Below are 57,099 nucleotides of genomic sequence, written 5' to 3' on the forward strand. Positions count from 1 at the left end.
AGACAATTGTATTGATTTGATCTATACCTTCTATCACAGTATTATTTCTAATGGATTGCAGCCTGTTTGTATAATTAAACCCAGCATTTAAGAAAGTTCCCTTAAATAGGCTAAATTTACTATAGGTAATTCTCGCACTATGATATAACTCATTTTCTAGCCGCTCATTACCTGCAAATACTTGATTAAAGGAGCTAAGCCTCAATCTATTTGCAAACTGGCTTGCTTCTCCAAAACGTGAGTTGAGATTGTAGCGCAATTTTACTTTATGAGAGCTGTTAAGTTCCCAGTCTACGCTGAGCTCTGGAAGTACTACAGTTTTTCCAGTTTGACGAAGCTCGGTGTCTAGCTGCTTTATTTTCCAATCATAATAGTGATAGAAGATACCAGGTTTAAATATAAATTTACCTGCTTTTGCTTTGTATTGCATCCCTGCATAGGTGTCAGAAAGGCGATAGTCTAGGTCATTATTAAATCCAGCAGCGGTAAAGTTATTAGTATTATTTTCTAGCTCTTGAGAGTCGCTAGTATCATATTGCTGATCAATGTAGCGTATGCCAGCTTCTGGGTAGATGTGGTGAAAACGTTGTAACACCCAGTAGTGCTTTACATTAAAGTTGAGGTCATGCCCCTTGTTTTTGCGCACTTGGTCAAGCAGGATAGCATCACCAGTGTTTTCTATAGGAATGATACCTGTAAAAATAGGTCTATTAAAATTCCAATCTCCTCGAGTATCAGTATCTACATATTTATGACTTAGATTTATAGATGTAGTATGCTTGGGAGTAAATTGTTTATTGACACTTAATTTTTGCGTAATATCTGAAGAGCTTGGAATGTTTTTTTGATTTAAAAAGGTGCTCTCTGTAGCTGTAAATGAATCCAAAGAAGAGTTTCCCTCACCACTATTAGTTTTTAAGAATACTTCATAGTTCATATTAAGGTTTTCTTCTCCCATGTAGCGTAAAGAAGCTTTAGTAAGACTAAAAAACAAGCTGTTCTCTTGAGTTGTCGTTCGCTGTTCATCTATGTTTTGACCAGATAAATAGGTAATACTATTTTCTTGACGCGTTTTTAAGTCGCCACCAGATAGGATGGTATAACCACTAAGGTCAAGTTGAGGAGTTAAGGCCTGGTTTATAGATAATGCCCCAAAGTTATTGCGATTAAAGGTAAAGTCACGTTGTGATAAGAATCGTGCAAACTCATCATTATATAATTTAAAATAGGCACTAGGATCTTCTGCTAGGCGAGAAAAGCCTCCCTCAAAATCAATATAATCTTGAGTGGTAAATGACTTTTTATCTATATTATTAAAGTCACCTATAACGTTCACACTCGTTTTTGGACTATAATAAAATAAGGTAGGGTGCAAGAGATAGCGGTCTTCTATACCTCCGCCCGCTTCTAGTTCTCCAAAGGCAAACTTCTTTTTGCCATCTTTAAGTTTAATATTAAGAGCCAGTTGCTCGCTATCACTTAATCCCTTTAAGAATGATACCTCATTATAATTATCTAGCGCCTCTATTTCATCTATGACTCCAGCGGGAATATTATTAACTCCTAGTTTTTCATCACCCGTAAAGAATTCTTTTCCATCTACAAGAAGTTTGGTTACTTCTTTCCCATTTACCGTAACATTTCCCGCGCGGTCTACATCTAGTCCAGGTAATTTTTTAAGCACGTCACGTAGTTTACGTTCTTCACCCGTTAAGAATTTTTCTGGGCGGTACGTGATGGTGTCTTCTCGTATTTTAATGGGTGTGCGCTCTGTGAGAATAATTTCTTCAAGGCTTTGGGTAGATGGTGTAAGAGTGATATTTCTCGTGGTATCTTGTGATAACTTTATGGTGTCTTTATAAGTAGTAAATCCCAGATAGCTAATCTCCATTAAATAAGAGATGTCCTCCTTAAGAGTAACTTGATAAAAACCCTCTTGATCTGTGATGGAGAAACGTACTTTATCTTCGTTTTGAATAGTAGGGAAGAAGAGGATGTTTGTATTAGGTAAAGGACTTTGCAGGGTGTCCAGTGTTTTGCCATTTAATACAACAGTTTGAGCAAAAGAAGAAAGTCCCACTAATAAAAGTAGGACTGTATATACATGAATTTTAAAATTTTTGTGCTGCAAATTTTTTTAATTTCCCCCCTCCCTCAAGGATTGTAAATAGAGGTTTATTTATAAATTTAATTTTTACGATTTATCATCTTCTCGTATAATTTTTTAGATATATCAAGATAAGTATTATAAGTTATGTATTTACCTTTTTTTGGGAACTCAATAATATCATTATCAATTATATTCAATTGAATATTTGTTGCAGTGTATTCAATATTGTCAATTTGAAGACTTAGGATTAAGCCAGGAAATCCACCATAACCAATTGGACCGAAAGAAGAGTTCAATTCAGGTGAAAACCATGCAATAATTTTTTGTTCAAAAAGACCAGTGGGGTTTTCTATGGTTCTAGTAGTAGTAGCTCTATAACATAAATAATTATTTATAGTTTTTGAGTTATTATCTAGAATCCAATTTAAGTTTTTATACTCAGTAGTGTAATCAACTACGTAGTTTTCTCCAAAATATTCAATATAATGAAGTGATTTGTTCTTTTTGTCAGAAGCATACACCCCATTTCCGCCACCTATTCGAAGTGCAGTATTCAAATTTTTAGAAAGTCCATCATCTAAGAAGTCATCCATTTTAAATATAGATTCTTCTTTATTGTATCTCAAAGTGAACGAGAGCTTTTCGAAGGAAGAATTTATGGCCGCAACTTTTTTTATGTTTTGTTTTCCAGAATCATCTATTAAGAGCCTTTTGCTATAGGTTACTATTGACTGTTGTGAATGTATTACAAAAAATGATAAGCCGAAAAGTAAGCTAAATATTAATTTCATTTACAAATAATTTAATAGGGATAATAAACTTTTATCATCCCCATTGATTCTTAATATATTTATTGTTCTGCAGCTTTGCAAAGCATGTCCCATTGATTCATAACTTCCAAATAAGTGTTGAAGTCATATTGTACTCCTAATTGCTCTTCTTCATATGCCACAGCATCATGAGCAAATTGCGTACAATCTGAAATTATTACATTAGCAAATCCAGAGTTCGTTAAGCATATAGTGAGTAAAGCGGTTAAAATTATTTTTTTCATATTTTAGTTTTAAGTGGTTTTAGTTTTTAGCTTGATCGCATAAATCATACCATGCGAGAAATGCGTAGTTATATTCAGTAAAAGTCATAGGGCCAAAGGTGTCCATCTCTAGTTGAATGCCTTCTTGAGCAAAATCAACACAGTCTTCACCTTGTTCTTCTTTAAAGTCATTTATATTTGTGGCAAATGCATTAAATGAAATAAAAGAGGAAACAATTAGAAATAAAATTTTCTTCATAATATATTGGTTTTTAGATTAATGAGTTTCAAACCTAAAAAAAAAAAAACGAACAAACAAAGAAAAATCTTACAAATAGTTTAGAAAGTTAGAAATATTATTAATTGAATAGCAGGTGTTTATGTTTCTAAAACTCCCTTTTTATAACCTCTACAAGCTCTTTAAACTCACCATCGCTAAGCGTCACTTTTTTCTTAAACTGGATATCTTCCATAGTTTGTAGTGGTACAAGGTGTACGTGCACGTGAGGAACTTCAAGACCTATTACAGAAACGCCTACGCGTTTACAAGGCACTGCTTTTTCTAGTACGATAGCAACCTTACGAGAAAATAGCATGAGGTCGAGATATTCTTGTTCCTCAAGATCAAATATTTTATTTACCTCTTTTTTAGGAATACAAAGTATATGTCCTTTTGCATTAGGATTTACATCCAGAATAGCGATGTGTTTATCATCTTCGGCAACGATGTGTCCTGGAATTTCTTTATTTATAATCTTCGTGAAAATGCTTGGCATAATTTGAAATTGAAATTGAAACTGAACTCGAACAAGCTCCTTATTTACTATTTTTAATTCTGGTGACGATTATTCTTATGAGTTGATCGTTTTCATTTCTAAGCGATGCGAGATTGTCTTCGGATAATATATTTGCTTTAACTAGAATGTTGAGATTGCGCATGCTTTCTCTTAGTTCTTTTAAACAAATTCTAAGTTTGTGAACTTTATCGTTAGTAGTTCCCGCCCCTAAGGCTTCTCCATAGTTTAAAGCAGATGAGCAAGATGATCTTATCAATTGTTTTGCGAGATATTCTGCAGCAAATGAAGATGGTTTTTTACTGTAAAGTATAATAACCGCAGCAGCAAAATCTTCCAGTCGTTCACTCAAATCGAAAGGTTTATCGCTCATATTATAATTCTTTAGCCATCTTCATTTTTCAACTTCTCGTTCAACTTCAACTTCAACTTCAACTTCAAGTTCTACTTAGTCCCTTGAGATAGAAACAATGTCAAATTTCATCACGCCACTTGGCACTTGAATTTCGGCTACTTCACCTACTTCCTTGCCTAGCAGTCCTCTACCTATAGGTGAGTCTACAGAGATGAGGCCCTTTTTAATGTCGGCTTCATTTTGAGCTACTAGTTTGTAGGTCATCATAGCGCCATTTATTTGATTTTTAATCTTGACGCTAGAGTGTACTAGTACTTTAGAAGTGTCCAGCTGTGACTCGTCAATGATACGTGCATTTGAGGCTAGGTTTTCTAGTTTAGCAATACGCATTTCTAGCATACCTTGCGCTTCCTTTGCGGCATCATATTCGGCATTCTCACTTAAATCTCCTTTGTCACGAGCATCTGCAATGTCTTGCGACGCCTTTGGGCGCTCTACATCGCGTAGTTGATTTAGTTCGTCCTTAAGCTTTTTTAAGCCCTCTGGTGTATAATAATTTACCTTACTCATAATAGATCCGGTTTAAGTATAATTAGTTTAAAAATGTTGTCATTTTATGCATACACATAAAAAAAGTCCCTCTTCGGGACGTGTCTCACGAATATACAAAATATTTTAAATCCTTTACCGTTTTATGGTACCTTGCGAGCCTAAATTATTGAAATCACGCTTTCGCGAAAGCGTAAAAAAAATACTTCTATGCGTCAGATATTGACCTTTGTTATTCTTATTGTCTTTTGTTTTTCATGCACAAATAGTGATGATGGAAACCAGCGTAATCCTTTCTTACTAGATGTGAACTTTTCTACGCAATTGAGCGCTATCCAAGTACTAGATTTAGAAATCCCAAGTAACCCTATCTATGTTCAAAATGGAGGTATACGTGGTCTTTTTGTTATTAATACAGGTAGCAGCATTGTTGCGTGGGAAGCATCAGATCCTAACCATGCGCCTAATGATTGCTCACTTATGGTCATAGATGGTATCAATGTAAAATGCCAGTGTGATGATGATAATAGTTACAACCTCTTTACTGGGCAGTCTAATAATGAAGTGCTAGAATACACAATGCTTAATTACCGAGTAAATGCTTCTGGTAATAGCATCACCGTATTTAACTAAAAGTAAAAAAAGAAGCCGACTCAAAAGAGGCGGCTTCTCACTTACAATTTGTAGTTCAGTCCCCCAACTGATTACACATTGTTTAATTTTAGTGTCTTAAATATAGCGAAAATTAAATAATAAGGTCGTTTATCCCTTAAAATTTAAGTGTAGCTCCTACTAAGAAGTTAATTCCCGCCTGCGGATAATAGCCCGCTCCTTCAATTGTTGTAATCTCATTAGGTACTGAGAAATCATCATCATAGGTGAAGAAATACCCGTTAGACACATAGTCTATATTAAAGATGTTGTTTACTAATCCGTTAAGGATAATTGATTTAAAAACAGACACATCCTTTATCTCATAACTTATATTTAAATCATTTGTAAAGTAACTGTCTAGCTTTGAAAAGTCGCTATCGATGTTCCCTAGATATTGTTCTCCTACATATTTTGATAAGAAGCTCAATCTTAGATTTTCTGCAGGTTTATAGCTTATGGTGTTACCCACTACTACATCTGGAGAATAAGAGATATTTGTATTGCCTAGGTTTGTTAATACACCATCTCTTTCAAAAACGAAGTCTTTGTTTTTATTTGTACTTAGCGCCAGGTTAGGTTGTATCATTAACTTATCAGTAATCGCAACTGCAGCATCTATTTCAATACCTACTCTATAACTCTCACCACTGTTTGCACGTATAGGTGCTCCTACATCATCTAGCGCTCCAGTAAGAACTAGCTGGTCACGATATCCCATATAATATCCATTTACATTAAGCGACACGCGGCTCGTGTTGTATCTCCATCCTAATTCCCAGTCGTTAAGACGCTCTGGACGCGGTGCTCCGTTTTCAAAATCTGTACGGTTAGGTTCGCGATTTGCTCTTGCAAAAGATGCATATAATTGGTTTTCGCTGTCTATTTTATAAGAAAGACCTGCTTTCGGGTTAAAGAAACTATAGTCTTCGTCTACAATAAATTCGGCAACGTCAGAGTTGATTCCGTCTGTAGTGTATGAGATAAAGCGCTGCTGTAGGTCTAAGTATCCACTCCATTTAGAATTGAAGCGGTAGTTCGCTTTCGCGAAAGCAGAAAATTCTTTTTTCTTTCCAGTCCCGAAGTAATAGTTGTCACCAGTCTCACTATCACTAGCAAAACGCGCCCAAATCACTTCGCCAAAATGGTCTCCATCATAAATACTACCGTAAGCACCACCTACAAAGTCAATCTTGTTGTCCTTGTAATTTGCTGTCGCACTTGCCACATAGAAGTCATTGTCTAACCAGCGACGTCTTATAATATCTGATGTTTCTATGGTTTCACTACCTATAACTACTGGGGCAATGCTGTAAAATGCAAGATCTTCATCCTCCTTGTATTCTTCAAAAAAGCCTCTACCATAGGTGTAGTTTATACTGAGCTGTGTGCTCCAGTTATTGTCATAACGCTGGTTCCAGTGCAGTTGGTAATGATCCTGCTTGTAATCATCTACTTGATTCTCGTGAAAGCGTGTTTCACCATTCTCATCTGTAAACTGTCCTGCAGGGTTGAAGGTTCTATCTTCGGCTAGTGTCTCAGCATCTATACCAAACCAAGATTGGTATGTAACTTCAGACCCTGCAAAGTTGATAAGCTTGATAAGCGTATTATCATCCTTATAGGCTGCTTGCAAAAAGTAAGATTTAAGATCAGATGACGCACGGTCGATGTAACCGTCAGACTTAATCTGCGATAAACGACCAGATATCTCTATGTGATCGTTAAGCAAGCCTGTGCTAAATTTTACATTATGACGTCGCGTACCAAAAGACCCAAAAGAGTTAGAAATCTCACCATATGCCTCGTTAGAAATTGCATCTGTAAGAATATTAAGACTTGCTCCAAAGGCTCCAGGTCCATTAGTAGAAGATCCTACACCACGTTGTAACTGTAAACTCTCTACAGAAGAGCTGAAGTCTTGAAGATTTACAAAGAACGTCGTTGCACTCTCTGCATCATTGTATGGGATTCCATTTATAGTAACATTGATGCCTTGATTACCCGTACCGCGCACTCTAAAACCTGTGTAGCCTATTCCTGCACCTGCATCTGAGGTTGTTACTACACTTGGTAAAAAGTTGAGCTGCGTAGCAATGTCTTGTCCTAAGTTGCGCTCTGCAATTTGTTTTTTTGTAAGGTTGGAATGCGTAATTGGTGAGTCGGCTTTTACTCGTACAGAACGAACTAAAACTTCATCAAGTGACTCTACTTTTGTAGTGTCTACCACTGTTTTCTCTTGTGCACTAGCTGTAATTCCTGCAAGCGCAATCATACTCAATAGGATCTTTTTCATCCGTATATGGTTTAGTTACGAATACAAAGGGCAAATATTCTAAATAAGTTAGCATTTACATACCTGTGCCGTGAGCACATATTGAAGAGGGTGCACCATAGTGCTTCTCAAGAGAAATATGGTAACACTAGAAAAGCTAATTTGTATAGCGTTATCTGGAAAGACATGTTCCTCATTCCTAAACAGCATTACCTGTTCTAGGTTCAATGGGTATAATCTCAGCTTCGTGAAAAGCACCCCTTTGAGATTTTGCAAAGATATACTAGAGTTTTTAATTAAGATATTATAAAGAAAAAATAAATCCGCTTACTGTATTTTTAAACTGACTAGAATTCTCTAGTCCTAAGAAAACAATAAAACGATGCATATTTTGATTTACGGAGCCGGTGGCGTGGGGGGATTCTTTGGAGGGAAACTCGCACTTGCTGGAAATAAAGTAACCATGATTGCTAGAGGAGAACACCTCAAGGCGATACAAGAAAATGGACTACAAGTAAAAAGTATAACAGGAGACTTTAAAGCGACTCCGTATCTAGCAACAGATGATCTTAGTAAGATTGAAACGCCAGATCTAGTCATCTTTGGAGTGAAGTCATATCAAATAGAGAGCGCTGTAAAAGATATATTGCAATATTGTGATGAAAATACATTATACCTCCCTTTGCAAAACGGAGCAAGTAACGTAGAGGTCCTTAATTCGGTGGTACCTAAATCACAAGTGCTCGCAGGACTTTGCCGTATGATAAGTTTTATTGAAGCGCCAGGAGTGATCTCTAATCCAGATATAGCGCCTGCAATACTCTTTGGAGAGCAGGATAATAGTAAGACAGGGCGCCTAGAAAAAATAGTGTCCGTATTTACAGATGCAGGAATTAATGCGGCTGTCCCAGATAATATTCAAGTAGCCATCTGGCAAAAGTTTCTTTTTATCACAACCATAAGCGCCATAGGTGGATTAACAAGAGTACCTATAGGCGTGATGAGAGAGCAGCCCTATATAAAAGAACTGATGCGCAAGACCGCGCAAGAAGTATTTGAGGTGGCAAAAGCAAAAGGAATCATACTCTCAGAGAAAACTATTGAAAATATGTTTGAAGCCATTAGTAAACAAGCGCATGAGACCACAGCTTCCACTCAGCGCGATATCATGGCTGGAAAACCTAGCGAACTAGAAAACTTCAATGGTTATATCGTGAAGGAAGGTAAAAGACTAGGTGTGCCTACACCCGTAAATGAGATGATTTATGAACTGCTATTACCTCAAGAACAACAGGCAAGAAAATAGTCATTTCGACAGAGCGTAGCGACTAGAAATCACATTACGATAAGCAAGCAAGAGTGAGTATTATAATGATAACCAAAGCATGTTATTACCTACTATATAATTCCCCATAATTAATTGTAAATTTGCCCCCTTAAATGAGGAAGAGCACGCTTTCGCGAAAGCGTATAAATAATACATATACCATGAAATACCACTTTAACGAGATAGAAGCCAGATGGCAACAATACTGGGCAGATAAAGGCACTTTTCACGCGTCAAATAACAGTGATAAGCCTAAATATTATGTGCTTGATATGTTTCCTTATCCTTCTGGGGCAGGGCTTCACGTGGGTCACCCGCTTGGGTATATTGCAAGTGATGTGTACTCGCGTTACAAGCGTTTAAAGGGGTTTAATGTGTTGCATCCACAGGGATATGATTCTTTTGGGTTACCTGCAGAGCAGTATGCAATCCAGACCGGGCAGCATCCTGCGGTGACTACAAAGGTGAATATTGAGGGCGGTGTAGATAATCAAGGAAATGTGATTGCCGGTTATAGAAAACAGCTGGATAAAATTGGCTTTTCTTTTGATTGGAGTCGTGAGGTGCGTACCTCAAATCCTGAATACTATAAATGGACGCAGTGGATTTTTACAGAGCTTTTTAATTCTTGGTATAATAAGGATGCAGATAAAGCCGAAGCGATAGAAACGCTGGTTTCCGCTTTCGCGAAAACTGGAAATGCCGAGGTAAACGCTGCCTGTGATGATAATATCGCACCATTTACTGCAGAGCAGTGGAATGCATTTACAGAAAAAGAACAACAAGATATATTATTACAATATCGCCTTACCTATCTCGCAGAAACGGAAGTAAACTGGTGCCCAGCACTTGGAACCGTACTTGCAAATGATGAGATTGTAAACGGAGTTTCTGAGCGTGGCGGTCATACGGTGATACGCAAGAAAATGACACAATGGTCTATGCGTATTTCTGCTTATGCAGAGCGTTTAATCCAAGGACTTGAAGGAATAGACTGGAGCGAATCAATAAAAGAAACACAGCGCAACTGGATAGGAAAATCTGTAGGAGCGATGGTTACGTTCTCTCTTAAAGATCATGCCGAAAGTGTAGCGGTGTTTACGACACGCCCTGATACGATATTTGGAGTGTCTTTCATGACACTAGCTCCAGAACATGAGTTAGTAGCTCAGATTACAACTCCAGAACAAAAAGAAGCTGTAGAAGCATACATTGAAAAAACAGCAAAGCGTTCTGAACGTGAGCGTATGGCAGATGTAAAAACTATCTCAGGTGTATTTACTGGTGCATATGCAGAGCATCCTTTTACAAAGGAACCTATTCCAGTATGGATAGGAGATTATGTACTTGCTGGTTATGGAACAGGAGCCGTGATGGCAGTTCCTTGTGGTGATCAACGTGATTATGACTTCGCAGAGAAATTTGATATTGCAATTCCTAACGTTTTTGAAGGCGTAGATATTTCAGAAGAAGCTTTTTCAGACAAGGCAACTACGGTTATCACAAACTCAGATTTCTTAAACGGATTAAAATATAAGAAAGCTGTAAAACTTGCGATTTACGAGTTAGAAAAAATAGGCGCAGGAGCAGGTAAAACAAACTATAGATTGCGTGATGCGGTGTTTAGCCGCCAGCGTTATTGGGGAGAACCATTCCCAGTGTATTATGAGAACGGAATCCCAAAGATGATTGACGTTGCTCATTTACCTATTAAACTTCCAGAAGTAGAAAAATATCTACCTACAGAAGAAGGCGAGCCACCATTAGGCCGTGCAGATGTGTGGGCTTGGGATACTAAGAATAACAAAGTAGTATCTAACGATCTTGTCACTTCGAGCGCAGACCAGAAGTCTCAAAACGGAATTTACCCGCTAGAACTCAACACCATGCCCGGATGGGCGGGAAGTAGCTGGTATTTCTTTAGGTATATGGAGAAAGCACAGCGTGATGAAGTCTTTGCTTCAAAGGAGGCAATGGATTACTGGGGTAATGTAGATTTATATATAGGGGGATCTGAGCACGGAACTGGGCACTTATTGTACTCACGTTTCTGGGTGAAGTTCTTAAAAGATAGAGGACACGTAAGTGTAGATGAGCCGTTCCAAAAGATGATCAACCAAGGGATGATTTTGGGGACTAGTGCTTTTGTGTATAGAGAGGAAGGAACGAGTAAATTTCTTTCTGCTGGGTTGTTAGAAGGAAAATCTTATCAAGCAATCCACGTAGACGTTTCCTTAGTCAACGCATCAGATGAACTAGATGTAGAAGCTTTCAAGAACTGGCGTGAAGAATTTAAAAACGCAGAGTTTATCTTAGAAGATGGCGTTTATAAAGTAGGCCGCGAGGTTGAAAAAATGTCTAAGTCTAAGTACAACGTAGTAAATCCAGATCAAATCTGTGAGCAATACGGAGCAGACACGCTACGTATGTATGAGATGTTCTTAGGTCCGCTTGAGCAGGCAAAACCTTGGAACACGGCAGGAATTACAGGAGTACATAACTTCTTAAAGAAATTCTGGAAGCTCTACCACAATGGAGCAGACGAAGCTTTTAATGTAACAGATGAGGCGCCAAGTAAAGACAGCCTCAAAACTTTACATAAAACAATTAAAAAGGTAGAAGAGGATATAGAGAACTTTAGTTTTAATACTTCAGTATCTACATTCATGATCGCTGTAAATGAGTTAGGAGCACAAAAGTGTACTTCTCGAGAAGTACTTGAGTCTCTGGTAATACTCATCGCTCCTTATGCTCCGCATATCGCAGAGGAAATTTGGAGCAAGCTTGGTCACTCAGAAAGTATCTCTGAGGCTGCTTTCCCAATATTTGATGCAAGTCATCTTGTAGAAAGTGCAAAGAACTATCCTATCTCTTTTAATGGGAAGATGAAGTTTACGCTAGAATTACCACTAGATCTATCTAAAGATGAGATAGAAAAAGTAGTTATGGCAAACGAGAAAACACAAATGTATCTAGATGGTCGTACGCCTAAAAAGGTGATTATTGTGCCTGGTAAGATTGTAAATATAGTAGGGTAATAACCTGATTTTAATATATAGCTTGCTTGTGTTCAGATAGCTCACGAGCAGGCTTTTGTTTTGTAATTACATTAATAATACGTTGTCGCTATGGCAGGAATTGATAACATAGAAATTATAGGTCTGGTTGCAGCCACACTTACTACGGCGGCTTTCTTGCCTCAGGTGTATCAAACCTGGAAAACTAAGGATGTCTCTGGTTTGAGTCTCCCTATGTTTACTATGTTTTTTGTAGGGATTGTATTCTGGCTCGTTTATGGTGTTCTTAAAGAAAGTCTCGCCATTATCTTAGCAAATGCTGTTACAGTGATTTCTTCTTTCTTGTTGCTCTATTTTAAAATCAAATATGATAAAAAATAGCATTTTCAGATTACTAGAAATTCATAGCTATTTTTGATAATATCATTATGAGAGCCCTTGATTTTTAGTATTTTATAATCTGCAGTTTTTTATCTTTCTGTTACCTTGACGCCAAAATTCAAGCAATGGTAATAGGTGTTCCTACAGAGATTAAAAACAATGAAAACAGGGTGGGCATCACACCCGGCGGAGTCTATGAACTCGTAAAGAGAGGTCATAGCGTACATCTTCAAAAAGGAGCTGGCTTTAATAGTGGTTTTACAGATCAACATTATATAGATGCGGGTGCAACAATCCTTGATACGATTGAGGAGGTCTATGCAAGCGCAGAGATGATTGTAAAGGTTAAGGAGCCCATAGAACCAGAATATAAGCTCATTAAGAAAGATCAAATCGTATTCACTTATTTTCACTTTGCCTCTAGTGAGCCGCTCACTAGAGCGATGATTGCCAGCGAGTCTATATGTATAGCCTATGAAACGGTTGAAGAGGAAGACCGTTCGCTCCCGTTGCTTACGCCTATGAGCGAAGTGGCAGGTCGTATGTCTATACAGCAAGGAGCGCGATATCTAGAGAAGCCTGTAAAAGGGCGAGGCGTACTTCTAGGTGGAGTTCCTGGAGTGAGTCCTGGTAAGGTGTTAGTCTTAGGAGCAGGAGTAGTGGGAATTCAAGCGGCAAAAATGGCTGCGGGATTAGGTGCTCATGTAACCATCCTAGATATTAGCATGAAGCGACTACGTCATGTAAATGACATCATGCCGCCACACGTGGTGACAGAATTTTCAAATGAATTTAATATTCGTAAACATATAAAAACGCACGACCTAATTATAGGTGGTGTTCTTATTCCTGGTGCAAAAGCGCCAAAGCTTATTACTCGAGACATGCTCAAGGAGATGCGTCCAGGTACCGTAATTGTAGATGTTGCTGTAGATCAAGGTGGCTGCGTGGAAACATCAAAACCTACTACGCACGAAGATCCAGTCTTTATTATAGACGATGTGGTGCATTATTGTGTGGCAAATATGCCTGGTGCAGTGCCTTATACTTCCACCGTAGCGCTTACCAATGTCACACTGCCTTATGTGTTAAAAATTGCAGACCAAGGTTGGAAAGCTGCATGTCTTAAAGATGCTACTCTTAAAAAAGGAGTGAATATAGTAGGAGGTGATGTTGTGTATCAAGAGATTTCGGAGGTTTTTGATGTGCCATATGTTCCGCTAGCAATATAGGTTGTGGGTTACGCTTTCGCGAAAGCGAACTTTTAAAAACAACATATGTATTCCATAATCTTATGTAGTTGTCATTACAACGGGTATTTAAGGCTCTTGATAGTAAAAAGATGAATTGTAATCTTGGCTTAATTTGTGCATAATACTTTTGTAACTTTAGAAACCTAAAACAACTTTAAAATAAACGACTATGTTAGGAGGATATATGGGCTACTATATTATTGTAGGAGCTATCGGGCTTGTGAGTATGCTAGTAAGCAACAAGCTCAAAAGTAAATTTAAATATTATTCAGAAGTGCAATTGCGCAACGGGATGTCTGGAGCAGAGATTGCCGAAAAAATGCTAGCCGATAATGGAATTACAGATGTAAAAGTAATTTCTGTAGCTGGACAGCTTACAGATCATTACAACCCTAGAGATAAGACAGTAAATCTTAGTGACGTGGTTTATGGGCAGCGCAATGCTTCGGCAGCGGCGGTTGCTGCACACGAGGTAGGTCATGCTGTACAACACGCTACAGCTTACAGTTGGTTGCAAATGCGATCTAAGCTTGTACCTATTGTAAACATTGCGTCAAAAATGAGTATGTGGGTTATAATGGGTGGTGTTGCATTAATGGCTTCTACCGCAATAGGTGGTACTGTGGCAATTATAGGTCTTGCATTATACGCAATGGGGACTATATTTAGTCTCATCACATTACCAGTAGAGTATGATGCTAGTAACCGTGCATTAGCATGGCTTAAGGCAGAAAATATGGTAACACCACAAGAGTATGATGGAGCAGAAGATGCATTAAAGTGGGCTGCAAGAACATATCTTGTAGCTGCTATAGGGTCGCTAGCTACCTTATTGTACTTTGCATTACAAGTTTTTGGCAGCAGACGATAGGGAGTGTTATACTGTCAAATAACTCATGATAAACTGTCACAATGACGCTATAATCAAAGCTGATATAAGCGTTGTAAGGTTTGGATTAATTATTGACTAAGTTTGCATAGTAGAATTAAATAGAATTACAATTAAAATATATAGTTATGGCATTAGAAATCACAGATGCGACATTTGAAGAGCAAGTATTAAACAGCGATAAGCCTGTATTAGTAGACTTTTGGGCTGCTTGGTGTGGACCTTGCCGTATGGTAGGACCAGTAATCGAGGAGATCGCAGGAGAATACGAAGGTAAAGCCATCGTAGGTAAAGTAGACGTAGATGCAAACCAAGAATTTGCAGCAAAATACGGAGTACGTAATATACCTACAGTTCTTATGTTTAAGAACGGTGAGGTAGTAGGACGTCAAGTAGGCGTTGCTCCTAAGGCAACTTACACAGAAGCTATCGACGGACTTTTATAGATCCAAGCTTTTTATAAGATTATCAGAAAGGTTTGGCACTGTGCCAAGCCTTTTTGTATTTTTAGAGCGCTGTTACTAGAGTACGCTTTCGCGAAAGCAAAACAATACAACACGTAGCAGTTTTGATTACTAAAAGAAAATAATGATGAGGTTTCTGTTTAGGCAGGAACGATAAATAGCCGTAATCGCGGCATATGTTTATGGAAAAGAAAATGAAAGTACAAGACGCAATTGACAGTCAGTTGCTTGATGATAGAAAGATATTCCTCTGGGGAATGGTAGATGATAAAAGTGCAAAGCACGTGATAGATCGTCTTTTATACCTAGATGCACAAGGTCATGGTGAGATCCAACTGTTTATTAATAGCCCGGGTGGTTATGTAACATCTGGTTTTGCAATGTATGACACTATTAAAATGATTAAAAGTCCAGTTTCTACTATCTGTACAGGTCTCGCGGCAAGTATGGGTTCACTACTTTTATCTGTAGGAGAGAAAGGGCGTCGTTTTATACAGCCACACGCACGCGTAATGATACACCAGCCATCTGGTGGAGCACGTGGTCAAGCTTCAGATATTGAAATTACAGCACAAGAAATTGTAAAAACAAAAGAATTGAGCGCACAAATCCTTGCTGATAACTGTGGTCAATCATTTGAAAAAATAATGAAAGACTTCCAGCGTGATCACTGGATGGGAGCAGAGGAGTCTGTAGCCTACGGGATTGCAGATGGGGTTTATGAAGGATAATTTCCTTTATAATTTTATGAGTAACACAAAGTGCGGAATTTATTCCGCACTTTGTGTTTAATGTATCAAAACATATATCTTACCTACTTAAATTGTACCCATAATGGATATCAAATCAGAACTTAATAAAACCTCAGGCTTCGGTAACTTAGAGTTACTCGCGCGTCAGGTAGTGGAAGGTTTTATTTCTGGGATGCATAAAAGTCCGTTTCATGGATTTTCGGCAGAGTTTGCAGAGCATAAAATCTATAACCCTGGAGAGAGTACAAAGCATATAGACTGGAAACTCTATGCAAAAACAGATAGACTGTATACAAAGCGCTATGAGGAAGAAACTAATCTACGCTGCCACCTTATATTAGATAATAGTAGTTCTATGCATTATCCCGCTGTAAAGGAGCACAGCGTTTCAGATCTTAATAAGATAAGCTTCTCTGCACTTGCGAGTGCCGCTATTATGAATCTCATGAAAAAGCAGCGTGATGCTGTAGGAATGAGTATTTATAGTGACGATTATGAATTCTACACGGGAGAGAAGGGAAGTGATAGACACCACCATATGTTATTAGATCAATTAAATGGTGTGCTAGATCCTGCTATTGCAAAAGCAGAAAAGAAAACAGCGACCTACAAGCACCTCCATCTCATTGCAGAAAAGTTAAAGCGTAGATCTTTGGTGTTTTTATTTTCTGACATGTTACAAGATGATGTAGAGCAAGAACAATTATTTGAAGCGTTGCAGCATCTTAAATACAATAAACACGAGGTGATTCTTTTTCATACGTATAGTCAAGAGAAGGAATATGACTTTAAATTTGATAATAGCCCGCGTAAATTTGTAGATGTAGAGAGTGGATCATCAATTAATTTATATGCAGATAATATTAGAGATATTTATACAAGCGCGGTAGAAACGTACTTTAAAAACTTGCAACTACGTTGTGCTCAGTATCGTATCAAGTATATTCCAGCAGTAATTGAAAAAGGTTTTGCACCTATACTCACCACGTTTTTAGTGGAGCGTCAAAAATTTATTTAAAAATTTTAATTTTTTGTTTGTGTAATCAAAAAACGAGTGTATATTTGCACCCGCAACGAAGCAAAAGCAATGTTGCTTCTCTAATTAAAAAGTTAGAGATTGAAAAACTGAAAAATTTAAGACATACTCAAAGTCTCAAAAAGTGGAGTAACGGTCTGGTAGTTCAGCTGGTTAGAATATCTGCCTGTCACGCAGGGGGTCGCGGGTTCGAGTCCCGTCCAGACCGCAACAAAAAGCTCACAGTCCGTGGGCTTTTTTTGGTTTATAGAAGTAATTGATTACTTTTAACGATGTTGTGTTGGCCACATCACATGTGGTAGGATTTGTAGTTGAATCCGATGAAGAGCTTTTCCTGTAGGAAAGGCTTTTTTTGTTTTAGAGCAATCTTAGGTGCTTGGAATAGAAATAAACTCCCATTATAGTTTTCCCGATTTTCACGGCAACTCTTGATATGATCTTTAAGTCTTTAGATGAGTAGTGTGCTAGCAAATACAAGCGCTCTTGATCATCATTTTTATATTTCTAGTAATGATGCTTTCGGGAGGGCTGATGATGCCGTAAAACGCTTTAATTGACTCAAGAGGTTGCAAGCGCTAGGTCTTATGGTGGTGGTTATGCAAGAATTTATATAGTGAGCATTCATTAATGCTTGTCACTTAGCACATTTAAAATAAGGCACAAAAAAAAGCCATACGGACTGTATGGCTTTTACTTACTAGCTCCTCAACTAAGACTCGAACTTAGGACCCTCTGATTAACAGTCAGATGCTCTAACCAACTGAGCTATTGAGGAGTGTTACTTTTTGTAAGCGGATGCAAATATAAAACTTTTTTACACTCGTCCAAAAAAATCAAGCATTTTTTTGACTTTTTTTTGACTTTTTTTTCATCATGCTTACCTGGGAGTAATGCGTTTCTTGAGCTTAAATAATCATCGTGATTCTTATGTGTTCAGAATCAGGTATTTTCAAAAAGAAGAGTAATTAAAAAGAGAAAACCCCAAGAAAAATATTTCTTAAGGTTTTTTCAGCTTTTTTTTGAAATTGTACTCAAAAGTAGTTTTCACTAATCCAAAAAAGTGGGGGAACATTATTTTTAGTAGGATTAATTCTTTGTTATATAACCGCCCAATTATAAAAACTCCTACCCTCCATTTGAAAAAAAAAGAAAAATAACTCAAGAATTCAATCATTGAGCATTGATTATCTTTGAGATAATCGCCTCTTAAATATAAAACTTATGAAGAACCATCAGATATTATTTCTAATTGTAATTAGTTTAATGATTGCTTGCGCGAAAACAGGAGTACTCCATGCGCAATCTTCTACAAAACAATTATCAAAAGAAGAGCTACAAATTGTAAACCTCGTAGAAACACATACAGAGGAAAGTATTGAGTTTCTCAAAAATGTAGTAAACATTAATAGTGGTACACTTAATACAAAAGGTGTGAAAGAAGTGGGCGATGTATTCTCTGAGTCTTTTACAGATATAGGTTTTACTACAAATTGGATTGATATGCCCTCTGAGATGAATAGAGCAGGACATCTATTTGCTAGTACAGAAGGAAAAAGAGGGAAGCGATTGCTTCTTATAGGGCATCTAGATACCGTTTTTGAGGACGATAGCGAGTTTCAGCAATTTGAAATGGTGAATGATTCTATTGCAAAAGGTCCTGGCGCAAATGATATGAAAGGTGGTAACGTAGTAGTGCTATATGCACTTAAGGCTCTTAGAGAAGCAGGATTACTTGACGATGCACAAATCACCGTAGCCTTCACAGGAGATGAGGAAAGTACCGGAAAACCACTTACAATAAGCAGAAAAGATTTGATAGATGCTGCAAAGAATTCAGATATCGCTTTAGGTTTTGAAACTTCGACAGGATTTGATAATGCTACCGTAGCAAGACGAGGATCTTCTAACTGGAAAGTTACAGTTACTGGAAAGAGAGCGCACTCTAGCGGAATTTTTCGCGAAAGCGTAGGAGCAGGAGCAAATTTTGAACTTGCACGTATCCTCAACGGTTTCTATAATGAAGTAAGAGGCCCAGAATTACTGTCTTTTAATCCAGGCATGATGCTGGGAGGTACCACAATGGAGCTCAACCCAGAAGAAAGTAAAGGAAGTATTTTTGGAAAAGGGAATGTAGTTGCACAAACAGCATATGTGCAAGGAGGTCTTCGCTTTATCTCAGAAGAGCAGAAGGAAGAAGCACGTGCAAAAATGCGTGAGATTGTAGCAAATAATTTACCGCATACAAGTGCCGTTGTTGAGTTTGAAGATAGTTATCCAGCAATGCAACCTACTCCTCAAAATTATGAGGTACTAGAAATTTTAAGCCAAGTGAGTCAAGATATGGGAGGTCCTGCTGTTGCGGCCTATGATCCTGGAAAGCGCGGTGCAGCAGATACTTCGTTTGTAGCAGCGTATGTGGCTTGCCTAGATGGTCTGGGAACTATGGGGACGGGAGCTCATACTCCTAGTGAGACTGTAAATGTTAAAACTATAGAAATGCTCACAAAGCGTACGGCAATTCTGATTTACAGATTGATCAATATGGAAAGATAATGAGTTACGCTTTCGCGAAAGCGTACTAATCCCACCACAACTTAAAAAGCCACATTACTCTATTTTCAAGAGTAATGTGGCTTTCTTATAATTTGTTGCAGTATTAAGAAGCGAGTAAATGCTCATAAAACTTTTTGAGCTTAGCTACTTTAGGATCTATGACAACACGGCAATACCCTTGCTGTCTATTTTCATTATAGTAGTCTTGATGCTCTTGCGTAGCGTCGTAAAATGTAGGTAGCCCTGAAACCTCAGTAACTATTGGATCCTCATAATACTCTTGTACTACTTTAATCACTTGTTCTGCTTGTGCTTTTTGCTCATCGTTATGATAAAAAATCACAGATCGATATTGCGTCCCACGATCTGCCCCTTGTTGATTAAGGGTTGTAGGATCGTGTGTGGTAAGAAATACAGTAAGTATCTCTGCATAGGTAATTAAGGCAGGGTCAAAATCAAATTGTATCACCTCTGCATGTCCCGTAAGTCCGGAGCAAATCTCTCTATAGGTAGGGTGTCCAGGTACTTGCCCTCCAGCATATCCAGAAACCACGTTAGAAACACCTTTTAAGCGTTGTATAACGGCTTCTACACACCAGAAACATCCTCCACCTATCGTGGCTTGTTGTAAATTATTTTTCATTTTCTTCTTCTTCCTCTTTTGGAGTGTCTAGTCGGTTCCAGATTTTATCGGCCTTTAATTCAAAGGTTCCGGCAAAATCCCAATTACATTCTTCTGGCGAAATTAAAGACAAAAATGGCTCTCCACTTTTAGAACGATATAGATGGTAAATAGCACCTACAATCGGTTCGAAAGAGAACTTTGCAGCGTAGATGAGATTGTTATATTCAAACTTTTTCATCATCACTTCATACTGCGCCTTTAACTCCTCATATTCAGTCTTAAATTGATGGTTAACCTTACTGATATTTGAGTTTTTCCATGTAGTTACATCGTCAGTTACGATAGCTGGCGCTCCTAAGTTTGTTGCATAAGGAGTAAGTGCAGCATCATACTTACCCTTCTCTTCATTATAAACAACCTGGTCTGGTTTTTTCTTTGTCATAGTGGTGATCCCTTACTTGAAAGTAAATAGTATAGTATTACCTTCTTTTTGAAATTTTATTATGTGTAATCTGTTTTTGACGACTGCATTTAAAGCGTGCATCATCCATACCATAAGCACGTTTTGCTTCATGCTTTGTCTTACGTCCTTGCACTCGCTTACGCCACATGCGGAAACTACTTTCCTTCATCTCACGACGCATTACTTCGATTACAAGTTGTTCCTTAATCCCAAACTGCATTTCTATAGCGTCAAAGGTAGTTCTATCTTCCCAAGCCATTTCTATAATACGGTCTAGTTCGCGTTCTGTAAATTCTGGTATTTCTTGCTTTTTCATAGTCTTTTAATCAAAATTATTTCTGTTTGCGAGCGTGTGTCGTCTTAAGATACGATACGCATCTCGCTTTACAATATTATCTTCCTTAAGCTTCCACAATACGTCTCCCGCATATTTTGCCGTTATCTTAATGTCAATTATAGGCGCAGGATAATTTTCACCTATTACTGTATTGCAAAATTGTTGTTCAAGAGCACTCATCGTCCACGGTTCATGGATGTATGCGACGGGTACGTTTGCCAATTCTGGAATCCATTTCTTTATAAACTCACCATCTTCATCGTGCTCGTAACTATTTTTAACTGGATTGTATATGCGTAGCATATTTATTCCTGTCTCACCCGCTTGCATTTGTATTTGAGGGTAGTGAATACCTGGTTCAAAATCAAGAAACTGCTGGGCTAGGTGATACGTGGCATCTTGCCAAGGTTGCCATAAGTTATGCGTAAAAAAAGATAGCGTCATAGCACGCATTCTAAAATTGAGATAGCCGGTCTCACACAGACATCGCATACATGCGTCTACTAGAGGATATCCCGTTTTGCCTTCTTTCCAAGCTTTTTGATACTTAACATTCACATTTTTTGAGAGCTTGTGATATCCTTTGTTTACACTCACAAATTCCATCGAGTCCTCCATTTCGAACTTCTGAATGAAATGTGCTTGCCATCGCAATCGTGAAGTAAACCCATCGATGGCACTTTTATTTTTAGAGCTTTCGCGAAAATGTTTTGCTTCCTGATACACTTGGCGTATACTCACATTTCCCCAAGCGATGTATGGTGACAATCTAGAGCAGCTCTTCCTAGCTAGGCTAGGTTTTGATATATGTTTTGCATAATTGAGGTATCGATTATGATGCAAAAATGACGCCAAGTAGCGCATCGCCATCGTTGTCCCTCCCTTTTGAAAAGGACTAGATGCAGGTGTGTGTAAAGAGACTTTTTTAAAATTGTCTTCTAGAGCATTAATCTCTTCTATTGATAGTAATTGATCTTTTCTTGGCTGAAAAGGAATCTGTGGTTGTTTCATAAACCACTCCCAGTCTTCGCTCCATCCTACACGATTTCTTAGTTTACGTTGCACTCCGTTGTTTGCAAATTCTACCCATCCAAATTTATTTTCTGGTGACGCTATTTTTAGATTATTTGCATATGCTTCTAGGGCAAGATCTCTATCATAGGTAATACGCAGTCCAGTTTCTTGATGTGAGAAAACGGTGTGAATTTTATAATGTTTTATAAGTTCTTTAAAAGCAGAGACCACCTCATCGTGAATAATCAAAATCTTAGAATTAAATGCTTTTAATTCTTTCTGAAGATTAAGTAATGACTCTTTAATAAAGTTAAAGTGACGATCACTGTAATGAGGATCTGCTTCTAGTGAAGGTTCTAAAATGTAAAGTAAAAGAAGCGGCTTACCCTCTTGCAAAGCATTGTACAAGGATAGGTGGTCATGCAAGCGCAAGTCCCTTTTAAACCATACTATGTTTACCTCTTTTTTAATAATTTGCGGGGTTTTTAATAATGTCTTCTGCACGTTCTTGATGTGCTTGTAATGTTTTCTTATCCATTTTATTTAAAAGGCTCAACATCATACTCATGCGGTTATTTCCTTTAAAATATTCTTGTTTTTCATTTAAGAAGTTCCAATACAAGGAGTTAAAAGGACATGCATCTTCGCCTGTTTTTTTACTCACTTTATAATGACATCCTTTACAATAATTAGACATCTTGTTGATGTAACTTCCGCTAGACACATAGGGTTTTGTCGCAATCTTACCACCATCTGCCCATTGAGACATCCCGCGAGTGTTTGTGATTTCAACCCATTCTATGGCATCTATATAAATGCCCAAATACCACTCATCTACTTGTGCTGGATCACACATGGTGAGAAGCGCGTAGTTGCCAGTAATCATTAATCGCTGTATGTGATGTGCATAAGCGTTATCGAGACTATTGTTGATACTGCACTTAAGGCAGTTCATCTTAGTCTTTCCAGTCCAATAAAAATCAGGCAACGAATTATGATTCTCAAGGTGATTAGTCGTTGCAAATGCTGGCATCTCTTTCCAATACATGCCTCGCATGTACTCTCTCCATCCCAAAATCTGCCTTACAAAACCTTCTACCTGACTAATATTTATTTCTTCTTGATGTGCTCTCCAGTAGTTAATAACCGTTTCTATGACTTCCTGAGGATCTAGCAGCTTACTATTCATTGCAAAGCTTAATCTGCTATGATATAAGTAGGCTTGATCTGGATCCATCGCATCTTGATAATCGCCAAAATGAACTAGCAAGTGCTCACAAAAATAATCGAGCACTTCAAGTGATTCAGTGCGTGTAGTAGGCCAAGCAAAATTCTTTTCGTCTATGCGTCCTATGGTTTTAACTCCAGCACTTTCAATGAGCTTTACGATAGATGATACGTTGGTGTCAAAAGTCTTTTCAATAGGAATTAAAGTGTCTCCCTTCCATTTGTTGCGGTTACTGTGATCAAAGTTCCATTTACCACCTTCGGGATCTTTATCGTTTATCATCATGACGTCATATTTCTTGCGCATCATGCGGTAAAAATATTCCATGGTGAAGAGCTTCTTACCCTCGAAAAACGAAGTGAGATCGGTACGAGAAGTCATAAAATGCTCTGTATCGTATGACTTTACTTTGATTGTTACGCTTTCGCGAAAGCGTGATAACATTTCATCCAGACGGTACTCATCTGGAAGTTGGTATTCAAATAGTGATATATTATTTTCCTTAATAAGTTGCTCAACATTGTCAATGAGGCTTTGAGTGTTTTCAGGCGCATCTAGGGTGTAATAAATCACTTTGTGTCCTTGAGATGTAAGCCAATCAGAAAACTCGCGCATTGCTTTAAAAAAGGCGACAACTTTTTGAATATGATGGGTAGCATAATCTGTCTCTTGGCGCATTTCTGCCATGAAATAAATAACATCGTCAGATTGCCCTTGATACCAGGAGTGCTTGTGGTTGAGCTGATCGCCCAGAATAAGTCGTAAAGTGCTCATTTAAAATAATTCATTTTGAGTCCACAGTCTTACAAACTTGCCATTACCGTCATACATTTCCTGCTGCCTTTTGATATTGAATTTTCTGTCTCTAGGATCGTTTCCTACTCCTGCGTTATACATCCAGTTTGCCCAATTGCTATGCACGTCATAATCTATGAGGATGCTTTCAAAGTAAGCAGCGCCTACGCGCCAGTCTTGTTGTTGCTCTTTTGCCCAGAAGCTCGCAACATTCTGACGACCGCGATTAGACATCCATCCTGTTTCTTTGAGCTCAATCATATTGGCATTTACAAAGTCATATGTTGTATTGCCATGAATCCACTCGCGCTCGGCTTTATCATTACGCTTCCAGTCGTATTCTTTATTCAGAATGCCGCCTATTTTAAACAGGTCGTTACCGTGTTTAAGAGAGACATACTTAAAATAATCTCTCCATATCAATTCAAAAACAAGCCAATAGGTATCTTGATTTGAAATGATTTCCTTTTCAAACTTTTTTACCTCCCAATAAATTTGGCGAGCAGATATAGATCCGTTTGCCAGCCATGCAGATAACTTTGAGCTATAATCTTCGCCTACGAGTCCGTTGCGTGTTTTCTTATAGTACTGGAGTTTTTTTGTATTCCAGAAGTAATTATTGAGTCGGCTCCAAGCCTCGTCTTCTCCGCCGTTCCAAGGAAATGCAGAGCGATGGTCTTTAATAAAAGTATCTAAGCCTAGCTCTTGCAGGTTAGGTACGCTGCTTTCTTCATCGAGTAGATTTTTTGAAGGAAGCGCTTCGATTTTTTCTTGTAAAGATTTGACACTGCCTTCTTTCTCGCACTTTTTACGGAATTGAGTGAATACTTGAGGAATGTCTCCGAAAGTATCGAAAGGAATATCTTCGGGATGAAAGAGAAACTGATCATAATAGGTGTGATGTTTTACGTTACTTAACTTTTTTTCAACAGCAAGGGTAACTTCATTTTCTTCACACGTCCACTCTTTTTGAGAGTAGATTTCTGAGATGTTGTGTTGGTCTATGAGTTCCGGTATAGTTATTTCTGGTTGCTCGTGAGTTACAATCAAAGTGATGTTGAGATTGTTGATATTCTTTTTGAGATTTTGGACAGTCTCAATCAGGAACTGAGCTCGATATTTCTCCGTCTTTTTAAACCCAAAATCACCTATTTGAAATTGTCTAAGGTCAAAACAATACAACCCAATTACACGCTTGCCTGAAGCAATTGCATGAGTCAAGGAGCTATTATCTTGTGTTCGTAAATTATTTCTAAACCATACCAGTGCGGTATCCATATTTCTATTTTGAAATAAAGATACTTATTGTTTATCTTTTAATAAATAAGATTAAACAAAATTTAACCTATGATTGTGTTATTTTACTTGGTGAGCTGGTTTAAGAAGGTCATTTACCGTTTTTACTGGATTGAAAGTAACTAGTGGAACTTCTATAAATATGGTATTCCAATGTGCCATAGCACCATTCCAAAGTCCTGGATGTTCAAGTGCTTTTATTTTCTTTCCTTGGTAGCTTTTTGATGCAATAAATCCTGCTTTGTAATCCACATAGTTGAGAAGATCGTACTTCTCTCCTTTGTAATTTTTTACACCGCAAATAATGTCTACTGGATTAAAGTGAGTCGCATTTTTAAGAATTTCTTGCTGCTCCTTGTCATCAGGATTGATCTGTACACTTTCTATAATTTGCAAACTCTCAGTACCATCTTCATGAAGCACCCAGAAAGGTCCGCCTCCTGGTTCGCCTTCATTTTTCACCATACCACAAACGCGTATGGGGCGATCTAGTGATTTTATCAAAAGATCTGTTTGTGCGGCGTTTTCAAGTTTTTTAAAGTTTGCAGGAAGCCTTAAGAATAGATCATCTTCTAAGAAAGTAACAATCTCCATACGCTCGCTGTCTAAAAGTTCATTTTGATTGTCAATTTTCTTAAGATATTCAAAAGACCTTGCTTGAAGTGAAAGTAACTTTCCAGCAAGCATCTTTTTATAATAAGCAACTTGAGTCTTGTATTTATTTACAACAACGTTATCAATATTCTTAATGAATATAATATCTGCATCTTGCTCATTTAAGTTCTTTATTAAAGCTCCGTGCCCTCCAGGTCTAAATATGAGTTTTCCCTCCTCATCTCTTAAAAGAGTATTTGACTCTGTAATGGCAACCGTATCTGTAGCTGAGTCTTGGTAAGAATAAGATATGTCAAAGGTCATGCCTGTCTTACGTTCTATATAATCTTTGCGTTTATGAAAACGTTTTGTAAATCTCTTTTGATGTTCTTTTGAAACCGTAAAGTGAAGTCGGGCGACGGTGTCTTTTGTTGCATACAGAGAGCCTTCAAAAAGGTGCTCTTCAAAAGCTGCTGCTACATATTTCTTATAACTGTGAAAAGGGAATAATCCTTTAGGTTTTTTTCCAAAATTAAGTTCTTTCTCTTCAAGCATTATTTTTACAAAACGCAATCTATTTTCATTGACATCTGCTCCATCTTTGCCATACTTTTCTTTAATGCGTGCGCGTATTCTCTTGTAAAAAGGAAAGCTTTCTAAGCCCACAAAAAATAATCTAAGCTCTGGAACTCCTTTCTTATTTATGTATGCATTAATACTTCCATCTTTAGGGTTATAGTCCTCTACAAATTCAAATAGAAACTTGAACATCCTCGTAGCAGCCCCAGATGCTGGAGTAAATTTTAATGGATGTATTGCACTTTTACTATCCTCGTAATGTTGTACTAGTTGTTTTTCTTCTTCTGGATTGAGCACAATAAGACCATTACCTTTAGTAGCCGCACTGCGCAAGTTTGCAAAAGGAATTCCTTCCTTAAGTATCTGGAACTGTTGTTCTACTTGATCCTTGGTTACACCTAAATTTGAGATGTGCTCTATGTCTTGCTCTGTGATATTCAAACTAAAAGTGTATTTATAGATGTAGTTGCAGTTTTCATTCTTTCTGGCACAGTGCCTTTTACGAGAATAAATGGTTTTTTATATTTCTCTAAGGTATGTTTAAAATAATTAAACATTTCCTCTCTTCTTTCTGGGCGATCTCTAAGGTCATCTTTCTCCCATGGAGTATCTATGTACGTTAAAAGATACAAATCATATGTGTTTTCCAATGCTATTTTTTCTAATAATTCTGGACACCAGCCATCATAGTAAGCCTCGCTATATATTTTTGTGGTGAGTAAATCAGTATCACAAATAACTAGATTTGTGGCATTAGCTACGGCAGCATTTTCTAATTTCATTTGGCCTTTGGCAATAGGTAGCAGATCCATTGGTCTGCATATCTTTTGCTTTGTGTCCCATAAATCTTGAAGATATTCTCTTGCATATTCTAGCACTAAGGGTGCGTTGTAATGCTGAGCTAGCTTTCGCGAAAGCGTACTTTTCCCACTACTTTCTGGTCCAATAAGGCAAACTCTTATGCAATTACTGGTGACTTGTCTAAGTTCTTCTTCCATGCTAAATATCCAAAAATGGCAATAATAGTGAGTGCAAAATATAAAATACTACTGAAAGTGAGTCCTTTGTAAAAATAAAGAGGTACGGTGATAATGTCACCTATGATCCAGTATATCCAGTTCTCAATCTTACGTCTAGCCATAAGCCACATTCCCACAAAGAAGATGCCTGTGGTAATCATATCTACGTAAGATGTCCAGTGTTCAATTTTATCAAATATGACATATACGATGTACACAAAAATTGCAGATGTAATAAAAATAACTACAGAGAGGAGGTGTTCCTTTCTAGTAGCACTTGTAATAGGAGTAACTGCAACGCCGTCTACTTTTTGCGTCCAGATGTACCATCCATAAACACTCATGATGAAGTAATATCCATTAATCATCATATCTCCCAGTAGTCCCCATTTGAGTAGCAGATACACAAAGATTGCTGTGCAAATCATTCCTGTAGGAAAAACGAGAACGTTATTTTGTTTTGAGTAGACTACAGATGCGATTGTAAATATCGCTGCTATAAGTTCTAAGACAATGTCTAGGGTGTCGTATGTGGCGTACTGGCCAAAAAGGAAATCAAAAATCTGCGACATAATCAGAGCGATCTGTTTTTACAATTTTTATATAAAATAGACCGATGCCTATTTCCTCAAAGCTGCGCTTCATTTCTTTAGTAAGTGTAGTCATCACTTTGTTATAGTCCCCATATACTTGAGTGGATAGAGGATTTTCTATAATGGTAAGGCCAGAGTCGCGTAGTCGCTTTATAAAATTAATGATATCCATTTCGTAATCATTTTGTAGCGGACTAAAAGTAAGATCTACAGAGATTTGCATAGTTATTATTCTTGATAAACGTGCAGTAATGCACCCATTCCATAATTTACATTTCCAGTTTTAACGAGCGCAGAATGCTCATTGTAAGTGCGGTCAAATACTTGCCATTTTTTATTATTAAAAAAGACTCTCCTTACATATGTTTTTTGTGATGGCAATTCATTTGTAAACGGTAATAAAGGCCTAAAAGTAACAGATACTTTTTGAATTCCTCTAGGAGTTTCAATTTCATTATATTTTTTAGTCTGTATGAGCTTTCCTTGCTTATCTGCATATCCTAGTACTTGTAAGGAGGCAAAAATCCCGTCTTTAGGAATGAAAATTTGATATTTATCTATATCTAATTCGTACATCTCGTCATCTTGCTCGCTTACGCGAAAAACAATATCTCTATGTATTACCGGTGTCCCAGGCAATCCATTTTCATTTTTATAAAACTGAATGCGGAACAAGGTAGAAAATTGCATGTTACCTTTTTTGCGATATTCCTTTTCTGAGTTTATAGGAATCCACAGTTGTGCAATTTTTGAAGACTTTCCTTCCTCACGATTAAAAAGGACAGCAACCTCACTTTCTACGGTAGGGAGCCAGCAGTTGTAATAATTAGTGTGTGTAGTCTCCTTGTATTTTTTTTTCTTGTATTTCCCTTTCTTCTCTGCGGTAACGATAACTTCAGAAAGTAAGCTCGCTTCTGGGTCTAGAAATATTTTCTTTGGTAAGCTAGCGGCAGCAAAAGCTTGTTCCTTAAAACCTATTGCCGAGATGTATAAACTGTCAATATCCTTATATTTTGAGCTAATAAATGTAAACTCGCCAACATCGCCTGCAAATGTTCCTCTTCCATCACCAAAAGAAATAGTAGCAAAGGAAACCGGTGTTTTTGACACCGCATCAATTACATAGGTCGTTTGACCTAGTAGTTGTGTTGTGATGAAAACCGTTATTAGATAAATGATGTATTTCATAAGGTTGATTTAATATTCAATTAGCAGTCATTCCATGAGTTGTCTTCAAAAGCTGTGCCTATAACGACCATTGTTGCACCAGCCTCATAGGCTTGCTCCATTTGAGTAGAATTTCTAATACCTCCGCCCACGATTACTGGGATGGTAAGTGCATTGCAAACAGCTTTGATAATTGGAGGTTGCACCGCGGTTTTTGCACCGCTTCCTGCTTCTAGATAGATACATTTTTTACCTAAATATTGTCCTGCAAGTGCCGTGTCTACTATGCGTTCTATATCATCTTGCGACATTGGGCTGGTCTGGCTCACTCGTTGCACGGCAGTTACAGATCCGCCGTCTATGAGTAAGTATCCAGTGGGGATTACTTCAAGCTCGCTCTGCTGCACTGCTCTCGCAGCTTTGGTTTGCTGGCCTATTAAAAATTCGGCATTATCACCAGATAGTAATGATAAAAATAATATTGCGTCTGCATCTGGAGTAACCTGATTGTAATTTCCTGGAAACAAAATTATGGGTAATGCTGTTTCGGCTTTTAGAAGTTGGACCACAGTTGCTGTTTTACGTGCTGGGTCTGTACTTCCCCCTATAAAAATGTGAGTTGTAGTAGCGGGTATTTTTTTCAAGTACGCTTTCGCGAAAGCGGAATCCAATTCAAACTTATCTGGATCTATGAGAATTGCGAGTAGTTTACCGCCTTCTTCTTTTTTATGTATGATTTGGGAATATATAGTCACCACACGAAGGTAGGAATTGCAGTACAAAGAATGCTATTCATTATTAATAACCATAGACGCAGGTAAAACCTTCAATCCCGATAGCTATCGGGACCAAAATCAAAATCCATATACACAGGTAAATCCCTCAAACTCCATAAAGGTGAGATCATAGGTGGAGACTGCGCCTTCATAATTTACAGTGGCTGTAGTCTTGCCATCGTCAAAATCAAAATCTGTAACGTCTATATGCTTTAAAAAACTCAGACCTTCTTGTGAATATAGTTTGTAAAGTGATTCCTTTGCTCCCCATACAATGGTGAGTTTGCGCATGCGAGCATCTGCATTAGTAAGTGTGTAATATTCTTCTATAGGCGTAAACTTATGAGCAATGCGCAAGATTTTGTTACGTTGCTTTTCTATATCGATACCTACAGGTTGATCACTTACAATAATGGCAGTGAAGGTGTAGCTATGTGTGATAGAAATATGTTTCCCATCATGAAGGTGGGGTTTCCCATTCTTATCGTAATATAAATCGAAATCTGTATATTCAGCTTCGGCGAGGAGATGGCGTATACTCATGAAGCCTCTTTGATGAAGCTCAGACTTCATTCCTTGTAGTCTATTCTGGCAATGATCTGTAAGTTTTATATTTCGCGAAAGCGTAGTAATATCTTCTTCAATCTTCCAAATATAGACTGTTGTACTCGAGCTAACTGTTATCGTTTTGTAAAGAGGCATCGATTAAAAGGTTTTCTGTAAGGTATTGCGTAAATTTGCCACTGCTAAGAAATAAGCTAAATATACAAATTATGAGCACAAAGACAGTACCGTACGTACCGTACAAAGTAAAAGATATTTCCCTAGCGGGTTGGGGACGCAAAGAGATCGAACTTGCAGAGGCAGAGATGCCTGGGCTTATGTCTCTACGTGAAGAGTATGGAGATGAGCAGCCGCTTAAAGGTGCTCGTATCGCAGGATGTCTGCATATGACAATACAGACAGCTGTATTAATTGAAACATTAAAAGCACTAGGAGCAGAGGTAACTTGGTCTTCTTGTAATATATTTTCTACTCAAGATCAGGCTGCTGCAGCAATTGCAGATGCTGGAATACCAGTATATGCTTGGAAAGGGATGAATGAAGAAGAATTTGACTGGTGTATCGAGCAAACACTTTTCTTTGGAGAAGATCGTAAGCCATTAAACATGATCCTTGATGATGGAGGTGATCTTACTAACATGGTATTAGATCGTTATCCAGAACTAGCAGGAGACATTAAAGGTCTTTCAGAAGAAACTACAACGGGTGTACACCGTCTTTACGAGCGTGTAAAGAAAGGAACATTACCTATGCCAGCAATAAACGTAAATGATTCTGTAACTAAGTCTAAGTTTGACAACAAGTACGGATGTCGTGAGAGTGCGGTAGATGCTATACGTCGTGCTACAGATACTATGCTTGCTGGAAAGCGTGTAGTAGTTTGTGGATACGGAGATGTAGGTAAAGGAACAGCAGCTTCTTTTAAAGGTGCTGGATCTATTGTTACAGTAACTGAAATTGATCCTATCTGTGCGCTTCAAGCTGCAATGGACGGATTTGAAGTAAAGAAACTTAACTCTGTAGTAGGTAACGCAGATATCGTGATTACTACTACTGGAAACAAGGACATCATACGCCCAGAGCACTTTGAGGCTATGAAGGATAAAGTAATTGTATGTAACATAGGTCACTTTGATAATGAGATCGACATGGGCTGGTTAAACAGCACGCACGGAGCTTCTAAAGATGAAATCAAGCCACAAGTAGATAAGTATACTATAGATGGTAAAGATATTATCGTTCTTGCAGAAGGTCGTCTTGTAAACTTAGGTTGTGCAACTGGTCACCCTAGTTTTGTAATGAGTAACTCATTTACAAACCAGACACTAGCACAAATCGAACTTTGGAAAAACAGTGCAAACTATAACAACGAAGTATATATGCTTCCTAAGCACCTTGATGAGAAAGTAGCAGCATTGCACTTATCACGTCTAGGTGTAGAGTTAGAAACTCTTTCTACAGAGCAGGCAGATTACATCGGTGTGACAGTAGAAGGGCCATTTAAGCCAGAGTACTACAGATACTAGGCGCTAGTCGCTTAGATTCAACAATTTTTTCGCTTTCGCGAAAATATTAAATAGAAAAACCCACGTTTATAGCGTGGGTTTTTTGTGCTTAATTATAATGAGTACTAGCTTTTTTACTGCTTCACTAAGGTAAGCTCTGCTTTCTCACCCGTTTTAAGGCTCGTTCTTGTAGTGATTAAACTCATGCCGTCTTGTATTTCTACCTTAACGGTATTAGGTGCAGAGGTCCCTTCTGTAAGGGCTTCTACGCGCACGACGGTTGTTTCCTTTGTAATGGTGATTGGTATTTGCTTTTTAGCTCTTTCTATTGAGTAATCTTCTAGTACAAGTACATCATCTACATAAAGGTTTATGCGATCATCATCTACTTTACCGGAGTCATAAATAGAAATCACAACATCTTTAGTTTTAGTAAAAACGTTGAGGTTTTCATTCTTTCTTACGATACTCATGGTAAGCGTATCTACAGAGCGCTTTGCCGAAATCCTATCTTTTAATTCCTGGCTTACCTTTTTAGATTTTTGAATCTTCTTGTCTAGCTTGGCAATTCTAGCTTGCGCCTCTTCTGTGGCAGACATGATGAGCATCCCATCTAGGCATGAGCTCTTATCTGGGTAGAGGCCTTTAAAGTCACCGCTAAAAGCTTTATTGTTTTCAAGTTTTCTCATTTTACCTTCAAAGTTTATGAGACACATGTCTACCTCACCTAGTGGAGATTTTGTGTATACAATATCATATTCGGCAAAGGAGAATATTTTGTTTTCACTATCGTAAATTCCTTTGATATTAGACTTAGTTTCATGTTTTCCTCCTAAATCTGCCATGGAGTATCCTTGTACTCTACCATCTACTTCCTCAAAGGCTAGTTTATAAGAAATAAAAGCCGAGTCATTAAGTTTTATAACGCCCATATATTCATAAGCAGTAAGTTGGCCGTAAGCAGTTGCTGCGAGCAGGAAATATGTAAAAAAGAGAATTCTTCGTAAGTACATAGCTGTTTTTTAGGTAATTTAGTTAGGTCTAATAAAAACAAAACCAAACTATGAGACTCAAAATTACACTATTATTTGCGTTTGTAATGCTTGCCGTTACAAATACCTATGCTGGATTTCCAGTACAGAGAACAGCAGTTGCTGCCGTAAACGGAGTAACACTTACTGAGGATGATCAGGCAGAAGTACTTACTTCACCTGCAGCAGTAGAAGCAGATCGCCAACTGATAGCTATTTTATTATGGTTATTCTTAGGAGGTTTTGCAGCACACAGATGGTACTTAGGAAGCCCAATAGGCTGGAACATCTTATTTATTCTTACAGCAGGTTTCTTTATTGTAGGTTGGGTAATTGATGGTATTGAAATCCTTACGGGTAGCTATCCTGGGCTGTAACAAAAGCTTAGTTAAAAGAAAAACCTCTCCAAGTGAGAGGTTTTTTTATGCGTAAATATTTGTAAATGTTACGCTTTCGCGAAAGCGTGAAAAGTTAGATTTTAATCTGTCTGTCTATTTGTTGATCAAGCGAGATAAAGGTTTCAGTGCGTGATACACCGTCTATCGCTTGAATCTTTTTATTGAGTAAATTCATCAAGTCCTCGTTATTTTTACAGAGAATTTTGATAAGTACAGACCAGTTTCCAGTAGTGTAATGACACTCTATCACCTCGGGAATATCTTTAAGTTGTCGTACTGCTCTTGCATTATTTGCAGCTCTATCAAGATATACTCCTATAAATGCTTGTGTGCGATAGCCTAGCACTTTTGGGTCTATGATAAACTTAGAGCCAGCTATAAGTCCAGACTTCTCTAGCTTGCGTAAACGCTGGTGTATGGCAGCTCCAGAAATGCCCACTTTACGAGCAATTTCAAGAATAGGCTTACGAGCATCTTCCATAAGTTGGCGCAAGATTATCTTATCTATACCATCTATTATAAGTTCGTCTTTTACAATTTTCATCTCAAGAAGGTTCTATATTGAAACTACAAGATATATAAATAGTTATAAACTGTAATTTAATTTTTAAAAAGGTTATCCCCCTACGATATCTGGATTATAACCTAGATAGTCAACCTCGTATTCTTTAAAGGTGATGCCATACTCTTCCAGTTCTTTGAGAATAGGTTCATAGACTTCCTTTTTAATAGGGAGTTGCACTCCAGATGTAGTAATCTCTCCATTAAGAATGCGTAAGGTTGCCATAGCTACTGGCAAACCTACCGTTCTTGCCATTGCTGTTTCTATTTGATCCTCTCCTATGTTTACCATCGTGGCGTCAATCTGCTTGCGCTTACCGTCAAGCTCATAGCCAAATTTATGATACATGACAATCATGTCCTTATCCTTAGCATCTAGCGTCCATTTATCTTCTAGGATGCGTTGTAATGCTTGAGCAGGAGTTGCATTTGTAAGTCCTAGTTTTTTGGTAGCATTAAAAAGATCGAGCTCCAATAGTTTGTCCCAGAGTAAATCGTCTTGATCAATCTTTAAGTAGTGACGCAGTTTAAGCTCTACCGAATCTGTAGGGGAGTATGGTAAAAATAAATTCACATAATCACGGTAGCTCATGTGCTCCGTTTTTTCTAGTTGATAACTATCGTCTGTCATACCTAGAAGTACAAACATTTGCCAAGCTCTAGAAAAGCCAACTCTACGTATGGTGCCACGATACAGTGTAGGGATGTCATCGAGACCATATACAGAGCGATACTTAAGAGAATTACGATTTGCATATCCTTCAAAACGACCGTGACCTTCTATCTGTAAAAACTCTGTACGTCTAAATAATCTTTGATAGGGAATATATTTATAAGTTCCTTCCTGTATAAACTCGGCTGCGCCACCTTGACCTGCGAGAACGACATTACGAGGGTTCCAAGTAAATTTATAATTCCATAGATTAGTGTCGCTTTCTGGTGCTACGAGACCACCTGTAAAAGATTCAAAAAGAATCATCTTTCCTCCTTTATCGCGTATACGATCTATTACCTGCATGGCACTCATGTGATCTATGCCTGGGTCTAGACCTATCTCATTCATAAATACAAGACCTTTTTCTCTTACTGCGCTATCAAGCGCTTCCATCTCATCAGAAATATAAGAAGCAGTTACCATAGACTTTTCAAAAGTAACGCAGTCTCTAGCAACCTCAATATGAAAACGAGCAGGAAGCATAGAGATTACTATAGTTGCTGCTTTAATAGCCTGCTCACGTTCTTCCTTGTTAAATACATCAAGGCTTATTGCCGTAGCATTTTTATGGTTATTGATGAGTTTTTGAGCATTGGCTATAGAGATGTCGCCTACGGTAATGTGTAAATCTTCGGTGTCAGATTTAGAAAGTAGGTAGTTAACGAGTTGGCTCGTGGATTTTCCAGCGCCTATTACGAGAATCTTTCGCATGGGTAGTTAGTTTTGTAATTTTGTATGAGAGTTCAAATTGAATTCTGCTGGTCTAAAGTACGGTTTTGGGCCACATCTTAAACAAATAGCATGGATAAAAAATTAAGAGTGACAGGTGGGATTTTTGGTCTTACCGCGGTTATTATAGGAGCTTTTGGTGCGCATGGCCTCGAGAAAGTGCTTGATGCATCAGCGATTGCGACTTTTGAGACGGGAGTAAAGTATCAAATGTATCATGCCTTATTGTTGTTGCTTATTCCAGTTTTCGCTTTAAGCGAAAAAACAAAAAAAACAGTATGGGTGCTGCTGTTGCTAGGAATTTTATTCTTTTCAGGTTCTATATACGGGCTGGCAACCAATGATTTAACATCTTTTGATTTTACTAAAATCGCTCTGATTACCCCAATAGGTGGGACTTTACTCATTGTAAGTTGGCTTCTATTAGTCATACATTTCATAAAATCCAAATAAAACAGCGAAAACGTTATAGTACTGAGCAAAGTCTTACTACTTTTGTGATCTAAAACAACACAAAACTCATTGTTATGGTCGCAGATAGCTTAGCTTCGAAGACACTTTCATTAGAAAAATTAGGCATCAAAAATGCCAAAATCAACTACCAACTCTCCCCTGAGAAACTACACGAAATAAGCGTAGAAAATGATATGGGAACTACTGCGTCCTCTGGCGCACTAGCAGTAAACACTGGTACTTTTACAGGACGATCACCTTTAGATCGCTTTATTGTAAAGGATGCCAAAACAGAAGATAAAGTCTGGTGGGGTAACATTAACCTTCCATTTGGCGAAGAGGCTTTTGCAAAGTTAAAAGCAAAAGTAGCCAACTATCTTTCTGAAAAAGAAATCTACGTACGAGACAGTTATGCTTGTGCAGATGAGAATTACAGACTAAATATACGAGTGATAAACGAGTATCCTTGGTCTAACATGTTTGCTTATAACATGTTTCTTCGCCCTACGGTTGAAGAACTTAAAACATTTGATCCAGAGTGGACTATTCTTAACGCTCCAGGATTTCTAGCAGACCCTGAAGTAGATGGGACTCGCCAGAGCAACTTTGCAATTCTTTCATTTACAGAAAAGACAATCATTATAGGTGGAACTGGTTATACCGGTGAGATCAAGAAAGGAATCTTCTCTGCATTAAACTTTATCCTTCCTGTAGAAAAGGAAACATTACCTATGCACTGTAGTGCAAACGTAGGAGATAATGGAGAAACTGCAATTTTCTTTGGACTTTCTGGTACTGGAAAGACAACACTTTCGGCAGATCCAGAGCGTAAGCTTATAGGAGATGATGAGCACGGATGGACTAAGGAAAACACCATCTTCAATTTTGAAGGAGGTTGCTATGCAAAGGTGATTAACCTATCTAAGGAAAATGAGCCAGATATCTTTAATGCCATCAAACCAGGAGCAATACTAGAGAATGTAATTCTAGATGACAATGGTAATGTAGCTTTTGAAGATACTTCTATTACACAAAATACACGTGTGAGTTATCCTATTAACCACATTGATAATATACAAGAGCCTTCTGTAGGAAAGAATCCTAAAAACATCTTCTTCTTAACAGCAGATGCTTTTGGAGTACTGCCTCCTATCTCAAAATTAACGCCAGGTCAAGCTGCTTATCACTTTATAAGTGGTTACACAGCTAAGGTTGCTGGGACAGAGGCAGGAGTTACAGAGCCACAACCGTCATTTTCGGCGTGTTTTGGAGCTCCATTTATGCCATTACACCCTACTAAATATGCAGAGATGCTTAGTGAGAAGATGAAGGCATCTGGAGTAAATGTATGGCTTATCAACACTGGGTGGACTGGCGGACCTTACGGAGTAGGATCACGTATGAAACTTAAGTATACACGTGCTATGATTAAGGCAGCGATGAATGGAGAGTTACCACAAGAGACTTCTCATGATCACTACCACATACACTCTGTTTTTGGACTAGCGCAACCACGCACATGCCCAGGAGTACCTACAGAGGTACTATCACCTAGAGCAACTTGGAATAACGACGAAGGATACTATGCAACTGCAAACAAGCTTGCGAGATCTTTTAAAGATAACTTCAAGAAGTTTGAAGAGTATGCAAGTGAAGAAATAATGAATGGACAACCACCACTAGGGTAGTTGAAAAGATAGTTTAGTTGATAAAAGCGATTTGCAGCAATGTAAGTCGCTTTTTTTTGTGCGCTTTCGCGAAAGTTAGCTAGTAATTTTTATGAGCTTTTTAAATCTAGAGGCCTTTGTTTGAGTCGAATCAGATTTAGTTAGACCTTTCTTTTCCCCGTATTCCCTATATAAACACCAGTAAGAATAATAAGCGTAGCAATAACCTGAAGACTTGTAAACGCTTCTCCATCTAGTAATCCCCAAGTCACAGAAATAATAGGCATTAAGTAGGTTACAGAGGAGGCAAACACTGGGTTGCTTATTTGTACTAGCTTGTTAAACATCACTTTTGCAATGGCAGTCCCAAAAATAGAAAGTAGAACAATGTAGCCAATGGATTGCTGTATCGTAGTATCTGTACTTAAAGGAAGCTCAAAAAAGTCTGAGTAAAAAAGTATGATGAGTGCAGGTATGATTAAGAAAACAAAGTTTCCTGCAGCAATAGCTAGTGCGCTTACATCTTGAAGGTGGCGTTTTATAATATTTACATTAAGCGCATAGAGCGATGATGCTGTGATTACTAGCGAAGCGTACCAGTAGTTTTGCTCTTCATTTATTTGAGCGCCTATGTAAATAAGAGCGCCGGCGCCTATAAGTCCTAAAAGAACACCTATAAACTGTTGTTTAATAAATTTAGCACCAAATATTAGTATCCCAAAAACGAAAGCAAGTAGTGGTACACTAGAATTTAAAATTCCTACTACGGCGCTATCAATCTCGGTTTCGGCAAAGGCGAAAAGGAATACAGGGATACCGGTTCCTAGCAACGCAGAAACTCCTATCCATCTCCACGCTAATTTATTTATGCTTTTTAAACTTTTCCATCCAAATAGTAACAGAACAAATGCCGAAAATAAGATTCGTAAAGCTCCTAGTTGTAGTGGTTCTAGACCTACTAGCCCTTTTTTAATAAGGATAAATGAACTTCCCCAAATAATGGATAGTACGACAAGGTATATCCACTTGAGTGAATTATTTGGCATTGCTTGAATTTAGAAATGCAAAGTTCGGTAATAAGTTATTAGGAATATGAGAAGTTTTCGCGAAAGCGAACCCTGAAAAATGCTACTGTTGTTCTCTCCACTTAATACTTTCCATCAAGTGCCTAATATCGTTTTTAAGATACATAGCCGCAGGATAAATACTGTCGTAGTTAGGTTTTGTGTTGAAGTAGATAGAACCGGTAAGGAAGTGTGTGGTGCTATCTGTGATGTAAAATTGGGACTGGGAAGCCGCATCTCCTTTAATGTCATAAAACATTCCGTATGCACCTTGCTCTTGGTTTACATACTTCTCTTCTATAATGTCGTCAGCTTTGCGCACATGCTCGTATGTGAGTTTTTGTGCATCATTGAGTAACGCATTAATATTATTATTTACCGCTCTATAGGTTAGGAATACACTTCCGTTAAGCGATGGGTAATCAATAACAGCAGAGCAATTATCTTTATAGCGCACTTTGCCTAGTGAGTTGAGGTCAAAGTTATAATCACAATCTGATGTGGTAAAAGAATATGACGGTCTAGGGTATGATAAACTGAGCTGTCCTTTAGGCTTAGGTAATGTGTCGCCACCGCATGATGCGAGCATTATAGCTGCAAGAAATGATGTTATGAAAGCTGTAAATCTCAAGATTTTATAGTGAATTTAATCTGTTTAATACGTTTCTTATCTATCGCCTCTACCGTAAACGTGTAGTCTTGATATATTATTACCTCATTTTTACGAGGGAAGCCTCCAGAGACTTCTAGCACAAAACCTGCAATAGTCTCTGCCTCACCTTTTTTATTTTCAAAAATAGTAGTTTCTTCAAGCTTTATGATTCGATAGAAATCTTTGAGAGATGTTTTTCCGTCAAAAATCCAATTGTGCTCATCAAGTTTAGAATAGATGATATTTTCATCATCAAACTCGTCTGCAATGTCTCCTACAATTTCTTCTATAATATCTTCTAGAGAGATCAAACCACTTGTGCCACCATACTCATCTACTACAATAGCGAGGTGATTTTTCTTTTCCTTAAACTCTGCGAGAAGGTCATCTAGTTTCTTGTTTTCTGGCACAAAATAAGGATCGCGTATAAGCTTTGCCCAGTCAAATTCTTTCTCGTTGAGATGAGGTAGTAAGTCCTTTACATAGAGGATTCCCACGATGGTGTCAATGCTCTCAGAAAAGACTGGAATACGAGAAAAGCCGTTTTCTGTAATCTGCTTTAAAATATAGTTGTAATCATCCTCTTTATTAAGTGCAAATACGTCCATACGAGGGCGCATCACTTGCTTGGTGTCTGTGTTACCAAAGGAAACAATACCCTTTAAAATTTTTTGCTCCTCTTTTGTGGTGTCCTCTTCACTTGTAAGTTCCAGCGCTTGCGAGAGCTGATCTACATTAAAACTAGTTTTTTGTTCTCCTAATTTTCTTTGTATCCATAAGGTAGCAGCACGCATAGGGCTGCTAAGTGGTGTGAAAATTACATCGAGTACGCGCAGCGGATATGCTACAAGTGCCGCAAATTTCTTGTTATTACGGTTTGCATAAATTTTAGGAAGGATTTCCCCAAAAAGTAAAATCAAGAACGTGATAAGTACTACTTCTAGTAAAAAACGTAAAGGTATGCCTAGAATCTCTGCGGTAATATTTGCAAATATTACTTCGCCTAGACTTGCAAAGAGAAGTACAATCGCAATATTTATGGCATTATTTGCAACAAGAATAGTTGCAAGAAGTTTTTTAGGCTTTGTGAGTAGCCTCTTTACTACCGTCATTTTTCTATCTGCAACTTGCTCTTCTGTTTCTAGAAGATCACTAGGTGATAGGGAGAAAAAAGCAACCTCGGCGCCACTTATAAGTGCGGAGCACATGAGTAAAACTATAAGTGCCACAATACTTATGATAGTGGTAGGGTCTATAGTTAAGAGAAGAATAAATAAGGGTTCGGGATCGGGGTCCAAAAGTTTTATCGTTTAGTTAAATTAAAATGGCAAATCATCTACATCACTAGTGTCTGTAGAGGGCTGTGCCGGTTGTGCTGGTTGGTTAGGGTTGTAAGGTTGTGCTTGAGGACGTGCTGCTTGTGCAGGTTGTTGTGCTTGTTGTCCACCTCCTTGTGACTGTCCTTGGTTTTCTCCTTTAGGAGTAAGAAAAGTAAACTCTTGGCACTGGATTTCTGTAGAGTATCTGTCCATTCCTTTATCATCTGTCCACTTGCGCGTTTTAAGACGTCCTTCTACATATACTTTGTCACCTTTTTTGAGGTACTTCTCACAAATTTCGGCAGCCTTGTTGCGCACTACAATGTTGTGCCACTCTGTATTGCTCACTCGCTCGCCAGTGGTACGGTTTACATATTCTTCATTAGTCGCCAGCGGAAAACGTCCTATACAATTACCACCTTCAAAGTAGTTCATCTTTACATCATCTCCCGTGTGACCTATTAAGATCACTTTATTGATTGTTCCTGCCATAATTTCAAATGTAGTAAATATTGCAATGCAAGTGTGTTATGCTTTCGCGAAAATATGCTCTCATACACCATTATCTACAAATATTAAAGACGTTCTTTTTTTGAGATTAAAGGGTTTTTACAAGAAATAAATGAACAAAAAAATCCCTAGACGAACTACCATCTAGGGATAACTAAGCATACTAATTGTTTACTGCAAGCAAACAGATATTATAGTATTTCAAACTCTTTACTAAAGCTCTTTTTTTTATTTTCAATTTGGATAGTGTAGTATCCTTTGTAAGCCCCTTCAAAATTGAATGTTTTACTTACAGAAGCTTCTCCGTCAATCTCTTTTGAGTAAACGATACGATTAAGACCATCTCTCACTTCGAGCTTGATAGTTTGTAATTCTGGATTAGAAAAACTCACATATACCATGTCTGTTCCTTCTGTAAAAACATCTTTGTCTATTGCGTTAGACGCTTTTTTGATTTTATCACCTGGATTTGAAGTCTCAATTAAAAGCTCAGGTTGTACGTCATAATGTGTCATCTCACTAGTAGCTGCAAATGTTGTGATAGCAGTAAATAATAAAAATGCAATTGCTGAAAATTTTAGTGTCTGTTTCATAACTGTTGATTTAAGTAATTGATTAATTATTTATTATGGTACAAACATACGGTGGTTATTAAGGGATCGCCACTGCTAATTGTGCAGCAATATGTTCATTTTTAACCTACAGTATGGTTAATAGGGGTGTATGTGTTAATTTAGAACACATTTAAGGTAAATTAATGTAGTTTTCATTTTGTAGTCATTTATAAATTTGTAAAAAAAAGGCCATGCTTCTGCATAAACCCACTTTTGAATCTATTACTCCAGATTTTGGAAACTCATTTACGTATCAACGGTTTGATGAGCATCATATTAATGATAACAGTCTGTGGCATTATCACCCAGAGATTGAGCTAGTTTATGTAAACGGTGGTACAGGAAGACGACAGGTGGGAAGTAACTTGTCTTATTATACATGGGGTACACTCATTCTTGTGGGTAGTAATTTACCTCATTGTGGTTTTACAGATGAACTCACGGGTAATAAGAGTGAGACCGTTATACATATGAAAGCAGATTATCTGGGCGATACATTCTTTAACCTTCCAGAAACAGCGGCAATAAAAAGGTTATTACAAGTAGCACAACGTGGGATTGTATTTTCTGGAGAAACTAAAAAGAGAGTAGGGGCAATGATGGAGTCTATGGAGGGGCAATCAGATTTTAATCGTCTCATGACTCAAATAACTGTTTTAAATGAGCTGGCAACTACAAAAGAGTTTAGAATACTTAATGCAGATGGATTCTCATTGCTCTCTGATGTAAAAGATAATAACCGTATTAATGAGGTCTTTAATTATGTAAAAACACATTTTAAAGAGGAGATACCTCTAGAGGAAATGGCTAGCATAACAAACTTGACCATTCCATCATTTTGTCGCTATTTTAAAAAAATCACTCATAAAACATTTACGCAGTTTGTAAATGAGTACCGACTCGTCCATGCATCTAGACTGCTTGCAGAGCAACCCATGAGTATTACCCAAGTGTGCTATGAGAGCGGTTTTAATAACTTCTCCCACTTTAATAAAAAATTTAAAGCCTTTACAGGCCAGAATCCTTCAGATTATAGAAAGGAGCTTAAGACTGTTTTAGAGTAACGAACTATTGAGGTAAAAACTCTTCTAAAAATCTACCTATCAATATAGGTACAGGAAAATCTCTTATAGTTGCTAAGGGTGTTCCTTTTGCGCCAGTGGTTGTTACATCAACCACCCAGAAGGTAGTATGGAGGTGCTGGTGAGATAATTTATGAACGATTGGTTTCTCATTAAATCTTACCACCTCTGTAATGTTCATCTCTTGAGCATGCTTTGAGGATCTAACGCTTTCGCGAAAGCGGGATTCTTCACCATCAGTAAGCGCGGCATCAAGTTCAATTACTGGAAACTCGTAAAGTCCTTGCCAGATCCCCTTGCCGGTACGTTGATTTAAAAATGTTTTCCCTTCTTTATCTCTAAAGACAAGATAGTTGAGGTAGCGATTACGCACTTTAGTCTTTTTAAGCTTTACAGGAAGTTCAGAAACTTTGTTCTTTTGTAATGCTACGCACTTGTCATTATATATGCAATGTAGGCAGTATGGATTTTGAGGTTTGCATTGTATCGCGCCAAACTCCATAATTGCTTGATTAAAATCTGCTGGGCGTTTTACATCTATGAGCTCTTGGGCTAGTGCTTTAAACTCTTTAATCCCGGGCGTACTATTTATAGGAGTATCTATACCATATACCCTTGAGAGGACTCTATATACATTACCATCTACCACCGCGGTAGGCTCGTTAAAGCTTATGCTTGCAATGGCACTTGCCGTATAATCACCTACTCCTTTTAACTTTTTAATTTCTTCATAGGTGTTTGGAAAGACTCCGCCGTACTCATTTACAATAATTTGAGCAGATGCGTGGAGGTTTCTGCCACGGGAATAATAGCCTAATCCTTGCCAAAGTTTAAGTACTTCCTCTTCGGTCGCATTTGCAAGATCTTGTACTGTAGGAAACGATTTTGTAAAAGCCAAATAATAGGGTAATCCTTGCGCTACTCTCGTCTGTTGAAGAATAATTTCTGAGAGCCAAATCTTATAAGGGTCCTTAGTGTTGCGCCATGGCATATCGCGTTTGTGTTCTAAGTACCAAGAAATGAGTTTGTTAGAAAATGACAATGTAAAATAGGGTTTTACACAAAGCTAGATGTTATGTATCTATTTTTTAAAAGATTATGTTTGATTCTTTGTTATTATAATCCCTATATTTGCAGTCTTGAATTTTTAACCCCTAAATATTTGACATTATGACTAAAGCTGATATCGTAGCTAAAGTTTCTGAGAAACTAGGTATCGAAAAAAATGACGTGCAAGCAACTATTGAATCTTTCATGGAAGAAGTAAAAACTTCTTTAGAAGGTGGAGATAACGTGTACTTAAGAGGATTCGGTAGCTTTATTATCAAAACCAGAGCGGAAAAAACAGGTAGAAATATTTCAAAAAATACGACTATCAAAATACCAGCACATAATATTCCAGCGTTCAAGCCTGCTAAAGTTTTTGTAGAAGGTGTAAAAACGAACGTTAGTGTAGACTAATAAGTAATTAAAAACTATCATTTTTATGCCAAGCGGTAAAAAAAGAAAAAGACACAAGGTAGCGACTCACAAACGTAAGAAAAGACGTAGAGCAAATCGCCACAAGAAGAAAAAGTAGTCTTAAGACTACTTTTTCTTTTATTACACCCTCCGGGTGTAATACTGCGTTCATTGACATTGCAATAACAGCACTACCCGCACCTTGGGTAAGTCATTATTGCACCGGTATTTATTACACAACGTATGCGCATGGCATACACCACAATCTGTAATGAATTAGAATTATCAACCATCCCGATAGCTATTGGGATAAAATTACTACACAGTGAATAAAGAATTGATCATTAGATCTAGTTCCTCCGTAGTTGATTTTGCCTTATTAAAAGATGGAAAACTTATAGAACTTCATAAAGAAGAAGATAAAAATAAGTTTAACGTAGGTGATATTTATATCGCAAACGTAAGAAAGACCGTTTCTGGTCTCAACGCCGCATTTGTAAATGTGGGCTATGAGAAAGATGCATTTTTGCATTACCATGACCTTGGTCCTAAACTTCCTACGCTTCAGAAATACATAAAAAGTGTTACTACAGGTAAATTAAAAGACTATTCCTTACAAAATTTCACCTTTGAGAAAGACATAGACAAAAACGGTAAAATTGCCGAAGTTCTTAAGTCTAAACAAAGTGTACTTGTACAGATTGCAAAAGAACCTATCTCGACCAAGGGACCTCGTATAAGTAGCGAGTTATCCATAGCTGGACGTTATATTGTTCTCGTTCCTTTTTCTGACCGTATCTCTATCTCACAAAAGATTGAGAGTAAAGAAGAAAAAGCACGTCTTAAAAGACTTGTAACAAGTATCAGACCTAAAGGGTTTGGCGTTATCGTACGCACAGTAGCTCAAGGTGTAAAAGTTGCAGAACTAGACAAAGACCTGCAAAATCTAGTGGACAAATGGACCACTATGAGCAAAAAAATTCCAAACGCTCACCATCCTAGCAAAGTACTAGGAGAGATGAATCGTGCATCGTCTATCCTAAGGGATATTTTTAACGATAGCTTTACGAGCATCACAGTAGATGATGAGACGTTGTATTATCAAATTAAGGATTACTTAAGCGAGATTGCTCCACACAAGGAGAATATTGTAAAATTATATAATAACCAACTGCCTATTTTTGAGAAATTTGGAGTAGAGAGACAGATTAAAACGTCTTTTGGCCAAACAGTATCAATGAGCCGTGGTGCTTATCTTGTAATTGAACACACAGAAGCCTTGCACGTTGTAGACGTAAACAGTGGTAACAGATCAAATAAAGCCAAAAGTCAAGAAGACACAGCACTTGAGGTAAACATGATCGCCGCTTCAGAAATTGCACGTCAGCTTAGCCTCCGTGATATGGGAGGAATTATCGTAATCGATTTTATCGATATGGGTAAAGCTGAACATCGCCGACAGTTATTTAATCACCTCAAAGATGAGATGAAAGATGACCGCGCAAAACACAAAATTTTACCTCCTAGTAAATTTGGACTTATCCAGATCACTAGGCAGCGAGTACGTCCAGAAATGAACATTAAGACCCGTGAAGAAAATCCTAACGGTGGTACTAATGAGATAGAAGCTCCTATTGTAATTGTAGAGAAACTTCAAGGACAGCTCAACCGCATATTAAAATCTGGAACAAAGAAGGTGACGCTACATGCACACCCATTTGTAGCAGCCTATTTAACAAAAGGCTTCCCGTCCATACGATCTAAATGGTTTTTAGATCACAAGAAATGGGTAAAAGTAATGCCACGAGATGCATACACGTATCTTGAGTATAACTTTACAGACGCTTCTGGTAAGGATATTAAGATTGAAAATTAGCAAAAACCCCATTCTCTTTTGAGAATGGGGTTTTTTTATGCCCTATTGTAAAAAAGGTATCCTTGCAAACAAGTACTTTTGCCCAGTGCAACAACCCGTAAAAACATATACTGTAGAAGAAGCAAAGCGTAAGCTAGAAGCCTACTGCGCTTACCAAGACCGTTGTCATAAAGAAGTCGCTCAAAAGTTACGAGACATGCGTATGATACCAGACGCAATAGATGTAGTGATAGGTCATTTACTAGAGCACAACTTTTTAAACGAAGAGCGTTTTGCAAAAGCCTTTGCAAGGGGTAAATTTCGACACAAGAGTTGGGGGAGGGTAAGAATTACTCGAGAACTCAAACAACGCGGCATAGGAGCTTATAATCTCAAGACAGCCCTACTTGAGATAGAAGATGAGGAGTATGATACGGTTTTTAATACGCTTTCGCGAAAGCGTTATGAACAACTCTCCTCAGAAACCGATAAATACCGCAAGCGTAAAAAACTAGCAGACTATCTCACCTACAGAGGTTGGGAAGGTGATCTTGTGTATGAAAAGGTGAAGGAGCTGGTGCCTTAAAAACGAAAACTCATTTTACGTAGTTTGTAACAAAACAAAAAACCCACATGTTTTACATGTGGGTTAAATTTCAAATAAATGTCTTTAGTTAAGTCTTGTTTATCAGCAGTAAACAGGCGATAAGTAAATGTTAAGCCACACGCGCTTTCTTTTCAAGCGCCATAAAGTGTGTGAGTTCTTGATCCTTATTAAAAAGAGGTATGATTTTTATATCACAGAGATATGGCGTGCCGTCTTTTTTATAGTTAAGTAATTGCTTGACTACAGGTTTTTCAAGACGTAGTGTGTTACTTATAACTTTCTTGGTTTCTTTTGAGGTTTCTGGTCCTTGTAAAAAACGAGGGTGTTTACCCACAGCATGATTTCTTGGGTAGCCAGTCATTTCTGTAAAACCACTATTCACCCATTGGATAACTTGGTCACGATCTGTTACTACAATCGTGGTAAAATCTTCTGTTGCTAGTAGTGAAGTGTCAAAATCCCAATTGTACTTTGAGATGAAATCTGCCACCTGAGAATAGTCAAGTTCTCTAGCAACTTTAGTAGCTCTAGCGACTAAGTATTCTGAAAAAATATCCCACGATTGTAGGGGAGCGGTGACTTTTACTCTTTGCATCTTATAAAATTTTGATAAATATAGGAAAGTGATGTTCAGTACAATTATTTAATATATTAATTAACACAAACGTTTAAGGGACATTAATTTAGTGTTTAATTTTAGATTAGACTAAATATATTTTTTTACTACTCTACTTCTGTTTATTACCTTTGATTAATATATGTACACACTCGCAGAAGAAAATTATCTTAAAACAATCTTCCACCTTGAACAAGAATTCAACAAGGAGGTAAGCACAAACGCACTTGCAGAAACGATGCAAACTAAGGCGTCTAGTGCAACAGATATGGTGCAAAAACTAGCAGACAAAGGCTTGGTTTCTTACCGAAAATATAGAGGTGCTCGCTTATCAAAAGAGGGTGAGAAAGCAGCAATTTATATTGTGCGTAAGCATAGACTTTGGGAAGTTTTTCTGGTGGAAAAACTCAATTTCCAGTGGGACGAGGTACACCATATTGCAGAGCAATTAGAACATGTAAACTCTACGGAGCTTATTAATCGCTTAGACAAATTTCTTGACTATCCAGACTACGATCCTCATGGAGATCCTATTCCTGATAAAAATGGAAATATTAAAAGTGCTATAAAAAAGTTACTATCAGAATTAAACAAGGGGAATACGGGCCAACTTGTAGGAGTGCGAGAAACATCGGCAGAGTTTCTTCAATTTTTAGATAAAAGGAACATTGCAATAGGGGCAACCATAAAAGTATTAGGGCGAGAGTTTTTTGACGGCTCGATGGTTATACAAGTTAAAAAAGAACAGTTTTTTATCTCCAAAAAGATAGCAGATAATCTGTATATCCAGATTTAATAATTACCAAAATCAACAACGTTGAAACAATTAGTTACCCTTACTTCATTATTAATGTTGGCCAATACCGCAATTATTTTTGCCCAAGAAACCACAACTCCAGGCTTAATTACAGATCGCCCAGATGCAACAGAGTCTCCTACGGTCGTGCCTAAAGGCAGCCTGCAGGTAGAGACGGGAGCTTACACAACAACGTATGAAGAGAATAATATTGAGGAACGCGTGTGGGGTTACAATACTACGCTGCTGCGTTATGGGATACTAGATAATCTTGAACTTAGAGTGGGATGGGCGTACCAAGAAGTGGAGACAAAAATCAATGATCAAGAAACAAGTAGCCTCAACGGGATGTCTCCGTTACTTTTTGGGGCAAAAGTGGCGATCGCACAAGAAAATGGATGGAAACCAGAAATAGGGTTAATAGGCCATTTATTTCTTCCATTTACTGCAAGTACAGACTTTAAACCAGAATTTACTAGTGCAGATTTTCGCTTTGCGTTTAATCATACACTTGGTGAACGATCAGGTATTGCATACAATATTGGAGGTCAGTATGGAGCTGACTCCCCAGAGCTAGCATACATTTATACGTTTGCATATGGCTATGCGATAACAGATAAGTTAGGCGCTTATGCTGAAGTCTATGGGGATTTCCCAGAAGATAATCGCGCAAACCATTTTTGGGATGCTGGTCTTACATATGCCATTGCCCCATTAGTACAACTCGATGCAACAATCGGTCAGAGTATTACAGATGGACAAGATTTATTGGTCAGTGCGGGAGTTAGTTTTAGAATAGATAAAAAATAAGAAATAATGAAACAGAGTCTATATATAGTAATTGTCATTTTCGCTTTAAGCGTGATTAGTTGCAAGGGTGAGAAGGAAAGTAATGGCAAATTAAATGTAGTTGCTACCACCTCAATGATTACAGATCTTGTAAAAAATATAGGAGGTGATCTCATTAATCTTGAAGGGTTGATGGGCGCCGGTGTAGATCCTCACTTATACAAAGCAAGTGCTGGTGATGTTACAAAACTCGCTGGAGCAGATGTGATTTTCTATAATGGGCTACACCTAGAGGGTAAGCTTGTAGAAGTTTTTGAAAAGATGAATGCCACTCAAGTGACGCAAGTTCCTCTTGGAGAGTCACTGGATAAAAATACACTCATAGGTTCAGATTATTTTGCGTCTAACTATGATCCGCATGTGTGGTTTAATATTCAGTATTTTAAGCAATTTGCAACAGAGGTGGTAAGTACGCTTTCGCGAAAAGATCCTCAGAACGCAAAAAGCTACGAAGCAAATGCCCAAAATTATCTTGCACAATTAGATGAGCTCGAAGCTGAAATCAAAGCTACAATAGCTACACTCCCAGCCGAAAAAAGGATTCTTGTTACGGCCCATGATGCTTTTAACTATTTTGGAAAGAGTTATGGTTTTGAAGTAGTAGGATTGCAAGGACTATCTACCGCTACCGAAGCAGGAGTTAAGGATGTACAGCGTCTTTCTCAATTTATAATTGACAATACAGTGAAAGCTATTTTTGTAGAGAGCTCTGTACCTAGAAGAACCATAGAGGCATTGCAAGCAGCGGTACAATCTAGAGGGCAAGAAGTAGTGATAGGTGGTTCATTATATAGTGATGCGTTAGGTAATGCAGGAAGCGTAGAGGGAACATACATAGGCATGTTCAAATATAACGTGACTACTATTGTAGAAGCTTTAAAATAACAATATGTCACATTCAAAAATAGCCATTCGTGTTGATGACCTTACGGTTGCATATAACTACAAGCCGGTACTTTGGGATATAGATCTGGAAGTGCCAGAAGGAGTGCTCATGGCTATTGTGGGGCCTAATGGTGCAGGTAAGTCTACGCTTATAAAATCTATACTCGGTATTATAGACCCTATTGCTGGGAGCGTTTCTATCTATGGAAAACCTTATGATAAGCAGCGAAAACTTGTAGCATACGTTCCTCAAAAGGGAAGTGTAGATTGGGATTTTCCCACCACGGCGCTTGACGTGGTTACTATGGGAACCTATGGAAAACTAGGCTGGATAAAACGTCCTGGAGGTAAGGAAAAAAGAGCAGCACTAGAAGCACTGGAAAAAGTTGGGATGCTTCCGTTTAAGGGGAGACAAATAAGCCAACTATCAGGAGGGCAGCAGCAGCGTGTTTTCCTTGCGAGAGCACTAGTGCAAGATGCAGCTATCTATTTTATGGATGAGCCTTTTCAAGGAGTAGATGCAACCACGGAGATTGCTATTATTAATATTCTTAAAGAATTACGTAAAGCAGGAAAAACGGTAGTGGTAGTGCATCACGATTTACAAACGGTACCAGAATATTTTGACTGGGTGACTTTTTTAAATGTAAAGAAAATCGCAACCGGACCCGTAAAAGACATCTTTAATGATGACAATCTTACCAAGACTTATGGTATTAATTACAAGGTGGCGGTAAATCAATAGCTTGTAGACGGTAGGACGTTCCTGCGGAACTGTTAGGACGCGATGCTTGTAGTATAAGTTGTTTGCGTTGCTTTTGTAAAAAAAATTAAGGTTGGAACATGGAATTGATTTCAATATAAAAATTATTAAGATGGAAAAAGTAGTATTCAATTTTGAAAAGTTAACTGTTTATCAGAAAGCACTAGACTTTATTGATGCAGCTGATGCATTGATTGATACATTTCCACAAAAAGAGAGATATCGACTATCGAGTCAATATGGTAGGGCGGCTCTTTCTATAGCATTAAATATTAGTGAGGGTCACGGTGATACAAATAAACAATTCAATAGGTATTTAAATATGGCCTGGGATTCTCTTAAGGAATGTGTTACGTGCTCTACCGTTGCAACTAGAAAAAAGTATATTTCTCAAGAACAGAATGATAATACTAGAAAACAATTACAAGAAATTGCAAAAATGATAATGGGCTTAAAGAAAAGTTTAAAATTAGATTAGATTTTTTTCACTACAAGCGAAGCGTCCTACAGACACCAGCGGTGCATCCTAAGTCCTACAAACTAATAACCCATGGAACTTTCAGAATATTTCTCCCAACTCTTCTCTGACTATACCCTCAGAACCATCACGCTGGGTACTGCTATACTTGGTGCTATTTGTGGTATGCTTGGTAGTTTTGCAGTACTTAGAAAGCAAAGTTTACTTGGTGACGCGATTTCTCATGCTGCGCTGCCTGGTATTGCTATAGCTTTTTTAATCACAGGTACAAAGGATACTAATGTATTGTTGCTAGGAGCTTTAGTAAGCGGACTTATAGGGACTTTCTGGATACGTGGGATGGTGACCAAAACACATCTTAAAAGTGATACAGCCCTAGGGCTTGTTTTGTCGTTATTTTTTGGTTTTGGAATGTTGTTGCTTACGTTTATACAGAAACAACCAAATGCAAACCAAGCGGGGCTTGATAAATATCTTTTTGGTCAAGCCGCGACGCTAGTCGAGAAGGATGTAACATTGATGGCAGTAGTTACAGGAATCTGTTTAATTATAATGTTACTATTCTGGAAAGAGTTTAAAATCTTACTTTTTGATGCAGATTACACCAAAACCTTAGGGTTTAACACTCGTTTTATTGATATACTTATTACCTTTTTTATCGTGCTTGCTATTGTACTAGGACTACAAACTGTAGGAGTTGTATTAATGAGTGCGATGCTACTCGCGCCTGCAGCAGCGGCAAGGCAGTGGACAAATAAGTTAAGTGTGATGATTGTACTCGCGGCTATATTTGGTGCGTTCTCAGGAGTCTTTGGAACGGCAATTAGTGCTAGCCAAAACAACTTGTCTACAGGGCCAGTGATTGTGCTAGTAGCTAGTGTATTTGTGCTTTTTTCATTCATCTTTTCTCCTGGACGAGGTATTCTTTTTAAACAACTACGTAAATATCAAAACAGAAGAGATTTAGAATTACAAAAGACATTGCAGTTTATGTTTGATATTGCAAAAACACATGAAGACATCTCTCACCCTCACGCAATATTAATCCTAAACAATTTTCAAGGATATGCAAAATCTACATTGAAGGAGCTAGAAGAAAAGGAATGGGTAAAAGTTAAAGGGCAAAACTGGTCACTTACTGAAAAGGGATACGATGCAGCCGCAAACTTATATAACAATAACTAATGGATGCACAACTAGAAATACAATTAATTGCCGCTGTAGTAGCCATTGCTTGTGCTATTCCAGGAGTCTTTTTGGTGCTACGTAAAATGGCACTTATAAGTGACGCCATTAGTCACTCGATATTACCAGGGATTGTAATTGGCTTTTTTATTACTGAAGATCTCAACTCGCCACTATTAATTTTACTGGCGGCCGTGACGGGTGTTATTACTGTCGTGATGGTAGAGTCTATCCAGAAAACTGGATTAGTAAAAGAGGACACCGCTATAGGACTCGTTTTTCCAGCGCTCTTTAGTATAGGCGTTATTCTTATTGCTAAAAATGCAAACGATGTACACCTTGATGTGGATGCGGTATTGCTAGGCGAACTAGCATTTGCGCCTTTTGATAGGCTTATTATAGGTGGAACAGATGTAGGGCCTAAGTCACTGTGGGTGATGGGAGCAATTTTAAGCATCACTGTGGGAATGCTCTTTGCATTCTTTAAAGAACTTAAGGTGAGTACCTTTGATGCAGGTTTGTCTGCAGCGCTTGGTTTTTCTCCGGTGGTTTTACATTATGGATTAATGACTATTTCTTCAGTAACGGTTGTTGGTGCTTTTGAGGCGGTAGGAGCAGTACTTGTTGTGGCACTGATGATTGCGCCCGCAGCAACGGCCTATTTGCTTACATCAGACTTAAAAAAGATGTTAGTGCTTTCGGTGATATTTGGAGTCTTTTCGGCAATTGGTGGTTATTGGATGGCTCATTTTCTAGATGCATCTATTGCAGGATCTATGACTACAGTGCTAGGACTAGTATTTCTTGCAGTTTATCTTTTTGCGCCCAGTAAAGGGCTTATTGCAGTGATGTATAGACAGCGACAGCAGCGCACAGAAGTGTCGTTACTTACTTTTTTATTACACCTCAATAACCATGAAGAGGAAAGTGAGAGACACGTGAAGCATCTCAATGAGCATATAAATTGGCAAAAAGTGAGATCTGAAACGGTACTTGAACTCGCCGAAAAAAATAACCTTATTAAAATTGATAAGGAGATTGTTGCACTCACACCAAAAGGTAAAGAGTTTACAGATCTGGCGTTAGAATATATTATCACAAATAAGGATGAGCATATCGAGCATATGAAAGATGATTTTTTCTTATTTAGAGGGTAATTTGTAACATGGCATTGCTTTTGGAGTATTTAGAAATATAAAGCACAGGTGTCTATCTGTTTAGGCAGTGTAAAATCTAACATTATGAAAACTTATTACATCGTTGCGATTATATTTCTTTTTTCCGCTTTCGCGAAAGCGCAAGACTCCACAACAGTAGAGGTTCCTAAGATTTATATTAAAGCCTATAATGGAAAACTAGCGCAGATAGAAGCAACAACGATAAGATTAGTTGAAGTTCTTGAAGATAGTAGATGTCCAAAAGGAGTAGATTGTATCTGGGCAGGAAATGCAAAAGTGCTTGTAGAAATAACTAGCGAAAGTGGTAAAAAAACCACTAAAGAAATTATACTCAATGGTGGGCGATTAGCGCCTATATACTCAGAAGAAGGTCTTGTAATATCAATTAATGGGCTAGCTCCGTACCCTACATCTTTATCAAAAATTAAAGCAAGTGATTATTATTTACGAGTAGAAGTGAGTAATTAACACCCACAACTCCCAGTGCCACAGCCGCTGTCGTCTTTCTTTTTTAGAAAAGCTGGTGTCCATACAAACTTTGTAACTAGGTACCCTAAGGCTACTAGAAAAATAAGAATCACGATAATGTTTTGTATAAGTTCCATGCGTTCTTAGTAGTTAATTAAGTGTATAGCTTACAAATTATTTTAAAATCTGGTAAGCCGCAAGTGCTGCTACATATGCAATTGCAGTCATCGCTACAAGCTGTATTGCAGGCCATTTCCAAGTGTTTGTTTCTCTTTTTACAATAGCCAGCGTACTCATGCATTGCATGGCAAATGCATAAAAGAGTAATAATGAAATTCCGCTTGCAAAATTAAACCTTGGAGTGCCCAAAACAGGATTTACCTCTCCAGCCATACGGTTCTTGATAGTCTCTTCTTCGGCGTCACCTACACTATATATGGTGGCTAGTGTTCCCACAAAAACCTCTCTTGCGGCAAACGAAGTAATAAGGGCAATTCCTATTTTCCAGTCATAACCTAGTGGTTCTACAATAGGCTCTATCGCTTTACCCATATAGCCTATGTAACTGTGTTCTAGCTTCTGGCTCGCAACTAGTTTGTCTATTTCTGCTTGGTAAGCTTCCACATCTGGAAATGCGTTTATGCCTCCAGCTGCTTCTAGTTGGGTAGTTACAATATCTTCTGCTTGATTGAACTTTTCATTAGGTCCAAAGGAAGCTAGTACCCATAATACAATGCTAATAGCAAGGATAATCTTACCTGCATCTACTACAAAGGATTTTGTTTTTTCAAGAACATTGATTCCTACGTTTTTAAGAAGCGGCATTTTATAGTTAGGCATTTCTACTACAAAAAATGACTTGCTTTTTATCTTAAGAATTTTATTGAGAATCCACGCAGAACCTATCGCAGCACCAAAGCCTATGAGATACATAAGCATCAACGTAAGTGCCTGTAGATTAAAAAATAGAAACTTCTCATCAGGAATCACGAGTGAAATGATAATCAAATACACAGGTAATCTCGCCGAACAGGTAGTAAATGGAGTAACTAGTATGGTGATTAATCGCTCTTTCCAGTTCTCAATGTTACGTGTTGCCATAACCGCAGGGATGGCACAAGCAGTTCCAGAGATGAGTGGAACTACAGATTTACCACTAAGTCCAAAACGGCGCATCACTCTATCCATCAAGAAAACCACGCGACTCATATAGCCACTTTCTTCTAGTACAGAGATAAAGAGGAATAAAAAGGCAATCTGAGGAATAAAAATAACAATACCTCCTAGTCCAGCAATAATACCCTCTGCTAGAAGGTCTGTGAGTTTGCCTTCTGGAAGGTTATTTTGCACCCACTCACTCATACTAGCAAATGCGGAGTCTATCGCATCCATAGGATACTGTGACCAGTCATATATTACTTGAAATATGAGTAGTAATATCGCAAAGAAAATCACGTAACCCCACACCTTATGTGTAAGTATACGGTCTAAGCGAGCTCTTAAATCTTTTGCATTTGCTACATCTATTGTTTGAGTTTCTCTCAAAACTTCATTGATATATTTGTAGCGAACAATCGTTTCTTTTTGCTGTAGTCTTTTAAGATTACTCTCTGACTCAGTTTTGAAAGAGGAGATGGTTTTCATCTCGTTGCGCTCTAGCTTTCCAAAGTTTACGTCTTGGGTGATTACAAGCCATAACTTGTATAAATCTTGTTTTGGAAATGCTTTACGTAATCTGTCAAAATATTCTGGAGCAATTACAGAAGCATTAATACAAGGTTCTGTATTGATAGATCTGTACTCGGTAATAAGTTCTTTGAGCGTATCAATCCCCGTGTTTTTACGGCTGCTTATAAGTGCAATTCTTGTTTTAAGGCGTTCTTCCATCTTGGGAATGTCAAGAGAGATTGCCTTGCGCTCCATACGATCTGCCATGTTAATAGCAAGAATAGTAGGGATGCCAAGATCTTTAATTTGTGTAAAGAGTAGTAAGTTGCGTTTAAGATTTTCTACATCAGAAATTACAACGGCAACATCTGGATAATCCTTATCATTCTTATTAAGAAGTAACTCTATAACCACATTTTCATCAAGAGATGATGCGTTAAGGCTGTAAGTACCGGGTAAGTCTAAGATGTGTGCTTTTACACCACGATCTAGTTTACAGATACCTTCTTTCTTTTCTACAGTAATCCCCGGGTAGTTACCTACTTGTTGGTTAAGACCCGTAAGATGGTTAAAGACAGAAGTCTTACCTGTGTTTGGGTTTCCTATAAGGGCAACGTTAATCTGTTTGGCCATAATTTAGGATGGCGTTTCTATGATTATATGAAGAGCCGTTTCTCGGCGTATCGCAAGGTGACTTCCATTCACATCTATATATAGAGGATCAGAAAATGGTGCGAGTTGTATCAATCGTACTTCATTGCCTGGTAGGCAACCCATCTCGAGTAGCTTAAGAGGAACTTCGTCTGTCATCACATCTATGATGATAGCGCGTTCTCCTTTTTGTAAATGGGCGACTGTTTTCTTCAATGTTTATTTAGATTGAATTTAGATAACAAAAGTAATGCATTTTACGCTTTCGCGAAAGCGTACGTAATTCATTCTAAAAAATCTTTTGGTACCAAGCTTTCCTTGGCTCATAAGATGCCTTTAAAATCTCAATATCCTCAAGTAATTGATCTATTGCTTCTGGATCTGTACCGTCATAATAACCACGTATTTGACGTTTTTTGTCTATAAGCATAAAGTTCTCAGTGTGAACCATATCAAGATCATCTTCTGTTCCTGGTATATCTTTTACGGCCAAATAACTTTTTCGCGCAAGCGTGAAAATTTCTTCTTGAGAACCAGTAACAAGGCTCCATCGTGAGTCATCTACTCCCTTTTTTATGGCATACGCCTTCAAAACTTCTGGAGTATCATAGGTAGGGATTACTGAGTGAGAAAGTAGTTTAACTAGTGTATCTCCCTCTAGCTCCTTTTGTATTTGTACCATATGCTCTGTCATGATAGGGCAAATGGTCTGGCAGGTGGTAAAGAAAAAATCTGCTACGTAGATGTGATTCTCATAATCCTTTTGCGTGATGGTCTTTCCATTCTGATTAGTGAGTGAAAAATCTGCAATAGTATGATACTTCTTAACATACTGCATAGTGCTGTCTAC

61 protein-coding genes, 2 tRNA genes and 1 riboswitch (2 of these 64 running past the window's edge) are annotated in these 57,099 nt (G+C 37.9%); of the genes, 27 read left to right on the forward strand and 36 right to left on the reverse strand.

Going from position 1 to position 57,099, the window contains the following annotated elements; all coding sequences use genetic code 11:
• The 7 genes from ACJJVU_RS02655 to greA form a co-directional block, all read right to left on the reverse strand.
• Positions 1–2,131: the 5' portion of an outer membrane beta-barrel protein gene (locus ACJJVU_RS02655; protein ID WP_405222007.1), read on the reverse strand. Its footprint begins 563 nt before the window's first position; the window shows 2,131 of its 2,694 coding nt (coding positions 1–2,131); the start codon lies at positions 2,129–2,131; its stop codon lies off the left edge, out of view.
• Positions 2,132–2,187: 56 nt separating this feature from the next.
• Positions 2,188–2,901, reverse strand: coding sequence for a GLPGLI family protein (locus tag ACJJVU_RS02660; protein WP_405222009.1), 714 nt, complete (start codon positions 2,899–2,901; stop codon positions 2,188–2,190).
• Positions 2,902–2,960: 59 nt separating this feature from the next.
• On the reverse strand, positions 2,961–3,164 hold the full coding sequence (locus tag ACJJVU_RS02665; protein WP_405222012.1) for a hypothetical protein: 204 nt from the start codon (positions 3,162–3,164) through the stop codon (positions 2,961–2,963).
• Positions 3,165–3,183: 19 nt separating this feature from the next.
• Positions 3,184–3,402, reverse strand: a complete 219-nt coding sequence (locus tag ACJJVU_RS02670) for a hypothetical protein (protein ID WP_405222015.1) — start codon at positions 3,400–3,402, stop codon at positions 3,184–3,186.
• 127 nt (positions 3,403–3,529) lie between these two features.
• Complete coding sequence (locus tag ACJJVU_RS02675; protein ID WP_405222018.1) at positions 3,530–3,919, reverse strand: HIT family protein; 390 nt, start codon at positions 3,917–3,919, stop codon at positions 3,530–3,532.
• Between the two features lie 40 nt (positions 3,920–3,959).
• Complete coding sequence (locus tag ACJJVU_RS02680) at positions 3,960–4,310, reverse strand: four helix bundle protein (RefSeq protein WP_405222021.1); 351 nt, start codon at positions 4,308–4,310, stop codon at positions 3,960–3,962.
• A 75-nt stretch (positions 4,311–4,385) separates the two neighbouring features.
• Complete coding sequence (greA, locus tag ACJJVU_RS02685) at positions 4,386–4,862, reverse strand: transcription elongation factor GreA (RefSeq protein ID WP_339846481.1); 477 nt, start codon at positions 4,860–4,862, stop codon at positions 4,386–4,388.
• Between the two features lie 189 nt (positions 4,863–5,051).
• Here greA and ACJJVU_RS02690 point away from each other — a divergent pair, with 189 nt between their 5' ends.
• Complete coding sequence (locus ACJJVU_RS02690) at positions 5,052–5,474, forward strand: hypothetical protein (RefSeq protein ID WP_405222024.1); 423 nt, start codon at positions 5,052–5,054, stop codon at positions 5,472–5,474.
• A 136-nt stretch (positions 5,475–5,610) separates the two neighbouring features.
• On the opposite strand, the gene ACJJVU_RS02695 is transcribed toward ACJJVU_RS02690, so the two are convergent.
• Positions 5,611–7,788, reverse strand: a complete 2,178-nt coding sequence (locus ACJJVU_RS02695) for a TonB-dependent receptor (RefSeq protein WP_405222027.1) — start codon at positions 7,786–7,788, stop codon at positions 5,611–5,613.
• A gap of 159 nt (positions 7,789–7,947) precedes the next feature.
• A riboswitch (TPP riboswitch) is annotated at positions 7,948–8,039 on the reverse strand.
• A gap of 110 nt (positions 8,040–8,149) precedes the next feature.
• Between ACJJVU_RS02695 and ACJJVU_RS02700 the strand changes: the two genes are divergently transcribed.
• The 9 genes from ACJJVU_RS02700 to ACJJVU_RS02740 all read left to right on the forward strand — a co-directional run bounded on the left by ACJJVU_RS02700 (position 8,150) and on the right by ACJJVU_RS02740 (position 17,094).
• The gene (locus ACJJVU_RS02700; RefSeq protein ID WP_405222030.1) at positions 8,150–9,073 is read left to right on the forward strand and encodes a ketopantoate reductase family protein; all 924 of its coding nucleotides are present in this window, start codon (positions 8,150–8,152) and stop codon (positions 9,071–9,073) included.
• A gap of 182 nt (positions 9,074–9,255) precedes the next feature.
• Positions 9,256–12,132, forward strand: coding sequence for a leucine--tRNA ligase (leuS, locus tag ACJJVU_RS02705; protein ID WP_405227441.1), 2,877 nt, complete (start codon positions 9,256–9,258; stop codon positions 12,130–12,132).
• Between the two features lie 90 nt (positions 12,133–12,222).
• The gene (locus ACJJVU_RS02710) at positions 12,223–12,492 is read left to right on the forward strand and encodes a SemiSWEET family sugar transporter (RefSeq protein WP_405222032.1); all 270 of its coding nucleotides are present in this window, start codon (positions 12,223–12,225) and stop codon (positions 12,490–12,492) included.
• Positions 12,493–12,617: 125 nt separating this feature from the next.
• The gene (gene ald, locus ACJJVU_RS02715) at positions 12,618–13,724 is read left to right on the forward strand and encodes an alanine dehydrogenase (RefSeq protein WP_405222035.1); all 1,107 of its coding nucleotides are present in this window, start codon (positions 12,618–12,620) and stop codon (positions 13,722–13,724) included.
• A gap of 190 nt (positions 13,725–13,914) precedes the next feature.
• The gene (locus tag ACJJVU_RS02720; RefSeq protein WP_405222037.1) at positions 13,915–14,616 is read left to right on the forward strand and encodes a zinc metallopeptidase; all 702 of its coding nucleotides are present in this window, start codon (positions 13,915–13,917) and stop codon (positions 14,614–14,616) included.
• Positions 14,617–14,762: 146 nt separating this feature from the next.
• Entirely contained in the window at positions 14,763–15,080 is a 318-nt protein-coding gene (gene trxA / locus ACJJVU_RS02725) for a thioredoxin (RefSeq protein WP_035335387.1), read from the forward strand.
• A gap of 200 nt (positions 15,081–15,280) precedes the next feature.
• Positions 15,281–15,829: a ClpP family protease gene (locus ACJJVU_RS02730; RefSeq protein WP_298323739.1), complete on the forward strand. Its 549-nt coding sequence runs from the start codon at positions 15,281–15,283 to the stop codon at positions 15,827–15,829.
• Positions 15,830–15,932: 103 nt separating this feature from the next.
• The gene (locus ACJJVU_RS02735; protein ID WP_405222040.1) at positions 15,933–16,868 is read left to right on the forward strand and encodes a DUF58 domain-containing protein; all 936 of its coding nucleotides are present in this window, start codon (positions 15,933–15,935) and stop codon (positions 16,866–16,868) included.
• Between the two features lie 152 nt (positions 16,869–17,020).
• Positions 17,021–17,094: transfer RNA gene (locus ACJJVU_RS02740), tRNA-Asp, on the forward strand.
• A gap of 493 nt (positions 17,095–17,587) precedes the next feature.
• Here the strand turns inward: ACJJVU_RS02740 and ACJJVU_RS02745 are convergent.
• A tRNA-Asn gene (locus ACJJVU_RS02745) sits at positions 17,588–17,661 on the reverse strand.
• 446 nt (positions 17,662–18,107) lie between these two features.
• Here ACJJVU_RS02745 and ACJJVU_RS02750 point away from each other — a divergent pair.
• A complete protein-coding gene (locus tag ACJJVU_RS02750) occupies positions 18,108–19,439 on the forward strand; it encodes a M20/M25/M40 family metallo-hydrolase (RefSeq protein WP_405222043.1) in 1,332 nt (443 codons plus the stop codon).
• Positions 19,440–19,542: 103 nt separating this feature from the next.
• Here ACJJVU_RS02750 and msrA read toward each other — a convergent pair whose 3' ends face one another.
• The 13 genes from msrA to ACJJVU_RS02815 form a co-directional block, all read right to left on the reverse strand.
• Positions 19,543–20,082: a peptide-methionine (S)-S-oxide reductase MsrA gene (msrA, locus tag ACJJVU_RS02755; RefSeq protein ID WP_405222045.1), complete on the reverse strand. Its 540-nt coding sequence runs from the start codon at positions 20,080–20,082 to the stop codon at positions 19,543–19,545.
• A complete protein-coding gene (locus ACJJVU_RS02760) occupies positions 20,072–20,506 on the reverse strand; it encodes a DUF2452 domain-containing protein (RefSeq protein WP_405222048.1) in 435 nt (144 codons plus the stop codon). Before ACJJVU_RS02760 ends, msrA begins: the two co-directional genes overlap by 11 nt.
• A gap of 37 nt (positions 20,507–20,543) precedes the next feature.
• Positions 20,544–20,843, reverse strand: a complete 300-nt coding sequence (locus ACJJVU_RS02765; RefSeq protein ID WP_108877294.1) for a TIGR03643 family protein — start codon at positions 20,841–20,843, stop codon at positions 20,544–20,546.
• A gap of 6 nt (positions 20,844–20,849) precedes the next feature.
• Positions 20,850–22,382: a deoxyribodipyrimidine photo-lyase/cryptochrome family protein gene (locus ACJJVU_RS02770; protein WP_405222051.1), complete on the reverse strand. Its 1,533-nt coding sequence runs from the start codon at positions 22,380–22,382 to the stop codon at positions 20,850–20,852.
• Positions 22,345–23,880: a cryptochrome/photolyase family protein gene (locus tag ACJJVU_RS02775; protein ID WP_405222054.1), complete on the reverse strand. Its 1,536-nt coding sequence runs from the start codon at positions 23,878–23,880 to the stop codon at positions 22,345–22,347. The genes ACJJVU_RS02770 and ACJJVU_RS02775 overlap by 38 nt, the downstream gene beginning before the upstream one ends.
• Positions 23,881–25,179, reverse strand: a complete 1,299-nt coding sequence (locus ACJJVU_RS02780; protein WP_405222056.1) for a DASH family cryptochrome — start codon at positions 25,177–25,179, stop codon at positions 23,881–23,883.
• Positions 25,180–25,257: 78 nt separating this feature from the next.
• A complete protein-coding gene (locus ACJJVU_RS02785) occupies positions 25,258–26,811 on the reverse strand; it encodes a DUF4301 family protein (RefSeq protein WP_405222058.1) in 1,554 nt (517 codons plus the stop codon).
• Complete coding sequence (locus ACJJVU_RS02790; protein ID WP_405222061.1) at positions 26,808–27,368, reverse strand: AAA family ATPase; 561 nt, start codon at positions 27,366–27,368, stop codon at positions 26,808–26,810. The genes ACJJVU_RS02785 and ACJJVU_RS02790 overlap by 4 nt, the downstream gene beginning before the upstream one ends.
• Positions 27,329–27,961 (reverse strand): nicotinamide riboside transporter PnuC, encoded by a 633-nt coding sequence (pnuC, locus tag ACJJVU_RS02795; protein ID WP_405222064.1) that lies wholly within the window; start codon positions 27,959–27,961, stop codon positions 27,329–27,331. The genes ACJJVU_RS02790 and pnuC overlap by 40 nt, the downstream gene beginning before the upstream one ends.
• Positions 27,945–28,205, reverse strand: a complete 261-nt coding sequence (locus ACJJVU_RS02800; RefSeq protein WP_405222067.1) for a hypothetical protein — start codon at positions 28,203–28,205, stop codon at positions 27,945–27,947. The genes pnuC and ACJJVU_RS02800 overlap by 17 nt, the downstream gene beginning before the upstream one ends.
• Before the next feature lie 5 nt (positions 28,206–28,210).
• Positions 28,211–29,170: a carboxypeptidase-like regulatory domain-containing protein gene (locus ACJJVU_RS02805; protein WP_405222070.1), complete on the reverse strand. Its 960-nt coding sequence runs from the start codon at positions 29,168–29,170 to the stop codon at positions 28,211–28,213.
• A gap of 20 nt (positions 29,171–29,190) precedes the next feature.
• Positions 29,191–29,904: a geranylgeranylglyceryl/heptaprenylglyceryl phosphate synthase gene (locus tag ACJJVU_RS02810; RefSeq protein ID WP_405222073.1), complete on the reverse strand. Its 714-nt coding sequence runs from the start codon at positions 29,902–29,904 to the stop codon at positions 29,191–29,193.
• A 99-nt stretch (positions 29,905–30,003) separates the two neighbouring features.
• Positions 30,004–30,627, reverse strand: a complete 624-nt coding sequence (locus ACJJVU_RS02815) for a 4'-phosphopantetheinyl transferase family protein (protein WP_405222076.1) — start codon at positions 30,625–30,627, stop codon at positions 30,004–30,006.
• Positions 30,628–30,698: 71 nt separating this feature from the next.
• On the opposite strand from ACJJVU_RS02815, the gene ahcY reads away from it, so the two are divergent.
• Positions 30,699–32,015 (forward strand): adenosylhomocysteinase, encoded by a 1,317-nt coding sequence (gene ahcY, locus ACJJVU_RS02820; RefSeq protein ID WP_405222079.1) that lies wholly within the window; start codon positions 30,699–30,701, stop codon positions 32,013–32,015.
• A gap of 113 nt (positions 32,016–32,128) precedes the next feature.
• Here the strand turns inward: ahcY and ACJJVU_RS02825 are convergent, their stop codons facing one another.
• Positions 32,129–33,007 carry a hypothetical protein gene (locus ACJJVU_RS02825; RefSeq protein WP_405222082.1) on the reverse strand — a complete coding sequence of 293 codons (879 nt, stop codon included), beginning with the start codon at positions 33,005–33,007 and terminating at the stop codon, positions 32,129–32,131.
• A 50-nt stretch (positions 33,008–33,057) separates the two neighbouring features.
• On the opposite strand from ACJJVU_RS02825, the gene ACJJVU_RS02830 reads away from it, so the two are divergent.
• The gene (locus tag ACJJVU_RS02830; RefSeq protein WP_405222085.1) at positions 33,058–33,402 is read left to right on the forward strand and encodes a TM2 domain-containing protein; all 345 of its coding nucleotides are present in this window, start codon (positions 33,058–33,060) and stop codon (positions 33,400–33,402) included.
• Between the two features lie 94 nt (positions 33,403–33,496).
• On the opposite strand, the gene ACJJVU_RS02835 is transcribed toward ACJJVU_RS02830, so the two are convergent.
• A complete protein-coding gene (locus tag ACJJVU_RS02835; RefSeq protein WP_013750864.1) occupies positions 33,497–33,967 on the reverse strand; it encodes an Lrp/AsnC ligand binding domain-containing protein in 471 nt (156 codons plus the stop codon).
• A 72-nt stretch (positions 33,968–34,039) separates the two neighbouring features.
• Positions 34,040–35,410 carry a saccharopine dehydrogenase family protein gene (locus ACJJVU_RS02840; RefSeq protein ID WP_405222088.1) on the reverse strand — a complete coding sequence of 457 codons (1,371 nt, stop codon included), beginning with the start codon at positions 35,408–35,410 and terminating at the stop codon, positions 34,040–34,042.
• A 90-nt stretch (positions 35,411–35,500) separates the two neighbouring features.
• Between ACJJVU_RS02840 and ACJJVU_RS02845 the strand changes: the two genes are divergently transcribed.
• Positions 35,501–35,881, forward strand: a complete 381-nt coding sequence (locus tag ACJJVU_RS02845; protein ID WP_405222091.1) for a DUF423 domain-containing protein — start codon at positions 35,501–35,503, stop codon at positions 35,879–35,881.
• 74 nt (positions 35,882–35,955) lie between these two features.
• On the forward strand, positions 35,956–37,569 hold the full coding sequence (gene pckA, locus ACJJVU_RS02850; RefSeq protein WP_013750867.1) for a phosphoenolpyruvate carboxykinase (ATP): 1,614 nt from the start codon (positions 35,956–35,958) through the stop codon (positions 37,567–37,569).
• A 140-nt stretch (positions 37,570–37,709) separates the two neighbouring features.
• Here pckA and ACJJVU_RS02855 read toward each other — a convergent pair whose 3' ends face one another.
• From ACJJVU_RS02855 to ACJJVU_RS02875, 5 genes are all read right to left on the reverse strand, one after another.
• Positions 37,710–38,594, reverse strand: a complete 885-nt coding sequence (locus ACJJVU_RS02855; protein WP_405222094.1) for a DMT family transporter — start codon at positions 38,592–38,594, stop codon at positions 37,710–37,712.
• An 82-nt stretch (positions 38,595–38,676) separates the two neighbouring features.
• Positions 38,677–39,243, reverse strand: a complete 567-nt coding sequence (gene gldD / locus ACJJVU_RS02860) for a gliding motility lipoprotein GldD (RefSeq protein WP_013750870.1) — start codon at positions 39,241–39,243, stop codon at positions 38,677–38,679.
• On the reverse strand, positions 39,240–40,562 hold the full coding sequence (locus tag ACJJVU_RS02865; protein WP_405222097.1) for a gliding motility-associated protein GldE: 1,323 nt from the start codon (positions 40,560–40,562) through the stop codon (positions 39,240–39,242). The genes gldD and ACJJVU_RS02865 overlap by 4 nt, the downstream gene beginning before the upstream one ends.
• A 21-nt stretch (positions 40,563–40,583) precedes the next feature.
• The gene (locus tag ACJJVU_RS02870) at positions 40,584–41,075 is read right to left on the reverse strand and encodes a single-stranded DNA-binding protein (protein WP_013750872.1); all 492 of its coding nucleotides are present in this window, start codon (positions 41,073–41,075) and stop codon (positions 40,584–40,586) included.
• A 209-nt stretch (positions 41,076–41,284) separates the two neighbouring features.
• A complete protein-coding gene (locus ACJJVU_RS02875) occupies positions 41,285–41,686 on the reverse strand; it encodes a DUF3244 domain-containing protein (RefSeq protein WP_405222100.1) in 402 nt (133 codons plus the stop codon).
• A 212-nt stretch (positions 41,687–41,898) separates the two neighbouring features.
• Between ACJJVU_RS02875 and ACJJVU_RS02880 the strand changes: the two genes are divergently transcribed.
• The gene (locus ACJJVU_RS02880) at positions 41,899–42,771 is read left to right on the forward strand and encodes an AraC family transcriptional regulator (protein ID WP_405222103.1); all 873 of its coding nucleotides are present in this window, start codon (positions 41,899–41,901) and stop codon (positions 42,769–42,771) included.
• Between the two features lie 4 nt (positions 42,772–42,775).
• On the opposite strand, the gene mutY is transcribed toward ACJJVU_RS02880, so the two are convergent.
• Positions 42,776–43,831, reverse strand: a complete 1,056-nt coding sequence (mutY, locus tag ACJJVU_RS02885) for an A/G-specific adenine glycosylase (protein WP_405222106.1) — start codon at positions 43,829–43,831, stop codon at positions 42,776–42,778.
• Between the two features lie 128 nt (positions 43,832–43,959).
• Here mutY and ACJJVU_RS02890 point away from each other — a divergent pair, with 128 nt between their 5' ends.
• The 3 genes from ACJJVU_RS02890 to ACJJVU_RS02900 all read left to right on the forward strand — a co-directional run bounded on the left by ACJJVU_RS02890 (position 43,960) and on the right by ACJJVU_RS02900 (position 46,691).
• Positions 43,960–44,250 (forward strand): HU family DNA-binding protein, encoded by a 291-nt coding sequence (locus ACJJVU_RS02890; RefSeq protein WP_013750876.1) that lies wholly within the window; start codon positions 43,960–43,962, stop codon positions 44,248–44,250.
• Between the two features lie 325 nt (positions 44,251–44,575).
• Complete coding sequence (locus ACJJVU_RS02895) at positions 44,576–46,126, forward strand: ribonuclease E/G (protein WP_298323804.1); 1,551 nt, start codon at positions 44,576–44,578, stop codon at positions 46,124–46,126.
• A gap of 37 nt (positions 46,127–46,163) precedes the next feature.
• Positions 46,164–46,691, forward strand: a complete 528-nt coding sequence (locus ACJJVU_RS02900) for a regulatory protein RecX (protein ID WP_405222109.1) — start codon at positions 46,164–46,166, stop codon at positions 46,689–46,691.
• 130 nt (positions 46,692–46,821) lie between these two features.
• Here ACJJVU_RS02900 and ACJJVU_RS02905 read toward each other — a convergent pair whose 3' ends face one another.
• Positions 46,822–47,307 (reverse strand): PAS domain-containing protein, encoded by a 486-nt coding sequence (locus ACJJVU_RS02905; protein WP_405222112.1) that lies wholly within the window; start codon positions 47,305–47,307, stop codon positions 46,822–46,824.
• A 163-nt stretch (positions 47,308–47,470) separates the two neighbouring features.
• Between ACJJVU_RS02905 and ACJJVU_RS02910 the strand changes: the two genes are divergently transcribed.
• From ACJJVU_RS02910 to ACJJVU_RS02945, 8 genes are all read left to right on the forward strand, one after another.
• Positions 47,471–48,124: a metal-dependent transcriptional regulator gene (locus ACJJVU_RS02910; protein ID WP_013750882.1), complete on the forward strand. Its 654-nt coding sequence runs from the start codon at positions 47,471–47,473 to the stop codon at positions 48,122–48,124.
• A gap of 21 nt (positions 48,125–48,145) precedes the next feature.
• The gene (locus tag ACJJVU_RS02915) at positions 48,146–48,934 is read left to right on the forward strand and encodes a transporter (protein ID WP_405222115.1); all 789 of its coding nucleotides are present in this window, start codon (positions 48,146–48,148) and stop codon (positions 48,932–48,934) included.
• Positions 48,935–48,940: 6 nt separating this feature from the next.
• Complete coding sequence (locus tag ACJJVU_RS02920; RefSeq protein WP_405222118.1) at positions 48,941–49,858, forward strand: metal ABC transporter solute-binding protein, Zn/Mn family; 918 nt, start codon at positions 48,941–48,943, stop codon at positions 49,856–49,858.
• 4 nt (positions 49,859–49,862) lie between these two features.
• On the forward strand, positions 49,863–50,603 hold the full coding sequence (locus tag ACJJVU_RS02925; protein ID WP_405222121.1) for a metal ABC transporter ATP-binding protein: 741 nt from the start codon (positions 49,863–49,865) through the stop codon (positions 50,601–50,603).
• Between the two features lie 130 nt (positions 50,604–50,733).
• On the forward strand, positions 50,734–51,099 hold the full coding sequence (locus ACJJVU_RS02930) for a four helix bundle protein (protein WP_396597519.1): 366 nt from the start codon (positions 50,734–50,736) through the stop codon (positions 51,097–51,099).
• A 72-nt stretch (positions 51,100–51,171) separates the two neighbouring features.
• Positions 51,172–52,284, forward strand: a complete 1,113-nt coding sequence (locus tag ACJJVU_RS02935) for a metal ABC transporter permease (RefSeq protein WP_405222125.1) — start codon at positions 51,172–51,174, stop codon at positions 52,282–52,284.
• Positions 52,284–53,441 carry a metal ABC transporter permease gene (locus tag ACJJVU_RS02940; protein WP_405222128.1) on the forward strand — a complete coding sequence of 386 codons (1,158 nt, stop codon included), beginning with the start codon at positions 52,284–52,286 and terminating at the stop codon, positions 53,439–53,441. The genes ACJJVU_RS02935 and ACJJVU_RS02940 overlap by 1 nt, the downstream gene beginning before the upstream one ends.
• 84 nt (positions 53,442–53,525) lie before the next feature.
• The gene (locus tag ACJJVU_RS02945) at positions 53,526–53,930 is read left to right on the forward strand and encodes a hypothetical protein (protein WP_405222131.1); all 405 of its coding nucleotides are present in this window, start codon (positions 53,526–53,528) and stop codon (positions 53,928–53,930) included.
• Here the strand turns inward: ACJJVU_RS02945 and ACJJVU_RS02950 are convergent.
• From ACJJVU_RS02950 to ACJJVU_RS02965, 4 genes are all read right to left on the reverse strand, one after another.
• Positions 53,927–54,067 carry a FeoB-associated Cys-rich membrane protein gene (locus ACJJVU_RS02950; protein ID WP_108877256.1) on the reverse strand — a complete coding sequence of 47 codons (141 nt, stop codon included), beginning with the start codon at positions 54,065–54,067 and terminating at the stop codon, positions 53,927–53,929. The genes ACJJVU_RS02945 and ACJJVU_RS02950 overlap by 4 nt on opposite strands.
• A 37-nt stretch (positions 54,068–54,104) precedes the next feature.
• A complete protein-coding gene (gene feoB / locus ACJJVU_RS02955; RefSeq protein ID WP_405222135.1) occupies positions 54,105–56,231 on the reverse strand; it encodes a ferrous iron transport protein B in 2,127 nt (708 codons plus the stop codon).
• A gap of 3 nt (positions 56,232–56,234) precedes the next feature.
• Positions 56,235–56,465, reverse strand: a complete 231-nt coding sequence (locus tag ACJJVU_RS02960) for a FeoA family protein (RefSeq protein ID WP_108877254.1) — start codon at positions 56,463–56,465, stop codon at positions 56,235–56,237.
• A 73-nt stretch (positions 56,466–56,538) separates the two neighbouring features.
• On the reverse strand, positions 56,539–57,099 hold the 3' portion of the coding sequence (locus ACJJVU_RS02965; RefSeq protein ID WP_405222138.1) for an SCO family protein. 144 nt of this gene lie beyond the right edge of the window; the window shows 561 of its 705 coding nt (coding positions 145–705); its start codon lies off the right edge, out of view — the gene reads right to left on this strand; it ends in the stop codon at positions 56,539–56,541.

Origin of the sequence: Dokdonia sp. Asnod1-B02 (genome assembly GCF_045063955.1) — a bacterium.
Lineage (GTDB): Bacteria > Bacteroidota > Bacteroidia > Flavobacteriales > Flavobacteriaceae > Dokdonia.

Excerpts from the sequence above, each read along its gene's own strand:
- ACJJVU_RS02660 (WP_405222009.1), bottom strand. The coding sequence starts at position 2,901 with ATGAAATTAATATTTAGCTTACTTTTCGGCTTATCATTTTTTGTAATA.
- ACJJVU_RS02665 (WP_405222012.1), bottom strand. The coding sequence starts at position 3,164 with ATGAAAAAAATAATTTTAACCGCTTTACTCACTATATGCTTAACGAAC.
- ACJJVU_RS02670 (WP_405222015.1), bottom strand. The coding sequence starts at position 3,402 with ATGAAGAAAATTTTATTTCTAATTGTTTCCTCTTTTATTTCATTTAAT.
- ACJJVU_RS02675 (WP_405222018.1), bottom strand. The coding sequence starts at position 3,919 with ATGCCAAGCATTTTCACGAAGATTATAAATAAAGAAATTCCAGGACAC.
- ACJJVU_RS02680 (WP_405222021.1), bottom strand. The coding sequence starts at position 4,310 with ATGAGCGATAAACCTTTCGATTTGAGTGAACGACTGGAAGATTTTGCT.
- greA (WP_339846481.1), bottom strand. The coding sequence starts at position 4,862 with ATGAGTAAGGTAAATTATTATACACCAGAGGGCTTAAAAAAGCTTAAG.
- ACJJVU_RS02690 (WP_405222024.1), top strand. The coding sequence starts at position 5,052 with ATGCGTCAGATATTGACCTTTGTTATTCTTATTGTCTTTTGTTTTTCA.
- ACJJVU_RS02695 (WP_405222027.1), bottom strand. The coding sequence starts at position 7,788 with ATGAAAAAGATCCTATTGAGTATGATTGCGCTTGCAGGAATTACAGCT.
- ACJJVU_RS02700 (WP_405222030.1), top strand. The coding sequence starts at position 8,150 with ATGCATATTTTGATTTACGGAGCCGGTGGCGTGGGGGGATTCTTTGGA.
- leuS (WP_405227441.1), top strand. The coding sequence starts at position 9,256 with ATGAAATACCACTTTAACGAGATAGAAGCCAGATGGCAACAATACTGG.
- ACJJVU_RS02710 (WP_405222032.1), top strand. The coding sequence starts at position 12,223 with ATGGCAGGAATTGATAACATAGAAATTATAGGTCTGGTTGCAGCCACA.
- ald (WP_405222035.1), top strand. The coding sequence starts at position 12,618 with ATGGTAATAGGTGTTCCTACAGAGATTAAAAACAATGAAAACAGGGTG.
- ACJJVU_RS02720 (WP_405222037.1), top strand. The coding sequence starts at position 13,915 with ATGTTAGGAGGATATATGGGCTACTATATTATTGTAGGAGCTATCGGG.
- trxA (WP_035335387.1), top strand. The coding sequence starts at position 14,763 with ATGGCATTAGAAATCACAGATGCGACATTTGAAGAGCAAGTATTAAAC.
- ACJJVU_RS02730 (WP_298323739.1), top strand. The coding sequence starts at position 15,281 with ATGGAAAAGAAAATGAAAGTACAAGACGCAATTGACAGTCAGTTGCTT.
- ACJJVU_RS02735 (WP_405222040.1), top strand. The coding sequence starts at position 15,933 with ATGGATATCAAATCAGAACTTAATAAAACCTCAGGCTTCGGTAACTTA.
- ACJJVU_RS02750 (WP_405222043.1), top strand. The coding sequence starts at position 18,108 with ATGAAGAACCATCAGATATTATTTCTAATTGTAATTAGTTTAATGATT.
- msrA (WP_405222045.1), bottom strand. The coding sequence starts at position 20,082 with ATGAAAAATAATTTACAACAAGCCACGATAGGTGGAGGATGTTTCTGG.
- ACJJVU_RS02760 (WP_405222048.1), bottom strand. The coding sequence starts at position 20,506 with ATGACAAAGAAAAAACCAGACCAGGTTGTTTATAATGAAGAGAAGGGT.
- ACJJVU_RS02765 (WP_108877294.1), bottom strand. The coding sequence starts at position 20,843 with ATGAAAAAGCAAGAAATACCAGAATTTACAGAACGCGAACTAGACCGT.
- ACJJVU_RS02775 (WP_405222054.1), bottom strand. The coding sequence starts at position 23,880 with ATGAGCACTTTACGACTTATTCTGGGCGATCAGCTCAACCACAAGCAC.
- ACJJVU_RS02780 (WP_405222056.1), bottom strand. The coding sequence starts at position 25,179 with ATGGATACCGCACTGGTATGGTTTAGAAATAATTTACGAACACAAGAT.
- ACJJVU_RS02790 (WP_405222061.1), bottom strand. The coding sequence starts at position 27,368 with ATGGAAGAAGAACTTAGACAAGTCACCAGTAATTGCATAAGAGTTTGC.
- pnuC (WP_405222064.1), bottom strand. The coding sequence starts at position 27,961 with ATGTCGCAGATTTTTGATTTCCTTTTTGGCCAGTACGCCACATACGAC.
- ACJJVU_RS02800 (WP_405222067.1), bottom strand. The coding sequence starts at position 28,205 with ATGCAAATCTCTGTAGATCTTACTTTTAGTCCGCTACAAAATGATTAC.
- ACJJVU_RS02805 (WP_405222070.1), bottom strand. The coding sequence starts at position 29,170 with ATGAAATACATCATTTATCTAATAACGGTTTTCATCACAACACAACTA.
- ACJJVU_RS02815 (WP_405222076.1), bottom strand. The coding sequence starts at position 30,627 with ATGCCTCTTTACAAAACGATAACAGTTAGCTCGAGTACAACAGTCTAT.
- ahcY (WP_405222079.1), top strand. The coding sequence starts at position 30,699 with ATGAGCACAAAGACAGTACCGTACGTACCGTACAAAGTAAAAGATATT.
- ACJJVU_RS02825 (WP_405222082.1), bottom strand. The coding sequence starts at position 33,007 with ATGTACTTACGAAGAATTCTCTTTTTTACATATTTCCTGCTCGCAGCA.
- ACJJVU_RS02830 (WP_405222085.1), top strand. The coding sequence starts at position 33,058 with ATGAGACTCAAAATTACACTATTATTTGCGTTTGTAATGCTTGCCGTT.
- ACJJVU_RS02835 (WP_013750864.1), bottom strand. The coding sequence starts at position 33,967 with ATGAAAATTGTAAAAGACGAACTTATAATAGATGGTATAGATAAGATA.
- ACJJVU_RS02840 (WP_405222088.1), bottom strand. The coding sequence starts at position 35,410 with ATGCGAAAGATTCTCGTAATAGGCGCTGGAAAATCCACGAGCCAACTC.
- ACJJVU_RS02845 (WP_405222091.1), top strand. The coding sequence starts at position 35,501 with ATGGATAAAAAATTAAGAGTGACAGGTGGGATTTTTGGTCTTACCGCG.
- pckA (WP_013750867.1), top strand. The coding sequence starts at position 35,956 with ATGGTCGCAGATAGCTTAGCTTCGAAGACACTTTCATTAGAAAAATTA.
- ACJJVU_RS02855 (WP_405222094.1), bottom strand. The coding sequence starts at position 38,594 with ATGCCAAATAATTCACTCAAGTGGATATACCTTGTCGTACTATCCATT.
- ACJJVU_RS02870 (WP_013750872.1), bottom strand. The coding sequence starts at position 41,075 with ATGGCAGGAACAATCAATAAAGTGATCTTAATAGGTCACACGGGAGAT.
- ACJJVU_RS02875 (WP_405222100.1), bottom strand. The coding sequence starts at position 41,686 with ATGAAACAGACACTAAAATTTTCAGCAATTGCATTTTTATTATTTACT.
- ACJJVU_RS02880 (WP_405222103.1), top strand. The coding sequence starts at position 41,899 with ATGCTTCTGCATAAACCCACTTTTGAATCTATTACTCCAGATTTTGGA.
- ACJJVU_RS02890 (WP_013750876.1), top strand. The coding sequence starts at position 43,960 with ATGACTAAAGCTGATATCGTAGCTAAAGTTTCTGAGAAACTAGGTATC.
- ACJJVU_RS02900 (WP_405222109.1), top strand. The coding sequence starts at position 46,164 with ATGCCCTATTGTAAAAAAGGTATCCTTGCAAACAAGTACTTTTGCCCA.
- ACJJVU_RS02905 (WP_405222112.1), bottom strand. The coding sequence starts at position 47,307 with ATGCAAAGAGTAAAAGTCACCGCTCCCCTACAATCGTGGGATATTTTT.
- ACJJVU_RS02910 (WP_013750882.1), top strand. The coding sequence starts at position 47,471 with ATGTACACACTCGCAGAAGAAAATTATCTTAAAACAATCTTCCACCTT.
- ACJJVU_RS02920 (WP_405222118.1), top strand. The coding sequence starts at position 48,941 with ATGAAACAGAGTCTATATATAGTAATTGTCATTTTCGCTTTAAGCGTG.
- ACJJVU_RS02925 (WP_405222121.1), top strand. The coding sequence starts at position 49,863 with ATGTCACATTCAAAAATAGCCATTCGTGTTGATGACCTTACGGTTGCA.
- ACJJVU_RS02930 (WP_396597519.1), top strand. The coding sequence starts at position 50,734 with ATGGAAAAAGTAGTATTCAATTTTGAAAAGTTAACTGTTTATCAGAAA.
- ACJJVU_RS02935 (WP_405222125.1), top strand. The coding sequence starts at position 51,172 with ATGGAACTTTCAGAATATTTCTCCCAACTCTTCTCTGACTATACCCTC.
- ACJJVU_RS02940 (WP_405222128.1), top strand. The coding sequence starts at position 52,284 with ATGGATGCACAACTAGAAATACAATTAATTGCCGCTGTAGTAGCCATT.
- ACJJVU_RS02945 (WP_405222131.1), top strand. The coding sequence starts at position 53,526 with ATGAAAACTTATTACATCGTTGCGATTATATTTCTTTTTTCCGCTTTC.
- ACJJVU_RS02950 (WP_108877256.1), bottom strand. The coding sequence starts at position 54,067 with ATGGAACTTATACAAAACATTATCGTGATTCTTATTTTTCTAGTAGCC.
- feoB (WP_405222135.1), bottom strand. The coding sequence starts at position 56,231 with ATGGCCAAACAGATTAACGTTGCCCTTATAGGAAACCCAAACACAGGT.